Here is a 56,981-nt window from a genome sequence, read left to right as displayed (position 1 = left end):
CGCGCTGGCAGGCGCCCTCCTGATGGCACCGTCCGCGTCGGCGGCGTCGAAGGTCTGCGAGGGCGGACCGCTGATGGGCGGGAAGACGAAGGTCGTCGAGGTGAGCGCGGGGCAGAGCATCGACATCACCGTGCACAACCACGACTACCGGGGAATGCTCGTCCAGATCATCGACGACGTCTTCGACAAGGGCCTCTGGAGCGGGGCCATCGCGCCGGGCAAGGAGCGCACGGTCAAGCACGGCGTGCTCGGGGAGCCGCCGGTGTATCACAAGATCCGGTTCGAGGTGACCTCCAACCTCTCGAACAACTACACCTACCGGATCTCTTCGGACCGCTGCTACTGACGCGATTCGTCACCTGCTTGCGGTCGTCGCACACGCAAGGATCGCAAGCAGGTGACTAATTGCCGGGTTTGAGGAGGCCGCGGACGGTGTCGATGGTGTCGGCGTCGGCGGCCTCCTTGTCCGGCCGGTAGCGCACGACGCGCGCGAAGCGCAGCGCCAGCCCGCCGGGATACCGCGTGCTCACCTGGGCCCCGTCGAGTTCGATTTCGACGACGAGCTCCGGCCGTACGTGCACCACCCAGTCCGTGCGGTGGGTCTCGATCTCCTGGAACGTCTTCGTCTGCCAGGCCAGCAGCTCGTCGGTCATGCCCTTGAACGTCTTGCCGACCATGATCGGCGGCCCGCCGTCGGGGTCGCGGGCACCGAGGTGCAGATTCGACAGCGTGCCGGTGCGCCTGCCGTGCCCCCATTCCGCGGCGAGCACGACCAGGTCGATCGTGTGCACCGGTTTCACCTTGAGCCAAGCGCGCCCGCGGCGGCCCGCCGCGTACGGCGACGCGAGGTCCTTGACCATCACGCCCTCGTGCCCGGCGGCCATCGCGGCGTCCAGCACGCTCTCGGCCGAGGCGGGCGCGATCTCGCCGGGGATGACGTGCTCGCCCGCGACCTGCCGCAGGGCGACGTTCCGTTCGGACAGGGGCGCGTCCAGCAGGTCGACGCCGTCGAGGTGCAAGCAGTCGAAGAAATACGGCCGCAGCAGCAGCGCCTTGACCTGCTCCTCGCGGCTGCTGCCGAACCGGCTCATCGTCTCCTGGAACGGCCTCGGCCTGCCGTCGTCGGTCAGGGCCAGCGTCTCGCCGTCGAGCACCACCGACGTGCAAGGCAGGGAGCGCACGAGATCCACCAGCTCGCCGACGCTGCCGGTGATCTCCCGCAGCGTCCGCGTGTAGATGTGCACCTCGTCGCCGTCACGGTGGACCTGGATCCGCGCACCGTCCATTTTGTACTCGACGATCGCCTCGGCGTGCTCGCTGATCGCCTCGTCCAGAGACTCCGCCGGGGAAGCCAGCATCGGCCGGATCGGCCTGCCCAAGGCCAGTTTGAACTCCGCCAACCGCTCCTGGCCGCCTGCCATGGCCGCCAGGCCCGTCACCGGCAGCTGCCCGGACAGCATGAACGCCCGCCGGACGTCCTCGGCCGGGATCTCGGACGCCGCCGCGATGGCGTCCACCATGATCCCTTCGAGCGCGCCCTGCCGCAGCTCGCCGGTGAGCAGCCGGATCAGGAAGTCCTGCTCCTCCTTGGTCATCTTGGCGAACAACGTCCGCAACGTCTCCGCGCGCAGCTTCACGGACCCCGAACCCGACGCCGCCCCCACCGTGCCGAGCGCCGTGTCGACCTCGGCCACGGTCAACGACGGCTCGGCGGCCGGGGCCGTCTTCAGCTCGGCCAGCGTCCGCCAGCCCGCGCCGATGCGGCCCTGCGTCGGCTGCCCGGTGAGGAACGCGATGACCGCGGGCAGTTCCAGCTCGCCCGCGGCACGCAGCACCGCGGCCAGGGTGGCGATCTTCGCCTTCCTGGACCTCGTGGCGGCCAGTTCGGCCGACGCGGCCACCACCGCCGTGAGCAACATGGGTCCATCATGACCCCGGGCACCGACAGTTTCGCGCCGAGCGGGTTCAGGCGTGCGCGGGATCGGCGACCCAGCTGGCGAGCAGGCGGAGCGCGCGTTCGCTGTCGGAGCCGGGCTCGGCGGTGTAGATCACCAAGGCCTGGCCCGGATCGTCGGGCAGCCGCAGCGTTTCGTAGCGCAGCCGGAGTTCACCCACGATCGGGTTGATCACGACCTTCCACGCGTGCGCCTTCTCGCGCACGGTTTGCGTCGCCCACAGCTTCCGGAACGCCTCGCTGCCGAGCGAGAGTTCGCCGACCAGCTGGGCGAAGCGCGGATCGTCCGGATACTTCCCGCTCTCGGCGCGCAGGTTCGCCACGATCTCCTTCGCCACGGTTTCCCACTCCGGGTGCAGCTCGCGGGCGCGTTCGTCGAGGAAGAACATCTTCGGGATGTTGCGCTCACCCGCCGGCCGCTCGGCGAAATCGAGTGAAAGCGCGGCGCCGAGCGAATTCCAGGCCAGCACGTCGCCATAGCGGTCGAAGATGAGTGCCGGGGTCTGGATCGCGTGCAGCATCAGCTGGAGCTCCGGCCGGATCCGCCGCGCCTTCGGCCGCGCGACGCGTTTGCGTTTCGGGGCAGCCAGGTTGCGGAGGTAGGTCTCCTCGTCGCGGTGCAGGCGCAACGCCCGGCTCAGCGATTCGAGGACGGAATCGGACACGTTGCGCGCCCGGCCCTGCTCCAGGCGCGTGTAGTAGTCGACGCTGATCCCGGCCAGCTGCGCCAGCTCCTCGCGCCGGAGCCCGGCGACCCGCCGCTGGTTGAACCCCGTCGGCAGGCCGAGGTCCGCCGGGTCCAGCGCGGCCCTGCGTGCCTTGAGGAAGTCGCCCAGTTCGGCCGTCTCGGTCATGGCGTCGAGTATCCCGGATCGGGCGGGGTGCGTGCCTGGTCCTGACAGACCCAGGGACATTCGGCTGACTTATGGTCCTGTCTACCCAGCATTATTTGGCTCTTCGGTTTGGACCAAAGGGCAGGCATCGTCAAGGTATGGACAACGAACGAAGAGGCGTGACGATCGGCGTACTGGGGGTGCTGATCGTCGGCGCGTCCGTGCCGGTGACGGGAATGCTCGACGGCTACCCGGTGATCACCGGACAGGCGCTGCGTTACGCGCTGGCGGGAGTCCTCCTGCTGGCGTGGGCGCGGCTGAGCGGGCGTCCGCTGCCGTTGCCGGGAGCGCGCGACGTGCCGTCGCTGATCGCACTGGCGGCGACCGGGATGATCGGGTTCCAGGCGTGCCTGCTGTACGCGCAGCGCTACGCCGAGCCGGGTCTGGTGGCGGCGTTCCTCGGCGGCACGCCGCTCGTGCTCGCGCTCGCCGGCCCGCTGGCCAAGGGGAAACGGCCGTCGTGGGCGCCGGTGACCGGGGCGGTGCTCGCCGGGCTCGGGATCGCCGTGCTGTCCGGCGGGGGCGCGGCGCGCTGGCAAGGGCTGGTGCTCGCGGCGCTGGCCATGGTGTGCGAAGCGCTGTTCACGCTGCTGGCCGTCGGCGTGCTCGAGAGGCTCGGGCCGTTGGCGACCGCGACCTGGGGGTGTTTCGCCGCGGGTGCCGGCGGCGCTGTCGTCGGGACGATCGCCGACCCGTCCGGCGCCTGGAGGTGGCCGGACGGGCGTGAGCTGATCGCGCTCGGCTACCTGACGGTCGTCGTCACGGCGATCGCGTTTCTTCTTTGGTACTCGGCGGTTTCGATGCTGGGCGCGGATCGGGCCGGGGTGCTGGTGGGGCTGATGCCGGTGTCCGGGCTCGCCGTCTCGCTCCTGCTGGGCATGCAGGATTTCCGCTTCTCCCAAGTGATCGGGGTCGCGCTGGTGTCTTCAGGCGTCGTGATCGGCCTGCGCCGTCGCAAGCTCGATGAGCCTGGCGCATTTGACGTCGAAGTGCTTCACGACGTCGCCGCCGATGATCGCGACCATGACCGAGCGCAGCGGCCCGCCGACGGTGACCTTCTGGGCGAACTCCGTCCCGCCGTCGACCTCGGTCAGGCTCAGCACGAGATCCATGGCGCCGAGCGGAATCGGCTGGCGGAGGGCGATCTCGCGGTGCTCGGTCAGGGACGTGATCGTGAAGGGCTCGGCGATCCGTGAGTGCACCCGGCCGCGGAATCCGTTCGGTACGAGGAAGCCGGTCGAGCCCACCTCGGCAGGCCCGTGCAGTTCGACGCCGACGAGGTCGGGATCCCACTCGGGCCACCGGGTGAAATCGGCCAGTGGTGCCCAGAGCGCGGACGGCGGGCAGGGCAGGATTTCGCGGGAGGTTCTGGTCCAGGTCATACCCGGACGATATACGGAACTGTCAGTCTCGTAAACTGGGGCGCATGGTGCGAGGCAGGCCGAGGGAAGAGGGCATCGACGACGCGGTCCGCGAGGCCGTGCGGGCGCTGCTGACCGAAACCGGTTACCAGCGCTGCACGATCGACGCGGTCGCGGCGCGGGCGGGGGTCGGCAAGGCGGCGGTGTACCGGCGATGGCGGTCGAAGGCGGAACTCGTGTTCGCCGCGGTGATCCACCCCGTCGAGCTCGAACCGCCGTCGGACACCGGCTCGCTGCGGGGCGACGTGGCGGCGGTCCTCGACGTGATCCAGTCCTCTTTGGACGGTGTGGAACTGCGGCAGGCGCTGCCTTCGCTGCTCGCCGACGTCCGGGCGGATCCGGTGCTGGAAGCGCGGTTCGGTGAGGTGTTCCTCGGCCGCGAACGTGGCTATCTGGTCCAGATGCTGGATCGGGCCGTCGTGAGAGGGGAACTCTCTCGACGGCCCGAGCCGGCTCTCGTGCACGCGATCCTGCTCGGCCCGGTGCTGACGTGGCTGCACCTGTTCACCGAGACACCACCTTCGGGTGGGCTGGCGGCTTCGCTCGCCTCACCGCTCCACGCGGCTGTGGTCGCTCTCGGTGTTTAGCGGCCTCCGCGCGCCATGCGGAGCACGTCGAGGGCTTCGTCCAGCTGGGCTTCGGTGAGCTTGCCGTTCGCGACGTGACCGCGTTCGATCACGACCTCGCGGATCGTCTTGAGCTCCTTGAGGGCCTGCTTCGCGATGGCAGCGGCCTCTTCGTAGCCGATGTAGGAGTTCAGCGGTGTCACGATCGACGGCGAACCTTCGGCGTACTCGCGCGAGCGGTCGGCGTTCACCGTCACGCCCGCGAACACCTTGTCCGCCAACAGGCGCGAGACCGCCGCGAGCAGCCGCGCCGATTCGAGCACGTTGCGCGCGATCACCGGCAGGTTCACGTTGAGCTGGAAGTTGCCTGCCGCGCCGGCGAAGGCCACCGCCGCGTCGTTCCCGATCACCTGGGCGACCACCTGCAGCGTCGCCTCCGGGATCACCGGGTTCACCTTGCCCGGCATGATCGACGAACCCGGCTGGAGATCCGGCAGCGCGAGTTCGGCGAGCCCGGTGCGCGGACCGGAACCCAGCCAGCGCAGGTCGTTCGCGATCTTGTTCAGCGACACCGCGACCGTGCGCAGATGCCCGGACGTCTCGACGACGCTGTCCTGCGTCGCCTGCGCCTCGAAGTGGTCGCGCGCTTCGGTCAGCGGAAGACCGGTCACCGAAGCCAGTTCCTGTGAGACCGCCCCGCCGAAACCCTCGGGCGCGTTCAGCCCGGAACCGACCGCGGTCCCGCCGATCGGCAGTTCGCCGAGCCGCGGCAGACCCGACTTCAGCCGCTCGACCCCGAACCGGACCTGCGACGCCCACGCGCCCGCCTCCTGGCCGAAGGTGATCGGGACGGCGTCCATCAGATGCGTACGGCCGGACTTCACGATGTCCGCCCATTCGGCCGCCCGCGTCTCGATGGCGACGGCCAGATACTCCAGAGCAGGGATCACGTCCGAGAGCACTGCTTCCGTCGCGGCGACGTGGATCGTCGTCGGGAAGGTGTCGTTGGAGGACTGCGAAGCGTTGACGTGGTCGTTCGGATGCACGTCACGGCCCAGCGCCTTCGACGCGAGCGTGGCGATGACCTCGTTGGCGTTCATATTCGACGAGGTCCCGGAACCCGTCTGGAACACGTCGATCGGGAAATGCGCGTCGTGCTTGCCCTCGGCGACCTCGTCCGCGGCCTTCGCGATGGCCTCGGCGACCTCGGCGTCCAGCACGCCGAGCCGCGCGTTGACCCGCGCCGCCGCGGCCTTGAGCAAGCCGAGCGCGCGGATCTGGGCGCGTTCCAGGCCCCGGCCGGAGATCGGGAAGTTCTCGACGGCGCGCTGCGTCTGCGCGCGGTAGAGGGCGTCGACGGGGACGCGCACCTCGCCCATGGTGTCGTGTTCGATCCGGTATTCCTGTTCAGCCATGCCTCAAGTTTCGCGCAGGGACCTCCGGCGCGCTCCGTGTCTTTCGGCACGCGAGGGCTAGGATCGAATGTGTTCTCGATCACGCCGCCCACCACCGGCCGGGAGAGTGCCGAATGAGCGAGTCCGCTGGGGAAACGTCGTACGACCTCGTCATCATCGGGGCCGGTCCGACGGGTCTGTTCGCCGCCTACTACGCGGGATTCCGCGGCCTTTCGATGGCCGTCGTGGATTCACTGCCGGAGGCCGGTGGCCAGATCACCGCGATGTACCCCGAAAAGATGATCTACGACGTCGGCGGGTTCGCCGAGGTCCGTGGCCGCGATCTGGTGCAGGGCCTGCTCGAGCAGGCGGCGCCGTTCAAACCCGCGTATCTGCTCGGGCGCAAGGCAGAAAAACTCGAAAGCGCCGAGGGCGGCGTCACCATCACGCTCGACGGCGGGCAGATCCTGCACGCCGGCGCGGTGCTGATCACCGCCGGGATCGGCGAGTTCACCCCGCGGCCGCTGCCCGCCGGTGACGGCTGGCACGGGCGCGGCATGGTCCATTTCGTGCCCTCGTTGAAGGCACACGAAGAGCAGCACGTGGTCGTCGTCGGAGGCGGGGACTCGGCGTTCGACTGGGTGCTCGCGCTGCACCCGGTCGCCGCGAACGTCACCCTCGTGCACCGGCGCGCGAAATTCCGCGCGGCCGAGTCGATCGTGCGGCAGGCACGGGAACTCGGCGTGCGGATCATCACCGACGCCGAGGTCACCCGGTTCCTCGACCGCGACGGAGCGCTGGCGGAGGTCGAGGTCCGGGTCAAGGGTTCGGAGCCCGAGGTGCTGCGCGCCGACACGGTCGTCGCCGCGCTCGGTTTCACCGCGGACCTCGGGCCGATCGAAAGCTGGGGACTCCAGATCGACCATCGCGCGATCGCCGTCGACTCGACCATGGCGACCCCGCGGGAGCGGGTCTACGCGGCGGGCGACGTCGCGGCGTATCCGGGGAAGGTGAAGCTGATCGCGACCGGATTCGGGGAAGCGGCGACGGCGGTGAACAACATCGCGGTCATGCTGGATCCGGACGCGCATCTGTTCCCTGGGCACTCCAGTAACGCGGAGTAGCGCGCTAGGAAAGGCTCTTTCCTTGCAAATTTTGCAAGGAAAGAGCCTTTCATTGCACTTCAGGCAGGCGGAGCGGGCGTAGGCGGAGTGACCTTCTCCGCGATCCACTGCGCGTAGGCCACCACCGAAGTCGCGATCGACGGCGAGGTCGCGCACACCGGGTCGGCGTTCCCCGGACGGCTGATGAGCCCGAGCAGCACCCACTTCCCGTCGACCTTGGCGATCTCCGGACCGCCGGAATCCCCGTAGCACGAGCCCGAATTCCCGCCGGGGTTGTCGGTGCACAGTTCGACGGCGCCGTCGAACTTCGCGGTGCAGCGCACACCTTCGACGATCTTCGTGTCCAGCTGCTGCAGTTTCGCCGTCCCCTTGCCGCAACCCGAAGTCGGGCACGTCTGACCCCAGCCGAGCAGCCGCGTCGGCGTCCCCGGCGCCACGACGGCGCCGAGCGTGATCGGCGCCGTCTTCACCGGGGCGGCCAGCCGCACCAGGGCGAGATCGCCGCCCGCGTGCTCGGGCGCGGGGTTGTAGGACGGGTTCACGACGATCTCGGCGGGCTTCGCGATTTTGCCGCCCTGGGTGTTGTCGTTGCTGCCGATCCGCGCGCTCAGGTTCGCCGGGTTCTTGCCCTCGACGCAGTGCCCGGCCGTCACCAGCCAGTCCGCCGCGATCAGCGTCCCGGCGCAGAAGATCTTGCCGGAGGCCGAATGCAGGGAAGCGATGAACGGATACGGCTCGTCGGCCTCTCTGCCGCCGACGAGGTCGCCCGCGCCCGTGGCCTGTCCGACCGGCGTGAGGACCATCGCCGCGAGCAGGACCACGAGCACGCGCTTCAGCACGGATTCTCCTTAGGGGAGCGGAGGAACGACGTCGTCTTCCAGCGAATCGTCGAGGTGGCCGTCGAAGTTGACCGACGAGTACGAGCGGAGCTTGGTCAGCCGGTGGTAGCCGTCGATCATCCGGACCGTGCCGGACTTCGAGCGCATCACGATCGACTGGGTGGTCGCGCCGCCCGCGCGGTAGTGCACGCCGCGCAGCAGGTCGCCGTCGGTGACGCCGGTGGCGCAGAAGAACACGTTGTCGCCGCGGACGAGGTCGTCGTTGCCGAGCACGCGGTCGAGGTCGTGGCCCGCGGCCAGCGCCTTCTCGCGCTCCGCGTCGTCCTTCGGCCACAGGCGGCCCTGCAGTTCGCCGCCGAGACACTTCATCGCGCAGGCCGCGATGATGCCTTCGGGGGTGCCGCCGATGCCGAGCAGCATGTCGACGCCGGTGCTCGGCCGGGCCGCGGCGATCGCGCCGGCGACGTCGCCGTCGGAGATGAACCGGATCCGGGCACCCGCCTCGCGGACCTCTTGGATCAGCTTTTCGTGGCGCGGCCTGTCGAGGATGCACACGGTGACGTCGGAGACGCTGGAGTTCTTGGCCTTCGCGACCCGGCGGATGTTCTCCGCGACCGGGGCCGCCAGGTCGACCTTGCCCGCGGCGTCGGGGCCGACGGCGAGCTTCTCCATGTAGAACACCGCGGACGGGTCGAACATCGCGCCGCGTTCGGCGACCGCGAGCACGGCCAGCGCGTTCGGCATGCCCTTGGCCATCAGGGTCGTGCCGTCGACCGGGTCGACCGCGACGTCGCAGTCGGGCCCGTCGCCGTTGCCGACCTCTTCCCCGTTGAACAGCATCGGGGCTTCGTCCTTCTCGCCCTCGCCGATGACGACGACACCGCGCATCGACACGGTCGAGACCAGCTGGCGCATCGCGTCCACGGCGGCACCGTCCCCGCCGATCTTGTCCCCGCGCCCCACCCAGCGGCCCGCGGCCATCGCGGCGGCTTCGGTCACTCGGACCAGTTCCATCGCGAGGTTGCGATCGGGCGCTTCAGGGCGTCGAGAAGAGCTGGCGGACGAGGTGGGGGTGGGCATGAGGCCTCCCGGGTCAGGAACTCGGCGGGGTCACAGTCTCTCAGATACCCACGGTGGTTCGGTGGCGCAGGAGCATGGTGAACGTCACTGACCGTTGCCGGTCTGGTCCTCGACGGAGGACAGCGCCGCCTCGATCCGCTCACGCGCGCCCTCGAGATGGTGCTCGCAGACCTTCGCCAGCTGCTCGCCCTTCTCCCACAGGGCGAGCGACTGTTCCAGGGACAGCCCGCCCGCTTCGAGCTCGCGGACGACCTCCACCAGCCTGTCGCGGGCCTGCTCGTAGCCGAGTTCGGCGGTCTCGCCACCGGGTTTGCTCACGCTGTGCTTCCTTCTACCGGACGTCGGTGCTTGCCGATACCCGCGCACACTACCGCGCTGGCCATGGCGTTGTCGTAACCCACGAAGGCGAGAGCGAACTCCTGGCCGTCACCCTCCGCGATCGCCGAGACGAGGTTCTCCTGGGCCCGCGCCACCCGTTTGCGGTGCACGGTGCCGTCCGCGAACCACCATCGGGTGCCGACGTGCTCGGCCGTCGCTTCGGAGAGTTTGCGCAGCTGCGCGTCGAGACCGCGTTTCGTGGAGAACGGCGCTGATGAGCCCTCGGCGGAAAAGAGTGCCTCGGCCTGGCACCCCGCGAGCAGCACCGTCCAGCACTCGGCGGCGGCACGGTCGGTCAGCCACGCGTTGCGTAGTACCTCTGGCGCGTCCGCGCGCTTCGCGGCGTCGATGGTCAAAGGCAGGAAACTCGCCGTCAACGCTCCTCCTCCGGCACGCCCGAGACGACGGCGCCGAGCGCGCCGTCGACCACGCGGACGCGCAGTTTCGCGCCGTCCGCGACTTCGGAGACGGACCGGAGTACCTGGAGGTTGCCTTGCTCGTCGGTGTACTGCACCACGGCGTAGCCGCGTTCGAGGGTCGCCGCCGGGCCGAGCGCGGTCAGCCGCGCGCGGGCGCTGGCGATTTCGGCCTGGTCCTTGGCGAGCAGGGTGAGCATCGCGCGGCGGCCGCGTTCGCGGTGGATCTCGACGTCGTCCGAGCGCCGCTGGATCGGGCCGAGCGGATCGGCGAGCACGGGACGGCTTCGAATCTGGGTCAGCAGCCTGACCTGGGTGTCCACCCAGCCGTGCAGGGCGCGGCGGCCGCGATCGCGCATCTGGTGGACGCGCTGGGTCTCCTCCCGGACGTCGGGCACGATCCGCTTGCTGGCGTCGGTCGGCGTCGAGCAGCGGAGATCGGCGACGTGGTCGAGCAGCGGGGTGTCGGGTTCGTGCCCGATGGCGCTGACCACCGGGGTCCCGGCCGCGGACACGGCGCGGCACAGCGCCTCGTCGGAGAACGGCAGCAGGTCTTCCACGCTGCCGCCGCCGCGCGCGATCACGATGACGTCGACATCCGGGTCGCGGTCCAATTTGGACAGTGCCTGGAGGATCTGCGGGACGGCCAGCGAGCCCTGGACGGCGGTGTTGATCACCTTGAACGCGACATGCGGCCAGCGGGCCTGAGCGTTCACCAGCACGTCGCGTTCGGCGGCGGAGGCGCGTCCGGTGATCAGCCCGATTCCCTTGGGCAGGAACGGGATCTTGCGTTTGCGCTCCGGCGCGAACAGGCCCTCGGCGGCCAGCAGCCGCCGCAGCCGCTCGATCCGCGCGAGCAGCTCGCCGATGCCGACCGCACGGATCTCGTTGGCACGCAGGCTCAGCGAACCGCGGTTCATGAAGAACGTCGGCTTCGCGTGCACCACGACGCTCGCGCCCTCGCGCAACGGCGGTTCGATCGTGCGCAGCAGCCCCATCGGGCAGGTCACCGACATCGAGACGTCCGCCGACGGGTCACGCAGCGTCAAGAACGCGGTGTTGGTGCCCTGGCGGGCCGAGATCTGCGTGACCTGGCCCTCGACCCAGACCGCGCCGAGCCGGTTGATCCACTCGCCGACCTTGCGGGCGACCGTGCGGACCGGCCACGGGTTCTCGGCGGTGGTGGACGGACCGGCCTGAGCGGCGGCAGGCTCGGCGCTCACTGGCCTTCCGCGCTGTCGCCGTCGCTCTCGGCCTTCTTCACGTTCCCGATACGGCGCGCGAGCATGCCGACGAACGACGGCCTGTCGGCGTTCGCGCGTTCGTAGGTCAGGAGTTCTTCCAGCTGCGCGAGGTCGAACCGGCGCAGGCGGGCACGCAGTTGCGGCAGGGTGAGCGTGTCGTAGTCGTCCAGCCCGGCGGGATTCGCGTCGACGAGTGGCGCGGAACTGTCGAACTCGCCGTCGGCGTGGTCCTCGGCGAGCGCGCGTTCCTCCTCGGCCCACGGATCCTCGGTGAGCGCTTCGAGGTCGGGGAGGTGGCCGTTGGTCTCGGCGCGCGGCCGGGGAACCTCGGGGTTCTCGGTGTCCTCCCTCAGCGGGATGACGCACGAGTCGCGTTCGTAGCGGCGTTCGCCGACGTCGGGCGGGAGATCCTCGTCGAAGGTGGCCCAGCTGGGCGTGTCCTCGACCGGGCGGAGGACGGACAGCGCGTCGTCGCCCTTGATCGCGAGTTCGGTGACGTGCTGCTGCACGCGCATGGAGAACTGGAGCACCTGGCTGACCACCGTGACGGGGAGCCCGGTGAGCTGCTTGGGGAGTTCGCGAACCCGCTCGGCGGTGGTGACGGCGAGGCCCGCGGCGACCCGGAGGGGGAGCGGGAGAGGCTTCATGCGTCCAGCCTGCCGTATTCGGGCCATCCTGCCCAACCGAACGGGTGGGTCGGCTCACCCGACGTGACTCCACGCACATCCTTTCGAGGGGTTCCCTGGTCACCTGAACGTGAGTGCGAGGAGCCCCCAGGGCAGCCCGTACCCTGGGGGCATGAGTTCTGCGAGTCCCGGAATCACGCCAGCCGGCAGTCCGACGATCACCGAGTCCGGTGTGCCGGCAGGTGGCAAACGTGTCCTGCTCGCCAAGCCCCGCGGTTACTGCGCGGGGGTCGATCGCGCGGTCATCGCCGTCGAAAAGGCACTCGAGCTCTACGGCGCACCGGTGTACGTGCGCAAGGAGATCGTGCACAACCGGCACGTCGTGGAGACCCTGCGCGAACGCGGCGTCATCTTCGTCGACGAGACCTCCGAGGTGCCGGAAGGCGCGTTGGTGGTGTTCTCCGCGCACGGCGTCTCGCCCGCGGTGCACGCCGAGGCGGCCGAGCGCAACCTGCGGACCATCGACGCGACCTGCCCGCTGGTGACGAAGGTGCACAAGGAAGTCAACCGGTTCGCGAAGGACGACTACGACATCCTGCTGATCGGCCACGAAGGTCACGAAGAGGTCGAAGGCACCGCCGGCGAGGCTCCCGACAAGGTGCAGCTCGTCGACACCGCCGAGGACGTCGACAAGGTCGAGGTCCGCGATCCGTCGAAGGTCATCTGGCTGTCGCAGACCACCCTTTCGGTGGACGAGACCATGGAGCGCGTCGATCAGCTGCGGGACAAGTTCCCCGGCTTGGCCGACCCGCCCAGTGACGACATCTGCTACGCCACCACGAACCGTCAGGTCGCGGTCAAGGCCATGGCCGCCGAGTGCGACCTGGTGCTGGTGGTCGGCTCGACGAACTCGTCCAACTCGAAGCGGCTGGTCGAGGTCGCGCTGAAGGCGGGTGCGCGCGCGTCGCACCTCGTCGACTTCGCGCACGAAGTCGACGAAGCGTGGCTCGAAGGCGTCGAGACCGTCGGCGTCACCAGCGGTGCTTCGGTGCCGGAGGTCCTGGTCATGGACCTGCTGGCGTGGTTGGCCGAGCGCGGCTGGGACAACGTCGACGAGGTCACCACGGCCAACGAGAAGATCGCGTTCGCACTGCCGCACGAGCTGCGCAAGGCCGCCAAGGCCTGACGCCCGCTACGAAAAAGGGCCGCTCGAGGAGTTCCTCGGGCGGCCCTTTCTGCTGGTCAGGTGCTCAGGCGAGAGCAAAGGTCCCTTGCTTCACCGCTCGTCGTCCCAGGGGCGGCGGCGGGGAGGCTGCCCTCCGCGGCGCGGGTCGTCCGCGCGCGGCGGACGGCGACGCGGGGCACCGGGGGCGCTTTCGCCACGCGGGTCGCGGCGGCGGGGTTCGCCCTCTTCAGGCGGCCGCGGCCGTCGAGGCTGACGCCCCGGGGGCGGCGGTTTGCGGGCGCCGGGTTCGGCGTCGCGGCGGGGGCGGCGCTCGTCGTCGACAGGACGACGGCGGGGCGGCGCACCCTCTCGCGGGGCACCGTCTCGCGGAGCGCCACGGCGGGAAGGCGGGGGCGGGGTCTGCCCGGTCCGGGACGCGGGGCGGCCACGACCCGGTGCGGCGGCCGCGGGACGGACGGCGGGCTTGGCCTCGTCGCGACGTTCCGGTTTGGTACCCGGCTTCACCTTCACCGGGGCGTCGGGATCGCGTTCCCGGTAGATCCGGAAGACGCCGATCGCCAAGGTGACGCCGGTGGTGATGGCCATCGTCGGGAAGCCGTTGATCAGCGGCGTTCCGACGTCGAAGGCTCTCGAGAGCAGGTCCGTGCCCTTGCTGCCGTCCGAGGTCAGGAGGATCACTCCCGGGACGGTCACGGCGAGGACCAGGGGCGGCTGCACCATCGGGCCGAACAACCCGCGGCGCTGGACGGCCACCACGGCGGCCACCGCGCCGAGCGCGTAGCAGGCTTTGAACAGCAGGCCCAGGTCCTTCTGCATCATCATGTCGACGAAGGCGCCAAGGATGGCGAGCCCGAAGCCGACCAGGACGGCAGCCCACCAGGGCAGCCCGCGCCTGGCGCCGACGAGCGGACGCTCGTCCCAGGCAACGGGAACGTCGTCGGCATCAGGATCGCTCTGGCGATCGCGAATCGCGGTCACAGGCCCCACCGTATATCCAAGCTGCGGGCATACCGCCAACAGGCGGTGTGTCTATCGCCTGGTAGTGGTCATTCCGGACCACCCGGACGGGCTGTCCGGGTGTTTACGGGAGGTACTACGAGTAAGTGGCCGACAAGGTTGTCAGGCCGGGCGAAATGGAGCCTCGGGTTCCGGAAAACGCAGGTGGGGAAGGCTGTTATCGGCCGTGCGGTACGGGCGCGCCGGGCGCCGGAAGTACATGAAGGGGGCCTTCATTGCGCCCAAGTACGTGAAGGGGTCCTTCACGTACTTGGGACGGTGCGGCTGATGGCGGTTTCGCGTGATCAGCGGGACAACACATGTGTCTGGATGGACGACTCGCGACCCCCACCGCTCACGAGGCCGGGAGTTCGTCCGCCTTCCTGATCAGCGGGACCGCCGCCGGGCTGCCCGCGGCGTCCGTCAGCGGGGAGACCGTGCTCCGGAAGCTCTCGAGCGCCTCCAGTTCCCGCCGCCGGGCCGAGATGAAGCGCTGCAGGTGGGTGCTCGACAGGTTCAGCGCGTCGACCGCGTTGCCCGCTGCCCGGTGCGCGGCGGCGGCGCCCGCCCGGACCTGCTCGACGTCCTCGACCAGTGCCCGTTCGGTCGCGGCGAACAGCGCGGCGGAAGCCAGTACGGCGAATCCGGTCGGCCCGCAGACGAAGACCCGCCGGTCCAGCATCCAGCGCAGCAGTTCCGGGTCGGTGTCCAGCGCGGCCACCACGGCCGCGTCGGACGGGACGAACATGATCGTCCCGTAGATCGCGTCGGCCCAGCGCTGGTAGCCCTTGCCTGCCAGCTCGGCCGCCCGCGACCGGAGCTGCCGGACGTGGACGCGCAGCGCGTCCAGCCGTTCCTCGGGGTCGTTCGTTTCGACGGCCTCTGCCCAGCAGGCCATGCTGGCCTTCGCGTCGACCGGTACGGTCCGGCCGCCGCCGACCCGCAGCACCATGTCCGGTTTCGCGGCGCCGCCGCCCGCCAGATCCGTTTGCAGGGTGAAGTGCAGTTCCTCGCGGAGCCCGAGCGCGCGTGCGGTCTCCAGGAGTACCTGTTCGCCCAGTTCGCCGCGGCCGCTGATCGAGGCGAACGCCACCTCGTACCGGCGCAGCGCGAGCTGCTGCTGGTCCGCCTTCGACCGTTCGGCGGCGACCAGTTTCGCCGCCGCGTCCGCCCGCCGCATGCCGTCGTTGTACAGCCGCCACAGCAGCGCGACGGCCACGAGCAGCAGCAACGCGAGCACGACGGCCGCGGTGGTGATCACCGTCGCCACCGGTACCTCCCCTCCGGATCCGAGTCGGGGACATCATGGCGGAACCCACCGACAAAAACGCAGCGGCGCGGTCGCGCTCCGTATCTGACCTGCGCCGTCCCCGGCGTGTCGGAAAGCGCAGTGCCGCCAAGGGCGCGCCTCCCCTCTCCGGCCGGTGCGCGGCCCTACCTTGGGCTGCGTGAAGCTCCTGCACACGTCCGACTGGCATATCGGCCGCACCTTCCACGGCGCCGATCTGCTCGCCGAACAGGAAGCCGTGCTCGGCCACGTCGCCGATCTCGTGATCGCCGAGTCGGTCGACGTCGTGCTCGTTTCAGGGGACATCTACGACCGCGCGGTGCCCTCGGCGGAGGCCGTCCGGGTGGCCACGACCGCGCTGGGCAGGCTCCGGCAGGCCGGGGCGAAACTGGTGATGACCCCCGGCAATCACGACTCCGCGCCGCGGCTGGGCGCGTTCGCCGAATTCGCCGCGGCGGGCGGTCTGTACCTGCGCGCCACGATCGACGGTCTCGCCGAACCGGTGCTGCTGCCCGACGAACACGGTGAGGTCGCGCTCTACGGGATCCCGTACCTCGAACCGGAGCCCGCGCGCCACGCCCTCGGCGTGCCCGAGGCCCGTGGCCACACCGGCGTGCTCACCGAGGCGATGCGGCGGGTCCGGGCGGATCTCGCCTCCCGGCCGTCCGGGACGCGGTCGGTGGTGCTCGCGCACGCCTTCGTCACCGGCGGCGAGCCGACCGAATCCGAGCGGACCATCGCGGTCGGCGGCGTCGAACAGGTGCCGGGGTCGGTGTTCGACGGCGTCGATTACGTCGCACTCGGCCACCTGCACGGCCCGCAGACCCTCGCCGAGCACCTGCGCTATTCGGGCAGTCCGCTGGCGTATTCGTTTTCCGAGACACGGCAACGGAAATCCGTCTGGCTGGTAGACCTCGACGCCGACGGGCTCGCCGAGGTCCGGCGGCATGAGCTGCCGGTGCCGCGACATCTCGCGATGGTGCGCGGCGAGCTGGCGGACCTCCTTTCCGATCCGGCGCACGACGGCCTCACCGAACACTTCCTGTCCTTCACCGTGACCGACCGGGTCCGCCCGGTCGACGCCATGCGCAAACTGCGTGAGCGGTTCCCGTACGCCGTGCACATGGATTGGCAGCCGGAGGGCGGGCATGACGGAGCCGCGCTGAAATACGCCGAAGCCGTCCGCGGGCGGTCCGACGTCGAGATCACGCGCAGTTTCCTCGAGGACTGCCGCGGATCCGCGCCGTCGGACAGCGAGGAGCGGCTGGTGCTGGCGGCACTGGGCGCCGCGGGCAGGGAGCGCGAAGTATGAGGTTGCACCGGTTGGAGGTCGCCGCTTTCGGGCCGTACGCGGGCCGCGAGGTGGTGGACTTCGACGTGCTCGGCGCCGACGGTTTGTTCCTGCTGCACGGTGACACCGGCGCGGGGAAGACGACACTGCTCGACGCCATCGCGTTCGCGCTGTTCGGCACGGTTCCCGGCGCACGTGGCGAGGTCAAACGGCTGCGCTGCGATCTCGCCGAGCCCGACCAGATCACCGAGGTCGTCCTCGAACTGACCGTGCAGGGCCAGCGGATGCGGATCGCGCGCAACCCCGAGTACCAGCGGCCCAAGCGCCGCGGCGAGGGAATGACCCTCCAGCAGGCGAAGGCGGTGCTGAGCTGGGTCGGCACGGTGCCCGCCGGACACGTCGCCGAAGGCATCACGCGCATCGACGAGGTGGCACGCACGGTCGAACGGCTCATCGGCATGACGCATGAGCAGTTCTTCCAGGTGGTCTTGCTGCCGCAGGGCGAATTCGCCCGGTTCCTGCGGGCGAACACGGCCGAACGCGAGGAGTTGCTGGAGCGGCTGTTCGGCACCGAGCGGTTCTCCGACGTGGAGAACTGGTTCGCGAATCTGCGTGCCGAACGTGGCCGCGAGCTGGCGGCACGGCAGCAGTCGTTGCGGGAGTGGGTCGCGCGATTCGCACAGGTCGCACAGGAGGAAGCGCCGGAAGAGGGCCAAGCCGACTGGGTCGACGCGGTGCTCACCGAGTCGGGCGAGCGGGTCGCCAAAGCACAGGAACGGGACGCGAAAGCTCGCGCGGCGGCGAAAACGGCTGAGATCGTTTGGCAGGAGAACCGGTCGGCCGCCGAACGCATCCGCCGGGTGCGCACCGCGTACACACGCCTTTCGGCGATCGCCGAGCAGGCGGGGCAGCGCGCGGAGTGGGCGGAAGAGGTCGAGGCGGCTCATCGGGCGGCGGGCGTGATCGCGGAGGCCGATCTCCTCGAACGCAGGCTGGATCAGCTCGCGGAGGCCGAGGCCGCGGAAGCTCTCCGTGCTCAGGAAGTGCCCGACGCCGCGTCCAGTTCCGCCGCCGAACTTCGCGCTCGCGCCGGCAGTCTGCGTGAAGAGGCGGGTGCGCTCGCCGAACTCGTGGCGGAAAGCGAGCAGCAGCAACGGGATCTGGCTCGTCTGGCGCAGCTGGAGGCCGCCGCGGAGAAGGCGCGGAAGCAGGCCGAAGACTTCGCCGCCGAATTGGGCACCGTGCCGGAGAAGCTCGCGGCCTTGCGGGCGGAAGAGGCCGCTGCCGCCGAGGCCGACGCGAAGCTCGACGGTGCTCGCACCCGTGCCGACGAACTGACCGCGCTGGTGCGCGACGCCGACGAAGTGCCTCGGGCGCGACAGGCCGTCACGCAGGCGCGCGAAGTGGTCGGTGAAGCCGTGGACGGTCATCAGAACGCCCGTCAGCACCGGCTGGACCTGCGGGAGCGACGCCTCGAAGGGATGGCGGCCGAACTCGCCGCCGGTCTGCACGACGGCGAGGACTGCCCGGTCTGCGGGGCGACCGAGCACCCGTCGCCGGCGACGCACACCGGCGGCCTGGTCGATCCCGAGGACGAACGCCGCGCCGAAGTCGCGGAGCAGCAGGCGCATATGCGGCGTGAGAAGGCGAAAGCCGCGTTGCAGGCAGCTGAAAACCGCCTGACGGTCCTGGTCGAGCGGCTGGGCGAGCACACCGCCGAGACACTGCGGGCCGAGTTCGGCGAGGCACGCGATCTGGTCGCCACGCTGTCCGAGACGGCTCGTCGGAAGCCCGCTCTCGAGGCCCAGGTCGGTGCGCTGGAACGGAAGATCGAGCAGCTGACCGAACGTCGACGCACCGCCGAGCGGACCGCCGTCGAGGTCGAGACCGAGGCCCGAGGCCTCGTCGAACGGCTGGCCGAACGCGAAGAACGGTTGGAATCCGCGCGCGGCGAGTTCGCCGACGTCGGGGCGAAGCGTCGGCACCTGCTCGGCTTCGCGACCCGTCTCGACGCGCTGGCCGAAGCGCGGCTCGCCGTCGCCGGCGCCCGCGAACGCCGCGACGAGCAGGCGAAACTGGTCAAGGAAGCTTTGCGGGCCAAGGGTTTCGCTGATCTCGACGAAATGCGTGCCGCGTCGCGGCCGGACGAGCAGATCACGAAACTGGAGAACAGCCTCGCCGACGCCAACGTGATGGAGAAGGCCGAACGGCAGGCCCTCGCCGAACCGGAACTCTTCGGCATCTCACCGGAGGACGAGATCGACGTCGCGACCTCGGAGGAAGCGGCGAGGGACACCCGGGGCGAGGCCGAACGGGCGTTCGCGGCACTGCGGGCGGCCAAGACCCGGCACACGGACCTGACCGGGCTGGCCGAGCGGATGACGTCCTTCATGGCGGAACTGGCGCCGGTCGAAGAGCGGTATCGCGAACTGAAGGCGCTGGCCGAGGTGGTCAACGGACGCGGGCAGAACGCGCGCAAGATGTCGCTGCGCTCGTACGTCCTCGCCGCGAGGCTGGAGGAGGTCGCGGTCGCGGCGACCGCCCGCCTGCGGACGATGAGCCAGGGCCGCTACTCCTTCGTGCACTCCGACGCGGCAGGGGCCCGGGGCACCCGCGGCGGGCTCGGCCTCGACGTGCTCGACGACTACTCCGGCACCGTCCGGCCCGCGAAGACACTCTCCGGCGGCGAGTCGTTCCTCGCGTCGCTCTCACTGGCACTGGGCCTCGCCGACGTCGTCGCCGCCGAAACCGGCGGAGCGCTGCTGGACACGCTGTTCATCGACGAGGGCTTCGGCACGCTGGACGCCGAGACACTCGACATCGTCATGAACATCCTCGACGAGCTTCGCGCCGGCGGTCGCGTGGTCGGGCTGGTGTCGCACGTGGAGGAACTGCGGCAGCGGATCCCGACGCGGCTGCGGATCCGGAAGTCGCGTACTGGCTCTTCGGTGGAGGTCCACGCCGCCTGACCTCGTGCTTGTGAAGTGAGATGAAAGGCCCCTTCATTGCAAAATTTGCAATGAAGGGGCCTTTCATCTCACTTGCGGGAGGCGGATTCAGGCCGCTTCATGCGTCAGCAGCCACTGCTTCGCCGGGACACCCCACCGGAAGTTCCCCACGCCACCGCCGGTCCGCACCACCCGGTGGCACGGCACGAACAACGCCGCCGCGTTCTTCGCGCACGCCGACGCGGCCGCCCGCACCGCGGCCGGATACCCCGCCAGCGCCGCGTACTCCGCGTAGCTCACCGGCTCGCCGGCGGGCACCTTCCGCAGGATTTCCCAAGCGTGCTCCCGGAAAGCGCCGGAGCGCTGCCGCACCTCGATGTCGGCGACCGCGTGCAGGTCGCCGTCGTGGTACCGGCGGATCGCGGTGCTCACCGGTCCGAGGTCGCGCCGCTCCTTCACCTCGCCGGGGGCCAGCGACGGCGAGATCAGCGGCGTCAGTTCGGCGACGTCGGCTGTCCAGCCCGAGGCGAGCACGGCCCCGTCACCCGCCACCACGGCGGTGAACGGGCCGATCTTCGTGTCCATCGTGGACCAGTACGCGATGCTCATCATTCTCCCTTTTCGGCGCGCCACAGGTACATACCGGCGTACGAGGACCAGGGCTGCCAAGCCCGTCCGCGTTCGGCCAGCGTCGTTTCGTCGTCGGCGATCCCCAGCGCGGCCGCGCCTCGGCGCACCGCCGGATCGCCGGTCAGCAGGACGTCCGGCGCGCCCAGCACGCGCATCAGGACATAGTCCGCGGTCAGCGGCCCGATTCCCGGGACCGCCAGCAGTTCCGCGCGCAACTCCGCGGGATCGCGGCCGACGTGGACCGAAACCCCGTCCGCCAGCGCGCGGGCCACGGCGGCCACCCGTTCCGGACCGTGTTCGGCGACCTGGGCCGCCGTCGGGAACAGCGTGGTCAATCCTTCCAGCGACTCGTCGCAGCTGGGCAGGCGCTCACCGAAGGCTTCGGCGAGTGACGCCGCCTCGGCGGGGGACAACAGCGCGCGCAGCACGAGTTCGTCGCCGTCGACGGTGCCGGGCACCCGGATGCCGGGGATCGCCTCGACCAGCGGCGCGAGTGCCGGGTCCGCCCCCAGGACCCGCGCGACCGCCTCCGGGTCGGCGTCGAGGTCGAGCAGCCGCCGCACCCTGGCCACCGCGCTGCTCAGGTCGCGCAGGTCGGTGAGCCGCAGGTCGCTGCGGACGTGGTCGTCCTTCGCCGTCAGCCACACGACACCGGAGCCGTGCGCGAGCCGCAGCGTGCGCCCGTAGCCGGTGACTCCGGACTCGTCACGCGTCACGTGCTCGACGCCGGGGACGGCCCGGTCGGCCAGGAAGTTCAGCACCCCGGCCGCGTCGAACGGTTTCCGGAACGGCAGCCGCAGGCTCAGCCGGGTGCCGGTCGGCAACTCTTCGGCTTTGCGACGCCCGCGACGCAGGCTCGCCGCGCGAAGCTGCGAAGGCGTCGTCGCGAACACCTCCCGGATCGTCTCGTTGAACTGGCGGACGCTGGAGAAACCCGCCGCGAACGCGACGTCGGTCAGCGGGAGGCCGGACATCTCGATCAACAGGCGCGCCGAGTGCGCCCGATGCGCCCTGGCCAGCGCCAGCGGCCCGGCACCCAGTTCCGCGGTGAGGACGCGTCCGAGCTGGCGTTCGGAATAGCCGAGCCGCCGTGCGAGCCCCGGGACGCCGTCGCGTTCGACGGCCCCGTCCGAGATGAGCCGCATCGCCCGAGCGGCGAGGTCGGCCCGGATGTCCCAATCGGGGGAGCCCGGGACGGCGTCGGGGAGGCAGCGGCGGCAAGCGCGGAAGCCGTTGGCCTGCGCCGCCGCCGACGTCGGATAGAAACGGACGTTCTGCTGTTTCGGCGTCGACGCGGGACAGGACGGACGGCAGTAGATCCCGGTGGTGGCCACGGCCATGATGAACTGGCCGTCGAACCGGGAATCACGGGCGGCGACGGCGCGGTAACACCGTTCGGTGTCGCGCCACACGGCCCGTTCGGCCAAGGTCTGCTCTGTCATGACATCGATCGTGCCACCAGGCCGAGAGCGCGGCTGGCGGAAATCCGACACGGCGATCAAGGCCTCGGCGGATGGGGCGGCGGGCGGCACGTAGACTTCTGGCCCGTGAGTCTCACCCTCGGCATCGTCGGCCTGCCCAACGTCGGCAAGTCCACCCTGTTCAACGCGCTGACCCGCAACGACGTGCTCGCGGCGAACTACCCGTTCGCGACGATCGAGCCCAACGTCGGTGTCGTCCCGCTGCCGGATCCGCGGCTGGATCAGCTCGCCGAGGTCTTCGGCTCCGAGCGGACCGTGCCCGCCGTCGTGTCCTTTGTGGACATCGCGGGCATCGTGAAGGGTGCCTCCGAGGGCGCCGGCCTCGGCAACAAGTTCCTCGCGAACATCCGCGAGGCCAACGCGATCTGCCAGGTCGTGCGGGTGTTCGACGACCCGGACGTGATCCACGTCGACGACCGGATCGACCCGGCGAGCGACATCGAGACGATCAACACCGAGCTGATCCTCGCCGACCTGCAGACCCTGGACAAGGCGCTGCACCGGCTCGAGAAGGAGGCGCGGACCAAGAAGGAAGCCAAGCCCGCCCTCGACAACGCGGTCAAGGCCAAGGAGATCCTCGACGGCGGCCGGACCCTGTTCCAGGCGCAGAAGGAGGTCGACTTCGAGGCACTGCGCGAGCTGAGCCTGCTCACCACGAAGCCGTTCCTCTACGTCTTCAACGCCGACGAAGGCATCCTCACCGACGAGTCCCGTCGCGAAGAGCTGGCCAAGATGGTCGCCCCCGCCGACGCGGTGTTCCTCGACGCGAAGGTCGAATTCGAACTGCTGGAGCTGGACGACGAGGACTCCGTGCGCGAGCTGCTGGAGTCCGTCGGCCAGCACGAGCCTGGCCTGTACTCGCTGGCCCGCGCCGGTTTCCACACCCTCGGCCTGCAGACCTACCTCACCGCCGGCCCCAAGGAGTCCCGCGCCTGGACGATCCCGCAGGGCGCGACCGCCCCGCAGGCGGCAGGCGTGATCCACACCGACTTCGAGCGCGGCTTCATCAAGGCCGAGGTCGTCTCCTTCGCCGACCTGATCGAGCACGGCTCCATGGCCGCCGCCCGGTCCGCGGGCAAGGTGCGCATGGAGGGCAAGGACTACGTCATGGCCGACGGCGACGTGGTGGAGTTCCGCTTCAACGTCTGAGCGGGAGTTGATCATGATACCGAAGTGGTATCATGGACTCATGGCGATGACGTTGAGGCTGAACGACGAGCAGGAGCGCGCGTTGGCCTTGCTCGCCGAGGCCGACGGGGTGAGCAAGCACGAAGCGATCGTGCGGGCGATCACCGACGCCGCGGCCCGGTCTGTCCGTGACGATCGAGTGCGTGCCCTGTCGCGCGATGGGCGGGCGCGCTACGCGTCGTTGCTCGATCGCCTGGCGCAGTGAAGATCGAGTACCTGACCCTGGACGACCTGCTCACTCTCGCGACCGACCTGGGTGTTTCCCGGGTTCGGGACGTGGGCTTGCTCGACGCGGCGGCGCATCGGCCACAGTCGTCGCTGATGGGGCAGGACGCTTATCCGGGTCTGCACGAAAAAGCGGCGGTTCTGCTGGAATCGCTCGTCCGCAACCATCCGCTCGTCGACGGCAACAAGCGGCTGGGCTGGATGGCGGTGTTCGTTTTCTACGGCCTCAACGGTGCCGACCTGGAAGCGCCGGAGGACGACGCGTACGAGCTGGTGATCGCGGCGGCGACCGGGGCCGTTGTCTACGAGGAAACGGCCCGGCGCCTTGCGGAGTGGACTCGCCCGGAAGTTGCCGCACCACACTTCAACGCCTGATCAGACGCCGTAGCGGCGTTGATGGATCGTCGCGGGCGGCTTGCCGTGCCGCGCCGTGTAGGCCGCCACGATCTCGTCCGTCGTGTCCTCTCCGGACTGGAGGCGGACCAGGTACGGCACCACCCAGTGCAGGTCCGCCTCGTCGAAGTCCTCCGCCCAGTTCGGACTGAGCCCGGTCCGGGACTCGTCGAGCACCGAGGAGAGCGCGACCTGCCCACCCGCGTTCACCGGATGCGGGCCGACCGAGATCGAGACGCGGGAAGCGGCGCCGGCCGGGTGCACGGCCACCTCCATGGGGTGGGGGTGACGCCCGGGTGCCGTGCGTGCGATCACGAGGAACCGCAGAGGCCCGCGTTTCGTCTTCTTCATGCGGCCATTCGAGCACGCCGCCACGGACCGAGGATGAACAGCATGACGAGCCCCACCCTCTCACCGCTCGCCCATGCCCTGGCGCGCACCGACTTCGCGGAGAACTGGTACCGCTGGTGCGACGCCAAGCGTGACTGGGCGGCCGAGGCGACGGGTACCTACGAGGAAGACTCCCTGCTCACCGCCAGCGGCGCGTTCGCCGCGCTCCCCGCGAGCGAGTTCATGCGGGCGTATCGCGCGGCCGGGGCCGAGGTCTCGCGAGGATCGAGGGTTCCGGACGCGCGCCATCGGTCGTTCACCGTGGAGGTCGCCGCGGGACGGATCGTGTGCAGCCTGGCGGTCCGGCTCGGGCGGGGACTCAACTCCCAGGAGTGCGGTCTGGTGGTACTCGCGGACGGCGAGCGGCAGGGTGAGCCCGAAATGCTGCATGCGCCGGCGCTGGCCATCCGCCGCTCCCGGGGCGAGCCCGATCCGAATCCTCCCTACCCTCGGCCGATCATCGGCAGCCGCAGTCAGCTGGAGGTCGTGTCCCGCGGCATCGTCGACGTCCTCGGCCAGGTCGCCCGCGGCTGGGCGTCATGACCGAGGTCGTCTTCAGCCGCGTGAACCCCTGGATGCCGCGAGTGATCCGCGCTGACGGTGAGCTCAGGCTCGAACTCGGCGCCGGAGCCGACGCCAACCACGACCCTCGCACGTTCGCCTTCCCTGTCGCGGAGGCTCACCTCGAGGTGATCCGGGACGACCTGACCCGGCACCTGCTGCTGTGGAGCGCGATCCTGCCGCTGTGCGTTGCGGCCGGGATCCGAGGGCCGCTCGACGAACGCGCGGCGATCGCATTGCCGGACCCGATCCTGCTCGGCGCCCCCGCCGACGTCGAGTCGTTGTTCCGGACCATCCGCTGGGACGAACGCCGGCTCGTCGCTCACGGCGCGGACGTCGGGCTGCTCGAGCGCGGGCAGCTCTTCGACGCGTTGTGCATCGCGAGCGTGTGGTCCGATTGGTCGCTCGTCCGCGAGTACGACGCGAACCGTCATCGCTCCTGGCGGGCCCCGCTCGACGAGGCACTCCTCAAGTACACGGGCCGCCATCTCGACGGCGGGAAGGCGCCGGACCGGCATCCGGACGCCGTCGACTCCGCTCTGCTGCCCGACGTCCTGCGGGTGATCGCCACCGCGGAGGAGGCGAGCGCCGGGATGCGGATCTCCCGCGACCGGCGGCGAGGTGAAGACGCCGTGAAACAGCGTGACTGGCGTCGAATCGAGGAGAAGGTCCAGCGCACGGTTCGCCGCGTCTTCCCGGACCTCGCCGACGACGCGGTGCGCACGGTGAGCTTCCTGATCTGCTCCGAAGCCGCCGACAAGGCCAGAAAGCAAGGATGACGATGAGACCACTGACCTTCCGCGACGCCAAGGACAACGAGCAGAAGTGGGCTCCGGGAGGTGCTCAGTCCGCGCCCGACGCGTTCCGGGAGTTCGTCGACCGGCACCGTGCCGACGACAACGCGTCGTTTCGCGTCGAGGACGAGGAGAGCGAAGAGGCGCTGTCGCTCATGTTCGACGACGGCACCATCTGCCGGGCCAAGGGTGAACGGGTCGAGTACCGCCTCGTCACCAACCGCGGCGACTACCGGACCCAGGTGGCCAACTTCGTCCGCGGCGGTTTCAGCGCCCTCGACCGCAACGGCCCCTGGTGGCCCGACGTCGCAGGCTTCGAACGTGCCCGGCTCCGTTCCGAGTTCGACGAGTCGATGCTCCGGCGGACCCACCCGCGCGAGCTGCGCCACCGGCTGGAGATCCTGACCCGCGTCGACGGACACGAGCCGGTGACGGTCGACGGGGTCACGCATTTCGGCTTCGGTAACGGCGGAGGTGACACGGTCAACGCCTGGTTCACCACCGACGGCCGTGGTCTCGTGCTGACGTTCGACCACACCGGCCCGCTCAATTTCTACGAAGACCCGCGGTCGCAGGCGGCGCTGTACGACGGCGTGCCGGAAGACCTTCTCGCTCTGGTGAAGGACGTGCCGGAAGCGGATACGACGCTCAATGCCTCGCATCCTGAGGGCGGCACCCTCGTGGTCGCCTCCGGCGTCTTCACCTTCTCCGGTCCCTGCGCCATGACGGACGGGCTGGTGTCCCGCTTGCAGGAGGAAGAGCTGGGCGTCGGGGACACCGGGATCGGCTGGCTTCTGGAGGGTTTTCTCTCACTGGAGGACTTCACCCCGGCCGCGGTCGCCGAAGCCGTGGCGTGGTGGAGTGCCGAGGACGTCGCGAGGGGTTTCGCCGCCGTGGGCGACCAGGAGCGGGCCGCACCGTTCGATCGGGAGCTGGTGGAAAGGTTCTGCGAGATCTGGGCCGACTCCGGGTACAACGATCGCTGGGATGTGCACTACGTCCTGTTCGACGGCTACTCGATCGAGGACGCGGGTGAGGATCGGGACGAGCTCCTGAGGTTGGTCCGGACGCTCGGACTCGAGCGCGTGGACGCTCCGCCGGGGACCGCCGACGGCGAGGTGTGGGTCCGCACGGATCCGCGTATCGACGCAGAGCTCGGAAACTGGGCATGATCACTTCGGGAGGTCGTTTCGTGTACCACCGTTTCGAACCCGAGGTCGCCGGTGGCTTGGGTCCCGGTATCGACTACGACCCACGGCGTGGGGCCGAACCACTCGTCGGCCCGCTGCATTATCAGTTCGCCGGCTGGCTCGGCGACGACATCGTCACGACGAGCGGGTACTGGATCGTCACCGGCAGGCTCGCCGACGCACTGAGGGAATCGCCGCTCACCGGCTATGAGCTCGGCGAGGTGGTGGTGACCACCGACGAACAGTTCGACATGTTCTACAGCCACCTCGGCCTTCCTCGTGACTGGGAGCGCCTCATCCCCACCGGCACGGTGGAGGGCGGTGAGGACTTCGTGCTCGAAACCGTTGTCGACCTGCTCGTCAGCGACGCCGCACTCGAACTGTTGGGGCGGTTCGGCATCGACGACGCCGACATCTCGCCGGCGGACGAGGAACCGGAGGTCTCCGATGTCATGCGGAAGTTCCTCGACCTGCAGCGAGCGAAGGACAACGAGACAAGGAGAACAGTGCCGAACGATGCCGCCGTCGATCTCATCGGATCGTTGGTCGAAGTCGCGGGCCTGCCGGGATCGGTGGACGGCTGGGAATCGCTGGCGATGATCCTGGAGTTCGGGGAAGGGTTTCGCAGTGCGTACGGGTACGCGTACTCGCCCGGGGACGTCATCACGCCCGTGGCCTGTAAATGGGCGAGTATCGAGGCGGCGGTGAACGCGTACCTGGGCGGCTACTACCGGCCCGGTGAGAGGCTGCCGGTGAAGATCCTCGTTCAATACGACCGGACGGCGGGGAAGCACGAGGTGACCTTCGAGGACACCGATGAGGAGCGCTGGGCCGTGAAGCCGAGGAACTTCCGGCAGATGCGCGAACAACTGCGCCCGAAGTTCGGCTGAGGAGAGCACGATGGCACGAAAGCGGAAGACCCTTCCCAAAGACTTCGCGGAGATGCTGACCTCGGCCTCGGTGGACGAACTCAAAGCCGTCTTCGGCAAATGCGAGATCGACGCGCGGGGCGGCTATGCCAAAGGGACCGCGATCGGCTTCCCGGAGTGCCCGGACGAGCTCATCGTCTGGCTGACCGGGCAGGGCCTCGCCGTCGACACCCCGGACAGCTACGGCAGGACACCGCTTCATGCGCGGGCTTCACGCGCTGCTCCGAAGCCGATCGCGCAGATTCCCTTGTTGCTCTCTCTCGGCGCGGACATCGAGGCGGCCGACAGCTCCGGGCAAACGCCGCTTCAGGCCGCTGTGGACGGATTGAAGGCCGGGGCGGCGCGCGTGCTGATCGAGCACGGGGCCTCGACCGAGGTGCTCGACAGGCGTGGCAACACGTTGTTGACGCGAGGCCTGATCGGGACGCGAAACGCCGACATCCCCAAGTGTGTCGAGATCGCGAAGCTGCTGCTCGAACACGGTGCGAGCATCACGGCCGGGATGCGTGAGAAGGTCGAGCGGATCGGTAGTGGTTTCGAGTTCCACCGGGAGAAGTTCAACCCCGATTTACTCGAAGAGACCGACGCCGCGCTCAGTGAGCTGTACCGGATCTTCGGGGTCGAGCCGGTCGCCCGGCGGTCGACGCACGACGGGGTATCGCCGATCGTCGTGCCCGACGGCCCCTGGCGGGAGCGGCACAAAGCGCTCTGGGAGCTTCTCGTGCCGTCGACCGGCGCGGGCGCGACAGTGCAGTGCGAGGCCATCCGCGTCACCGGCCGGATCTTCGACGAGATGTTCCGGAACGGCGGAGCGAACTGGGACCGTGATTATCGTGCGATGGCCGACGCGTTCCCGGGTTTCCTGGCGCGGGGCGAGCCTCTCGGCGAAGAAGAACTCCAAGAAGCCAAGGAGATCGCGAAGCAGGTCAGGTCGGGCCGCGGCGCGGACGGCCACCTCGATCGCTTGAGGGAGCTCGCCGTCGTCTGGGTCGCGAAGAATCCGGGCCCGATCGCCTTGGGGCCGGTGGACTACACACGTTGAGGGCGGGCCGCGTGTCCCCGACAAGGCATCGAGGACACGCGGCGAGACTCACTTCCGCAGCAGGCTGTACGCGGCGGAACCGATCAGCTCCAGCGAAACCTGAAGCCGCTCAAGGGAAACGTTGTCCTTGATGGTGTCTTCCGGCGTGTGGTACGTCGGTTCCAGCAACGCCGGGCCGGACTCGCCGCGCCAGCTGAAGTTGCCGGAAGCGATCCCGCGCTCGAAGAACGGCACGTGGTCGCTCGAACCGCGCGCGACCGGGCCCTTGACGCGCGGGTCGTAGCCGAGCCGTTTGGCGGCGGCGTTGACGGCCGCGGTCGTGGCGTTGTCGGCGCCGTCGACCGAGAGCAGCCAGTAGGTGATCGCCGGGTCCCAGCTGGTGGCGACCATGTCGTTCTGGAAGCAGCCGGTGATCCGCCGCGCCTCGGCGTCGGACAGGTTCTTGACGTAGTGCCGCGAACCGATCAGCCCGTACTCCTCCGAACCCCACAGCGCGAACCGCAGCGTCTTGTTCGTCGGCAGGTGGCGCAGGACGCGGGCGAGTTCGAGGCACAGCACGGTGCCGCTGCCGTCGTCGTTGGCGCCGGGGGAGCCGGGGACGCTGTCGTAGTGCGCCGTCACCATGACGACACCGTCGTCCTTGCCGGGGAACGTGGCGGGCCGTTCGGCGATGACGTTGTACGACGTCAGGTTCTTGTGGTGGGTGGCCGTCGCCTTCACCGTGACGGAGCCCTTGGCGAGCCGTTCGCGCAGGCGTTCCACCTGCACCTGGGCCAGGCCGAGCACCGGGATCGTGACCGGGGTGGCGAGCGTCGGCGAGAACGCGGACAGCTTGCGTGCCGGGTCGGCGCCGATCCGGCCGAGCAGCACGGCGTCCGCTCCGCGCTGCGCGGCCGTCAGGTAGGCGTCGGCCTTGTTCGTCACGGCGGCGATCAGCACGATCTTGCCGGTCAGATCGTCGGGCAGGGTGCTGCCGTCACCGGCGTCGACGACGACGGCCTCGCGGGTGATGTCCTGCGCGCCCTGCGGCGACGAGCCGGTCTGCCAGCTGTCGCGCCCGATCGACAGGGCACCCAGGAACTTGTCGGCGATCGGGAACGGCTGCAGTGTGACCTGGTAGCGCAGCTCGCGCAGCACCTTCGCGATGTACTCCTTGGCCCGCAGTTCGCCTTCGGTGCCGGCGATCCGGGGCCCGATCTTGTCGCTGAGCACCCGCAGGTGCTCCAGCGCCCGTCGCGAACGGACCCGTGCGACCACGGGGTAGTCGCCGAACTCCAGCGACGGCGGGAACTGCGCGCCCGGTCGTTGCTGCGTGGCCGCGGCGGCGGCGCCGGGGTTCAGCCCGATCGTCGCCGCGCCCGCCAGTGCCACCGCGCCCGCGAGCACCTCACGTCTGCGCAGACCTGCCATGGAACACCCCTCACTTCTCGAAGAAACTCGTTCGAGTAGCTAAGAGTCACGGAGCCCCCAGGGCAACCTCCGATCGTCCCCCTTTTCCGTAACGTAACGTTCCCTCAGCCCTTGGCGCCGAAGGCTTTCAGGAAGGTGTCGACGGCGGCCTCGGCGATGGTGCGGAGTTCGGCGTCGGGAGTGCGGCGGGTGCCGAGCCTCGCCCGCTTGTCGGCCGGACCGGACAGCAGCGCGAAGAACTGATCCGCGGCCAAGAGCGGGTCCCCGGTGTGCAGGTGCCCGGAGACGGTCAAGCGGGCGAGCCGGTCGGCCAGCGCCTCGGCCACGCGGTCCGCCGCGCGTGTGTGGATGACGTCGAGCAGGTCGGGGAACTGGCTGGCCTCGGCCGCGAGCAGTCGCCGCAGCGCCCATGAGCGGTCGGCGCAGTAGCACTTGAGCAGTTTCAGGCCGATCGTCTCCAGGGTGGCCCGGAGATCGTCGCCCGCGCCGGTGAGCCGCTCGACCACGGTCATGTTCTCGGCCAGTGCCTGGTCCGCCGACGCGGAGACGGTCTCGCGGAACAGGTTCTCCTTGTCGCCGTAGTGGCTGTACACGGTGGCTTTGGCGACGCCCGCTTCGGCCGCGATCACGTCCACACCCGCCTGCGCGTATCCCTCTCGCGCGAACACGGTGAAAGCCGCGTCGAGGATCGCTTGCCGCTTGTCGATCCGGCCTCGGGCCGTACCCGTCCCACTCATGCCCTCAGCGTACCGGGCCGGACGGATTACCAGACTCACCAGTCTAGCGAAACAGACCTGCTAGTCTCAGACTTGCTGGTATGGAAAACCAGACTGGTGAGTCTGGTCAGAGGCAAGGGACGGGAAGAGACATGACAACCATCCGGGATGATCGGCTGGGCTCCGCGCTGCGGCCGCTGATCGGCGTGATCCTGCTCGGCGGGGCGCTGGGCATCCTGAACAGCACGATGGTCGCCGTCGGGATTCGCGACCTCGCCGAGGACTTCGAAGCCTCACTGGGCACTGTGGGCTGGGTTTCGACCGGCTTCCTGCTCGCGGTCACGGTCACCATCCCGGTGACCGGCTGGGCGGGAGAGACCTTCGGTGGCAAGCGGATGTGGCTCACCGGCCTCGGCGTCTTCCTCGCCGGTTCGCTGGGTTGCGGGCTGGCGTGGGACATCGAAAGCCTGGTCGTCTTCCGCGTGCTGCAGGGGATCGGCGCGGGAATCCTCGATCCGCTCGTGCTCACCCTGCTCGCCCGCGCCGCCGGGCCGCGGCGCGCGGGCCGCGTGATGGGACTGATGGCCGCCGTGCTCTCGCTCGGTCCCGTGCTCGGCCCGGTACTCGGCGGTGTGGTGCTGCAGGGCTTCGGCTGGCGGTGGATGTTCCTGCTCGGCGTGCCCCTCGGCGCGCTGGCGGTGCTGCTCGCGGTGCGCGTGATGCCCGCGGACCCCCCGGTCGAGCGGCGCGCACGGCTCGATGTGCGCGGCGTGGCCCTGCTCGGGCCGGGTTTCGCGGGCTTGCTCCTGGTGCTGTCCCAGGCCGCGAACGGGGCGGACCTCCTCTCCTCGCCGGTGCTCGTCCCGCTGGTGGCCGGCGCTCTCTTGCTGGCCGGTTACGTGGTGCACGCACTGCGCGGCGAGGCGCCCCTGGTCGACATTCGCCTGTTCGCCCGGCGCGGGTTCGCCGCGAGTGTGACCGTCATGGCGCTGACCGGGCTGGCGATGTTCGCGAGCCTGATCGTGCTCCCGTTGTACTTCCAGCAGGCCGGGGGACACGGCGCGCTCGCGGCCGGGCTGCTCGTCGCGCCGCTGGGTGTCGGGGCCGCGGTCGCGGCGCCGCTGGCCGGGCGGATCAGCGACCGGATCGGTTCGCGCAACCTGGCGCTGGCGGGCGGCCTCGTGTCCGCGTCGAGCGCCGTCCTCTTCACGACGTTCGACGCGCGGACCGCTGACGCGGCGGTCGTGCTCGCCGGGCTGGCCCTCGGCACCGGACTCGGTTTCGTCGGCCCGCCCGCGATGGGGGCGGTGTACCGCACGTTGCCGGGACCGCTGGTGCCACAGGGAAGTTCGGTGCTCTACATGCTCAACCAGCTCGGCGGTTCGATCGGCGTCGCCGTGGTCGCGTCGATCCTCGCGACCGCGACCGGCCCGGTCGCGGGTCTGCACGCCGTGTACTGGTTCGTGGCGGGCACCATGCTCGTCCTGCTCGCCGCCGCCGCGCGCCTGCCGGGACGGGGTGACCGGTGAAGACGATCGTGATCTCCGGCGGTACCGACGGGATGGGCAAGGCCCTCGCGATGGAGTACCTCGGCCGAGGCGACACCGTCGTCGTTCTCGGCCGGGACCCGGCGAAAGGCGCGGTGTTCGCCGAAGCCGGGGGCGCGACGTTCATCCAGGCGGATCTCGGCCTGGTCGCGCGCAACCATGAGGTCGTCGAGCGGATCACCACGAGGTTCCCGGTCGTGGACGCGCTGGTGTTATGCGCCCGCCACTTCCGTTCGACCAGAGTGGAGACGGCCGAAGGCATCGAAAGCACCTTCGCGTTGGAGTACCTGAGCCGTTACTTGCTCAGTCACGGACTCGCCGCCGCCTTGGGCCGGGCCGAACGGCCCGTCGTCGTCAACGTGTCCGGTCCGGGGGTGAGCAAACCCGAGATCCGCTGGCACGACCTTTCGCTGACGCGGGGCTATGACGGCGTCGCCGCGCAAATGCAGGCCGGGCGCGCCAACGACCTGCTCGGCGTCGCCTTCGCCGCCGAACACGCCGCGAGCGGGATCTCGTCTGTGCTGCTCAACCCCGGCGGTGTCTCGACGAGTTTCTCCGGGGACTACGACGCGGCGACCGCAGCCCACGTCGAAGCCTTGAAGAGATACGGGAAACCCGTCGAGGAAGGCATCGTGCCGATCATCGCGCGGGTCGACGACCCGCCCGCCGAGCCGCTCAGCGCGTTCGTGGAAGGACGGCGGATCGCGGTGACCCGCCCCGGGTTCGAACCCGGGGCGGCGAAACGGCTGGCCGAGGTCACGCGGAGGCTGCTGGCCGACGAACGAACACAGGTAACTTCGGACGGGTGAAGCCGTTGAGTCCCGACATGTTCGCCCCGGGTTGCCCGTCGAACCTGACCCCGTTCCGGATCGGCGACAAATGGGCGGGTCTGGTCGTGCTGTGCCTGGAAGAAGGGCCGCGCCGGTTCTCCGAACTGCGGGTGCCACTGAGGGGCGTCACGTCGAAGGTCCTCACGGAGACCCTCCGGGCGCTGGAGCGCGACGGCATGATCACCCGCACGGCGTACGACGAGACGCCGCCGCGCGTGGAGTACGAGCTCACCTCGCTCGGCCGGACGTTGTTCGAGCCGATGGAGGCATGCCGGGAGTGGGCGGCGAAGCACCTTCCGGAGCTTGTCGCCGCCCGCGAGGCATACTCGGCCGGTTAGCCGAGGAGACCGAGCACGACGATCGTCAGCAGCGTGATGGCCGCGGCGAAGATGGTCACCCAGGCGCGCTGGGCGGCGGTGATCGAGGCGTTGTTCACGGCGGTTCCCCTGGGGAGAGAAGCGACAGGTCCGCCGTGAACAGCGCGTTGATCAGGCTCCGCGTTACCTGCGGAACGCCCGTGTGATCAAGATCACTGGTCGTGCTGGTGATGCCGGTCGCGCGCCGTGTACCAGAGCACTCCGGCAGCGGCAGCCACCATCGCGCCGAATGCGGAGAACCCCACCACGATCGCCTGTGTCATCACTCGTCCTTTTCTCGTCGGTCGTACTGGCTAGACGTCCGGGAAACGGGTTCGTGGTGCGAGCGTCGCGGACGTCACATGTCGCCGAGTACCTCGTCGATCTGCGATGCGAGTGCGAAGTCCTTCTCCGTCAGTCCTCCGGCGGAGTGCGTGCTGAGCCGGAACGTCACCGTCCGCCAGCGGATGTCGATGTCGGGATGGTGGTCGGCCGCCTCCGCCAGTTCGGCCACCTTGTCCACGGCTTCGATGGCTTTCGGGAAGCTCGGCAGCTTCGCCGTCCGCTCGATCGTGACGCTGTCACGGGTCCAGCCGGAGAGCTTGGTCACGGCTTCGTCGGCTTGCTGGTCGTTCAAGATTTCCGCCATGACTCCATGGTGGTACGCCGTCGGCTACGCTGCACTTTTGCCACGGGTCCCCCCTTTGAAAATCGCAGGAGGCTAGATGAAACGCGCCCTCCGCACGGTCGTTGCGGCTGGCACGGTGGCCGCCCTCGTCGCGGGCTGCTCGCTCTCCGGGAACACGGGGAACGACCCGCAGGCGCCGGCGACGGTCACGCTCGTGACACACGACTCGTGGCTCGCCCCGCAGGAGGTCCTCGACGCGTTCGAGCGGCAGTCCGGGATCAAGATCTCCGTGCTCAAGCAGGGTGACGCGGGCGCGCTGACCAACAAACTGGTGCTGACCAAGGCGAATCCGATCGGCGACGTCGCGTACGGCATCGACTCGACGTTCGCCTCCCGCGCGCTCACCGAGGGCGTTTTCGAGCAGTACACCAGCCCGGAGGCGGATCGCGGACCGCAGCGCTACTCCGTCGACCCCGGGCACCGGCTCTCCGCGGTCGACCTCGGCGACGTCTGCGTCAACATCGACACCCGGTACTTCGTGGACAAGGGGATCCCGGAGCCGAAGTCGTTCGCGGATCTGGTCGACGCCAAGTACAAGGACCTGATGGTCGCCGAGAGCCCCGCGACGTCCTCGCCGGGGCTGGCGTTCCTGCTCGGCACCGTCGCCCAGTTCGGCGAGCAGGGCTGGCAGGCGTACTGGACGCAGCTGAAGGCCAACGGGCTCAAGACGGTCAGCGGCTGGGAAGAGGCCTACACCAAGGAATTCTCGGGTTCCTCCGGCAAGGGCCCGCGTCCGATCGTCGTCTCCTACGCCTCGTCGCCCGCCGCCGAGATCGGCGATGACGGCAAGCCGCGGACGAAGGCACTGCTGGACACCTGCTACCGCCAGGTCGAGTACGCGGGCGTGCTGGCGGGCGGCAAACAGGTCGAAAAGGCCCGCAAGGTCGTGGACTTCCTGCTGTCCCAGCAGTTCCAGGTGACCGTGGCGGGCAACATGTACGTGTACCCGGCCCGTCAGGGCGTCGAGCTCCCGCAGGGCTGGGCGCAGGCCGCGCCGCTGCCGCAGCAGCCGAAGACGCTCGAACCGGCCAAGATCCAGGCCGGGCGCGAGCAGTGGATCGCGCAGTGGCGCACGCTGTTGGAGGGCTAGGACGTGTTACCCGGACTGAGGTCGCCAGATCGCGCGACGACACGGGCGCGCGTCGCTCTTCGGCCGGAGGCCCCGGATTCGCGGAGACGGGCCGCTGACACGGCGGAGTGAGTGGCCTGCCAACGCCGCGGCCCGGCCGCGGGAATCCGAAAGCGCGCTTCGAGAGGCACAGGCTGAGCACCGGGCTGACCTTTCGTGGCGCCGGGCTGGCCGCACTCGCCGTGCTGCCGCTCGGTTTCCTCGTGGTGTTCTTCGCCTGGCCGGTCGCGGCGATCGTCGGCCGCGGCTTCGGTTCCGGCGGGGTCGGCACGGCCATCGGCGACCCGCTGACCTGGAAGCTCGCGGGGTTCACCGTGGCGAGCGCGGGGGTTTCGACGATCGTCGCGGTGCTCGCCGGCCTGCCGGTGGCGTTCCTGCTCGCGCGGGTGCGGCTGCCGGGGGTGTCGCTGGTGCGGACGCTCGTGCTGGTGCCGTTCGTGCTGCCGACCGTCGTGGTCGGCCTGGCGTTCCGCGCGCTCTGGCCCGACGGCGGGCTGCTGCCGCTGGTGCTGGCCAACGCCTTCTTCAACGTCGCCGTCGTCGCGCGCACGGTTTCCGGGCTGTGGAGCCACCTCGACCCGCGCACCGTGGACGCGGCGCGGGCACTCGGCGCGTCGCCGTGGCGTGCCTTCCGCTCGGTGACGCTGCCCGCGCTCGCGCCGGCCATCGCGTCGGCGGCGGCGGTGGTGTTCCTGTTCTGCGCCACCAGCTTCGGGGTCGTGCTCATTCTCGGCGGGGCGAAGTACCGCACCCTGGAGACCGAGATCTACCTGCGCACGGTCGAGTTGCTCGACCTCTCCGGCGCGGCCGCGTTGTCGCTGGTGCAGTTCGCCGCCGTCGTCGCGGCGCTCGTCGTCGGCGCGCTGGCGAGGCGGCGCCGGGAGAACGCGGCGCGGCTGCGTTCGCGGAGTGAGACCGCGCGGCGGCCCAGCGGCGGCGAGTGGTGGGCGGTCTCCGCGGGCCTCGCGGTGATCGCGCTCCTGATGACGCCGATCGTGGCGCTGCTCGTCGAGTCCGTGTCCACTTCGGACGGTTTCAGCCTCGCCGGGTACGAAGCGCTCGCCGGACAGGGCTCGCGTGGCGCGCTTCAGGTTTCGGGCTGGGACGCGGCGTCGATGTCGCTGCGGACGGCGTTCGACGCGACGACGCTCGCGATGATCGTCGGCGTGCTGGCCTCGGTCGTGCTGGTGGCGTTGCGTCGCACGCCGGGCAGGCTGGCGCGGGGGATGGGCGAGACGATGGACGCCGCGCTGATGCTTCCGCTGGGCGTGTCCGCGGTGACCGTCGGTTTCGGGTATCTCGTCACGCTCGACGCGTTGCCGGGCGATCTGCGGACGTCACCGCTGCTGGTCCCGCTCGCACAGGCCTTGGTGATCATCCCGCTGATCGTGCGGATGGTGCTGCCGGTGCTGCGCTCGGTCGACGTCCGGCTGCGACAGGCCGCGTCCACGCTCGGCGCGAGCCCCGGCCGGGTGTGGCGGGAGATCGATCTCCCGCTGACGGCGCGTTCGCTGGTCGCGGCGGCCGGTTTCGGTTACGTGGTCGCGCTCGGCGAGTTCGGCGCGACGAGCTTCCTTGCCAGGCCGGACGCGCCGACGCTGCCGGTCGCCGTCGCGACGCTGATCTCGCGGCCGGGGGAGCTGAACAACCAGATGGCCTACGCGGCCTGCGCGCTGCTCATGATCGTGACCGTGGTGGCGGTGGTGCTGATCGACCGGTTCGGCGCGGTCCGCGGGCAGAATTCGGTAGGGGAGTTCTAGTGTCGCTGTCGGTACGGGATCTGACCGTCCACTATGGATCTCATCCCGCGGTGAAGGACGCCGGGCTGGACATCGCCGACGGCGAGGTGCTGGCGCTGCTCGGCCCGTCCGGTTCGGGGAAGTCGACCCTGTTGCGCGCGATCACCGGGCTGGAGCCGCTGACGTCGGGAACCGTACGGTGGGACGGCGAGGACCTCGCCGGGGTTCCGGTGCACCGTCGGGGGTTCGGGCTGGTGTTCCAGGACGGGCAGCTGTTCCCGCACAAGGACGTCGCCGCGAACATCGCGTTCGGCCTAAGGATGCACGACGTCCCGCGCGTAGAGCACGCGGAGCGGGTCCGTGCGCTGCTCGACCTGGTCGGGCTCAGCGGTTACGAACGACGGAGGGTCACCGAGCTTTCCGGTGGGCAGGCGCAGCGGGTGGCCTTGGCCCGCGCGCTGGCGCCGGAGCCGCGGTTGCTGCTGCTGGACGAACCACTGTCCGGTTTGGACGCCGGACTGCGGGAACAGCTGGCGATCGATCTCGCGGCCCTGCTGCGGCGCAGCAAGATCACCGCGCTGCTGGTCACGCACGACCAGGAAGAGGCGTTCACACTCGCCGACCGCGTCGCCGTGCTCGACGACGGCGAGATCCGGCAGGAGGGCGCGGTGCGCCGCGTCTGGCGGCAGCCGGTGGACGAGGACGTGGCGCGGTTCCTCGGCGTGACCACGTTCGTCGACGGCGAGGCGTCCGGCGGTGTGGTGCGGACGCCGCTCGGTGAGGTCACGCTGCCCGACGTCGAGGACGGCGCGGTGCGGCTGGGGCTGCGGCCGCACGGGCTGCGGGTCTCCCCGGACGGCGTCGAGGGTGAGGTCACCGCCGTGGTGCACCGGCGGGAGCACGTACGGCTCGTGGTCGCGCCGGGCGGCGATCTGTCCACTGTGGACGCCGTCGCGCCGGTCACGGCCGACCTCCGCCCCGGCGACCGCGTCCGGCTCGCCCTTGACCCCGACGGCGTCGCCCGGCTTCCGCGATAGATCGGACGGCGTTCGGCACCGCGCCTCAGTCCGTGAAGGCCTCCTTGAGGGACCCAGAGTCCCTCAAGGAGGCCTTCACGGAACGAAAGGTCAGCCGTCCCGCGTGGTCAGGCGCGCGTAGGCGATCGAGAGCCCGATGGCGATGTAGCAGGCGGCGCGCAGCGCGCCTTCGCCGAGCATCACGGTGTCCAGCGGGTCCATCAGCACCGAAGCCGGTGCCTGCGACCAGTTCTCGTTGAGCAGGAACGGATGCAGCCACGAGACCGCGTCCAGGAACCCGAGGATGGTGAAGACGATCGTCCCGGCCAGCACCGAGGCGACGACCAGCATCGGATGTTCGGTGAACGCCGAGATCGCGAGCGCGACCGCGCCGACCGCCCACAGCTGCAGGATCACCCACGCGGCCACGAGCAGGATGCGGCCCAGCGCGTCCCACACGCTCAATGTCGAGCCGGTGAGGGTGAACATCGAGTCGGGGCCACTGAGGATCAGGCCGGTGACGAAACCGGAGAACGTCATGGCCAGTACGGCGATCGCCGAAACCGTCGCGACGCCGAACGCCTTGATCGCGAGCAGCCTGCCCCGGCCGACCGGCGCGATCAGCCAGCCGCGCAGCGTCCCGTGTGCCGCCTCGCCGGCGATCGCGTCCGCCCCGGCCATCGCCGAAGCGAGCGGGAGCAGCAGCGCCAGCGTCATGGTCAGTGCCGCGACCGGCAGGATGAAACCGTTGTTGACCGCGGAGGCCAGCAGCGCGCCGTCCTGCCCGCCGCTCGTTTCCGAAGCGTCGACGAGGGTCAGCGCGAGCCCGATGATCACCGGGATCAACGCGAGCAGGCCCAGCACGGCCAGCGTGCGCGGGCGCCGGAAGATCCAGCGGAGTTCGGCACGATACAGCCGGAGCAGGCCGACGCTGTCGTGGCCGGTCCGCGCCGCGGGTGCCGCGGCAAGAGCGTTGGTCACGATTCCCCCTCACCGTCTACAGTGGACTCCGGCTGGGTCAGCCTGGCGAACAGGTCCTCGAGCCCGGTGCGCGCCCTCGCCGCCTCGTGCACGGCCACCCCGGCCGTCACCAGGTGTCGCAACACGTCGGGAGCTTCGGTCGCGGTGAGATCGACACGGACGCCGTCCGGTGTGAGCCGGGCGCCGATCCTGTTCTCGCGCAACGTTTCCACCGCGAGTTCGGCGTCGGGCGTCCGCACCAGCAGCGCCGCGTTCCCCGACTCCAGCAGTTCCGCGAGCTCGCCTTGGGCGATCACGTTCCCCGACTGGAGCACCGCGACGTGCGTGCAGGTCGCCTCGACCTCGGCCAGCAGATGCGACGACACCAGCACGGTGACGCCGTCGGCGTGCAGTTCGCCGATGATCCGGCGGATCTCCCTGGTGCCCGCCGGGTCGAGGCCGTTGGTCGGCTCGTCGAGCACGACCATCCGCCTCGGCACGAGCAGCGCGCTCGCCAGCCCCATCCGCTGCTTCATCCCCAGCGAATACCCCTTGTAGCGACGGGTCGCGGCGTCGGTCAGCCCGACGCGCTCAAGCGCCGCGTCGACCGCGCCGGGGATACCGGCCGAGGCCAGCCTCGGTTCCGCCGCGGCCACGCGCAGCAGGTTCTCCCGCCCGGAAAGAAAAGGGTGGAAGCCCGGGCCTTCGACCAGCGCGCCGACGTCGGGCAGCGCGTGCGCCGCCTCGTCGGGCATCCGCTTGCCGAACAGTTCGACCTCGCCCTCGGTGGGCCGCACGAGACCGAGCAGCATCCGGATGGTCGTCGTCTTGCCCGATCCGTTGGGGCCGAGCATCCCCAGCACGGCGCCTTCGGGAACGTCGAGATCGACGTGGTCCACGGCCACCGTGCGGCCGTAGACCTTGCGCAGGCCCCTGGTGCGGGCCGCCATGGGTACCGCCGGAGCGGACGCCTCCCGAGAGGCGTCCGTCCCGGCTTCGAACGTGGTGGTCACTTCGCGGCCAAGGCCTCGAAGAGGACCTGCTCCGGCACCGCGCCGACGGCGTAGCGCCCGTCCTCGGTCAGCACGCCACTGCCGACCTTGGTGGTCAGCAACCAGCCGCTGCCCCAGGCGCCGCTGACCGGCTTGGCGAACCGCGAAAGCAGCGCCTTCGGGTCGACCTGACGGCCTTGCTCGTCCTTCGCGTCGCCGGCCTTCGCCAGCGCGTCGGCCGGGATCTTGCCGGTGATCGCGGTGTCCCAGCCGTCGCCGACGACCTTGACCTCGGACTTCGCCTGCTCGGCGAGCTCACGGTTCTTCGGGTCGACCTCGGCGGCCTTCTCGGTCACCTTCGCACCCTTCGGCGGGGTGAACTCGAAGTTCGACGCGGGCTGGTTCGCGAAGTTGATCTCGCTGAACGAAGCCTCGAACGCGGGCGAGGACGTGCCGTTGGCCAGCACCGTCAGGCGCAGCGGCATCCGGGTCTGCTCGTCGATCGCGACGCGGATCTCACGCAGGAGCGTCCGCTCGGTCGGCTTCGGGGTCAGCACCAGTTCGTACGCCGAACGGTTCGCCACGGACGACGTCCCGTCGACGGCGATCGTGCTGCTCTCGCGCACCTTGCCGAGCAGTTCCGAGGCGACCGTCGCCGGATCGACGGCCTTGCCGTCGACCTTGTTCTGGTGCTCCTTGGCCAGGTCGGCCGGGATGGTGATCTTGGTGGCGGAGTTGTCCTTGGAGTTGTACTCCCAGACGGTCTCACCGTTCTTGACGATGGTCTGCTGGCTCGAGCCCTCGGTGAGCGACACCTTGCTCTTGCCCGCGCCGTCCGTCGACACCTGCGCCGAGTCGATGCTGAGCGCCGACGCGCCGGGCAGCGTGCTGCCGACCTGCGGCAGGCCGAGGTCGTTGTTGACCTTGACCTTGCCGTCGAACGCCAACGGCTTCGCGTTCAGCGTCGACTGCACCAGCTCTTCGGCACTGATCTGCGGCAAGACGGGCGCGTCGCCCGCGGTGGCCGGCATCGCGACGACGGCGAGCCCGCCGACGCCGAGCGCCGTGCCCACCACCGCCGCGGCGATGGCCTTCCTCTTCGGATCCATGCTGTCTCTCCCTGTTTCCCCGAACCCCAGTGTGCTCGGGTCTTGGCGACAACGCTTCCCCGGAAACGCTGAGATACCACTCAGACTCCGCCGTCGGAGCTGAGATGGCGCTGAGAGGTCGCGCGTGAGCTGGTGAAAGCGTGAATGATGAGGGACGTGAAACCTCGAGTACTGGTGGTCGACGACGAGCCCGGCGTCCGCAAGGCGTTGCAGCGGGGACTGCGCGCCGAGGACATGGACGTGGTCACGGCGGCCGACGGGCCCAGCGGCCTGCGCCTGGCGCAGACGGGCTCCTTCGACGTCGTCCTGCTCGACATCATGCTCCCCGGTCTTTCCGGCTACCGCGTGCTCGAACGGCTGCGGGCGCTCGGCGTCACCACCCCGGTGCTGATGATTTCCGCGAAGGACGGCGAGGTCGACCAGGCGGACGGCCTCGACCTCGGCGCCGACGGTTACCTCGTGAAGCCGTTCTCGTTCGTCGTCCTGGTCGCGCAGGTGCGCGCGGTGCTGCGGCGGGCGACACCGGACGCGATCCGCGGGCCGCTGCGGATCGGCGCCCTCGAAGTCGACCGGAGCCTGCGGCAGGTCCGCTACGACGGCATCGAAGTGGCGTTCAGCCCGCGCGAGTTCGCGCTCCTGGAGGTGTTGGCGGGCAGGGCGGGGACGGTGGTCACGAAGGACGAGCTGCTGCGCGCCGTCTGGGGTGACGAACAGGCAGCGACCCGCAACGTCGTCGAGGTCTACGTCGGTTACGTGCGCCGCAAACTCGACGCGGTCGGCGCGGGCGCGCTGGTCCGGACCGTGCGCGGGCACGGCTACCTGGCTTCGGACGCGCAGCTCGACGAAGTGATCGCCCCGGCGGGACAGGGGTGATCGGCTCGCCGTCTTGGTGGCGCCGCCGTTCGCTCCAGGTCCGGATCACCCTGCTCGCGGCCGCCGTCACGCTCGGTTTCCTGCTCGGGCTGGCGGCTGTCGCCGGCGACAACCTCCAGCCGCTGCTCATCGGCTCGGTCGACGACGAACTGAGCGCCCAGCTGAACGCCGCGAAGGCCGACGTCGCCGCGGGACGGACGCCGTCGGGGTCGGCGGTCGCCGTACGGGTCCTCGACACCGGAGGCGGCCCGGTGGACGGCCTGCCGCCCGCGGACCTCGGCCCCTCGGAGGTCCGCGCGCTGAAGGCGGGCGAACCGGTCACGACCGGCGGCGAGCACAGCTGGCGCTGGGCGGGCACCGTGGTCACCGCGCCCGACGGGCAGCAACGCCTTGTCGTCGCGGGCGCGGGTCTGGTCGGCTTCGCGACCGCGGTGCACTCCGGCGGGCTGTGGCTGTTCGTGGTCGCGTCCGTCGGCGCGGTGGGCGCCGGGATCGCGACGTGGCTGCTGGTGCGGTTCGCGCTGCGCCCGGTGGCCAGGATGCGTGGCTCGGTGCGGGCGCTCCCGCCGGGCGCGCGGCTGCCGCTCCCGGACTCGCACGACGAGCTCCGCGCGCTCGCCGAGGAGTTCAACGCCCTGCTGGCCAGACAGGAGGAGGGCGCCGAACGGCTGCGGCGGTTCACCGGCGACGCCGCGCACGAGCTCCGTTCGCCGGTCGCGTCGATCCGCGTGCAGGCCGAGGTCGCCGTCACCAATCCCGATCCCGAACTCGCCCAGGAGACGCTCTCCGACGTCCTCGAAGAGGCCGAACGGCTTTCCGCGCTGCTCGACGGGCTGCTGGCGCTGGCGAGGTCGGACGCGGGGGAGGTCCCGCCCGCGGAACCGGTCGAGCTGGTGAGCGAGGTCCGCGCGGCGGTCGCGCGGATGCCCGCCGACGCGCCCGAAATCCGGGTGAGCGGCACGGTCGGGAGCGCTTGGGCGCAGGCGACGCACGCCGAGGTCGAACTGGTGCTGAGCAACCTGCTGCGCAACGCCTGCCGCTACGCGCGCGGGCAGATCGTGGTGTCGGTGCTCGCGGCGCGGTCCACCGTGCGGGTCGTGGTCGACGACGACGGGCCGGGTATCGCGCCGGAACATCGGGAGCGGGTCTTCGACCGGTTCTATCGCGTCTCCGATTCGCGGGCGCGGTCCTCCGGCGGCACCGGGCTCGGGCTGGCGATGGTCGCGGAGGCCGTCCGGCGGCGTGGGGGCCGGGTGCGCGTCGGCGAATCACCCGATGGCGGGGCGCGGTTCCAGATCGTCTGGCAGGCGGCACGGCCTCATTAGGGTGTGCCGTGTGGTGATCGTGGGTGCCGCCATCGTGCGGAACGGACAGGTGCTGGCGCAGCAGCGGGCTTGGCCCGCCGACCACGCCGGGCAATGGGAGCTGCCGGGCGGACGGGTCGAGGACGGCGAAAGCGACGAAGCCGCCTTGGCGCGGGAATGCCTGGAGGAGCTCGACGTCGCCGTGACGGTCGCGGGCCGGGTCGGCGATGACGTTCCGCTCCCGAACGGGAAGGTCCTGCGGATCTACGCGGCTTCGCTGGTCAGCGCGGGGGACGAGCCGCGGGCGGTGGAGCACAAGGACGTCCGGTGGGTGTCCTCGGCGGAGCTTTCCGGTCTCGACTGGCTGCCCGCAGACCGCGTCCTCCTGCCCGCCCTGCACGCCTTGCTCTCAAGTCCGTGAAGGCATCCTTCCCTGGTCGTGAGTGGCAAGTGTCGTTCTAACGACACTTGCCACTCACGACCCCTTCACGGACCTTCAGCCGGCGCCGATGAGCCGCAGCGCGGACTGCAACCGGTGCTCACCCCGCTCCGCGGCCCGGACGGCGCCCGCCTTGCGCACCCGCTCCAGCTCGCCGGGGTCGGCCAGCAGCGCCAGCGCGCGCTCCCGGACCGGCCGCAGCTCCTCGATGAGAGCCTCGGCGACGGCCTCCTTGACCTGGCCGTAGGAGTCGAACCGGTCCGCGAGGACCTCGGGTTTCTCCTTGACGCACGCCGCGAGGATGTCCAGCAGGTTCGCCATCCCCGGCCGGGTTTCCGGCGCGTAGGCCGGTTTCGACCCGCCATCGGTCTTCGCGCGTTTGACCTTCCGCCTGACGTGGTCGGCCTCGTCGAGCACGAAGATCACCCCGGCCTCCTCCCGCGTCGACTTCGACATCTTCCGCGTCGGCTCGGCGAGGTCCATGACCCGCGCCCCGGCGGGCGGCAGCACCGCCTTCGGCATGGTGAACACGTCGCCGTAGGTGGAGTTGAACCGCTTCGCGAGCGTTCGCGCCAGCTCGACGTGCTGCCGCTGGTCCTCGCCGACCGGGACCTCGTCCGCGCCCTGCAGCAGGATGTCCGCCGCCATCAGCACCGGATACGTCAGCAGGGACAGCCGGACCCCGGCCTGTCCCTTCGACTTCTCCTTGAACTGGATCATCCTGGCGGCCTCGCCGTAGTTGCAGGTGCACTCGAGGACCCAGTTGAGGGCGCCCAGCTCGCGGGCCAGGTCGGATTGCACGAACACGCGGTCCGGCTCGATCCCGGCCGCGATCAGCACGGCCAGCTGCTCGGACGCCATCGAGCGCAGTTTCGCCGGATTGTGCGAGTTCGTCATCGCGTGCAGGTCGGAGACGAAGTACAGGTCGTCCGGCCCGCCCTCGTCCGCCCAGCGCCGAATGGCCCCAAGGTGGTTCCCGACGTGGACGTGGCCGGACGGGGTGATCCCGGACAACCTGATCATCTGCCTTCTTCCTCTCGGATTCGGGCCGCCCCAGGGTCCGGGCACGAAAAAGGCCGCCCGGTGGGGCGGCCTGGTGGTGCGCTCGTCTGGTTCAGCGCAGGACTTCGGGGCCGCCGGAGGGCGGCCACCACTGGGCGTTCTGCGTGCGCATGCCGACGATCCTACCCACCCCGTGCAAGCAGCCCTCGAACCATCGCATCCAGAGGACTACATGCGGAGTGAAAAGAACGGGAGAGTCACTCATTACGGGCACGTAGCGTCAACACTTCATATCGGCCGGCGCAGTACGCCTGTCACATTGGGGATCCGGGTCTACCGTCTTCTCATGTTCGTCGTGTTGCTGACCTACACCGCCCCTATCGAAGAAATCGACTATGTGCTCCCGGATCACGCCGAATGGCTGACCAAACAGTACGAGCACGGCAATTTCCTCGCCTCCGGCAGGCGCAACCCGCGCATCGGCGGCGTCATCATCACCAGGCCCATGGCCAGGGGAAAGCTGGACGCGATCCTCGCGACCGACCCCTTCTCGATCAAGCACATGGCCGCCTACGAGGTGATCGAGTTCTCCCCGACCCGGACCGCTCCGGAACTGCGGGCGATCAACGAGGCGGTGGTGCACTGAGGACGATCCGCTAAGCCGCTTTCGCGATCTTCGTCTTCGCCTTTTTCAGGGCGAGGACGGGGCATTTGCCGCACCGCGACTTCGACCTGCAGCATTTCTTCTTGACCTTGCCGGACTTCATCCACTTGCGCACGAGTTTGTGCGGATCGTCGGGTAGCTTCTTGCCCACTCGCACTCCTCGTCGGACGGCGTCGGCGACACGCCCACGTTAGGTGAGGCTAACCGATCTTGGGGCGTGGGGGTGCTCACAGTTCGGCTACAGGTACCCTGGTGTGGTCCGCGTATGGCCAAAGTCGGCCGACGTTACCCGATCGCGTCAACGAGCAACTCGATCGAGCCACTCGTGAGCACTCGGGGCGGCGCGGGCACCACACCCGAACTTGAAACCTTTGGAGCCTTCGCGTGCCCGCAGCCAGCGCCACCGCAGTCGATGCCGGCCGCTCGTCCGGCAAGACCCGGCCCGACCTGCGCAACGTCGCCATCGTCGCACACGTCGACCATGGCAAGACGACCCTCGTCGACGCGATGCTCCGGCAGTCCGGAGCCTTCGAGGAACGCGCCGAACTCGTCGACCGCGTGATGGACTCCGGGGAGCTCGAACGCGAAAAGGGCATCACGATCCTCGCGAAGAACACCTCCATCCACCGCGAGACCGAGAACGGCCCGGTGACGATCAACGTCATCGACACCCCCGGCCACGCGGACTTCGGTGGCGAGGTCGAGCGCGGGCTGGCCATGGTCGACGGCGTCGTCCTGCTGGTGGACGCCAGCGAGGGGCCGCTGCCGCAGACCCGGTTCGTGCTGCGCAAGACCCTCGAGGCCGGTCTTCCGGTGATCCTCGTGGTCAACAAGACCGACCGCCCCGACGCCCGGATCTCCGAGGTCGTCGAGGAGACCCACGACCTCCTGCTCGACCTAGCCGGTGACATCGAGGACGCCGACCTCGACGCGATCCTCGACCTCCCGGTCGTCTTCGCCTCCGCCCGTGCGGGCAAGGCGAGCCTCGAGCAGCCCGCCGACGGCGCGGTGCCCGGGAGCGAGAACCTCGACCCGCTGTTCGAGACCCTGATGCGTCACGTGCCGCCGCCCTTCGCCGACCGCGAAGGCCCGCTGCGCGCGCTGGTCACCAACCTCGACGCGTCGAACTTCCTCGGCCGGATCGCGCTGATCCGTATCCACTCCGGCAACCTGCGCAAGGGCCAGACCGTGGCCTGGATGCGCGAGGACGGCACCATCCAGAACGTCCGCATCTCCGAACTGCTGGTCACCGAGGCGCTCACCCGCGTCCCGGCGACCGAGGCCAGCGCGGGCGAACTGGTCGCCATCGCCGGCATCCCGGAGATCACCATCGGCGACACCCTCGCCGACGTCGAGAACCCCGAGGCGCTGCCCCGGATCGCCGTCGACGAGCCCGCCATCTCGATGACCATCGGTGTCAACACCTCACCGCTGGCCGGCCGCAGTGGTGGCGACAAGGTCACCGCGCGCCTGGTCAAGGCCCGGCTGGACCAGGAGCTGATCGGTAACGTCAGCATCAAGGTGCTGCCGACCGAGCGCCCCGACACCTGGGAGGTCCAGGGCCGTGGCGAGCTGGCGCTGGCGATCCTCGTCGAGCAGATGCGCCGCGAGGGCTTCGAGCTGACCGTCGGCAAGCCGCAGGTGGTCACCAAGATGATCGACGGCAAGCTGCACGAGCCGTTCGAGCGTCTGTCGATCGACGCCCCGGAGGAGCACCTCGGCGGCATCACGCAGCTGCTGGCCGCCCGCAAGGGCCGCATGGAGCACATGGGCGGGCACGGCTCCGGCCGCATCAAGCTCGACTACGTCCTCCCGGCGCGCGGCCTGATCGGCTTCCGCACCGACTTCCTCACCGAGACCCGCGGCACCGGTATCGCGAACCACGTGTTCGAGGGGTACTTCCCGTGGGCGGGCGAGATCCGCACCCGTCACTCCGGTTCGCTGGTCGCCGACCGCTCGGGCCCCATCACCGCGTACGCGATGATCCAGCTCGCCGACCGCGGCACCTTCTTCGTGGAGCCGGGCGCCGAGGTGTACGAGGGCATGGTCGTCGGCGAGAACCCGCGCGCCGAGGACCTCGACATCAACATCACCAAGGAGAAGAAGCTGACCAACATGCGTCAGTCCTCCGCCGACGTGATGGAGACGCTGGCCCGCCCGCGCAAGATGGGCCTGGAAGAGGCGCTGGAGTTCTGCTCCGTCGACGAGTGCGTCGAGGTCGCTCCCGACGTCGTCCGGATCCGCAAGGTCACGCTGGACGTCAACCAGCGCGCCAAGGAGCGCAACAAGATGAAGAACCGCGGCTGAGCTAGTCTCCGCGCCGGAGGGCGTCTGCTCACTCACCGTGAGTAGACGCCCTCCGGCTTTTTCGGCCCCGAACGCGGTCACGCACCGTATTCGGTCGGGCGTTCCCGGTTAAAGAAAGGTCCTTTCCCGACAATTTCGCCGGAAAGCCGAGCTCCTTTTCGGACGGTGTTCACATCACCGGAACGGACCGATGCGCCGGTGAAGTGAACCCGGCCGAGAACGCGGATCCGGACCGGCGCGAAACAAAAGAACCCGAATGCGTCCGGATAGGACTCGAGTTCGCGATCGTTTCGGTCATCAATCGTGCGGTGGTGAACATTCCGGCGAGGCGTTCCGGAATGTTCCGGGTTTGCGGAACCCATTGCCGGAGGACCGCGATCCGGCGCGGACGAAATGCTTCGGCCCGGACAGGAACCTTCGGGGCCTCCCGGACGTCCACCGGAGGAGGCGGCGGCCGGTCGGGCGACGACCGGGCCGATATGGGAATCTCGCTGCCGAGGCCATGCCCGGCGTGATAGCTCTATGGCGACGGGGCGAGGGACAAAGCAGGAGGATCCAGGCGTGCGGGTAGTGAACACAGCGGCACCCATGCTGGCGTGCGCGGCCGTGCTCCTCGCCGCCTGCAGCAACACCCCACCGCCGCCGGTGGTCAGCTCCTCGGCCTCCCCGGTGAGCACGTCGACCACGAAGACGCCTTCACAGGTCGTCGTGGGTGTGGACGACGTCCTCGGCGGCTACAACCCGCACAACCTCGCCGACGCCTCCCAGGTGACGTCGGCGCTCTCGCAACTGCTGCTCCCGTCGGTGTTCCGCCCCAAGGACGACGGCAGTTTCGAGCTGGACAAGAACCTCATGAAGTCCGCCGAGGTCGTGTCACAGCAGCCGTTCACGGTCGCGTACACGATCCGCCCGGACGCCTCGTGGTCCGACAGCGCGCCGATCGCCGCCGAGGACTTCGCGTACCTCCGCGAGGCCATGCGCGACCAGCCTGGCGTCATCGGCGCCGCGGGCTACCGGCTGATCTCGGACATCCAGTCGCGTGAAGGCGGCAAGCGGGTCGAGGTCACCTTCGCCAAGCCGTACCCGGGTTGGCAGACGCTCTTCAACAACCTCCTGCCCGCCCACCTGCTCAAGGACGCCCCGAACGGGTGGCAGGGCGCGCTGGCGACGACGTTCCCGGCCGTCGCCGGGCCGTACTCGATCAAGGGCCTCGACACCGCACGCGGAGAGGTCACTCTGGAGCGCAACGAGCGCTATTGGGAGAAACCCTCCGCCCTCGACCGGATCGTGCTCCGTGCGGCCGATCAGGACGGCACACTGGCCGCCCTGCGCAGCGGCAACGACCAGTTCGCGATGACCAGGACCGACGGCACCGGCCTCAAACGGCTCGGCGAACTCGGCTCCGCCGTCCAGCTGCACACGGTCGCCCGCCCCACGGTCGCGCAGATCCTCCTGCGGCCGGTGAGTTCGACGCTGTCGGATCCGAAGGTGCGCGAAGGCGTCACCGCGCTGATCGACCGCGGCAAGCTGATCACCGAGGCGACCGACGGCGGCCCGTCGGACAAGCTCCGCGCCGACGCCCAGGTCCGCGTCCCCTCGGCCCCCGGTTTCCAGCCGACGATCCCGGCACCGGGACCGCCGTCGGCGGCCGATCCGGCCAAGGGCGAGGAACTGCTCAAATCCGCCGGATACACCAAGGAAGCCGGAACCTGGCGCAAGAACGGGAAGAACCTTTCTCTGGTCGTGGCCTCGCCCGCCAAACAGGAGCCGTACGCGACGATCGCCAAGGAGCTGACGGCGCAACTGGTGGCCGCGGGGATCGAGGTCAACGCGATCGCGCCACAGCCGAGGGAGCTGTTCTCGACGCTGCTGGCCATGCCGGTGCTCAACGGGATCCAGCAGACGACCCCGGAGGGCGCGGGCAACGTCGGCATCGACATCGCGGTGATCGGCCAGGTCAAGGGGGGTGCGGACGTCGCTTCGGCGCTGGCGTCCACCTTCGGCTGCCGTCCCGATCAGCTCACCGACAAGACCAAGGCCGTCGTCCCCGGCAACCCGCTGGGCTTCTGCGACCCGGCCCTGCAGCCGTCGATCGACGCCGCGCTGACCGGCGCCACCCCGGCCGCCGACGCGCTTTCGGCCCTGGAACCGGAATTGTGGCGTCGGAATGTTGCCATTCCGTTGTTCCAGCTGGCCGATACCCTCGCCATCGGCTCCGGTATTTCCGGGGTAACCGCAGGTCCTCCTATGGTGGGCCCTTTCGGGTCCGCGGTGAACTGGACGCGGGGTCCGAAGTAGCCGTTTCGAGTCCGAGTCCGACCCTGGAGGGTGACCTTTCCCGGCACGTTCGAGTGGCGGACTGATTCCTCAAGGTAACCACTGTATTTCTCGAAGTCAGCCGCAAGTTACCCTTTGGTCACGATCCCCCCGTAACTGGTGACTGTTCGTGCATTTCCTTTCTAGCGTGCACCCGCAGTGCGCCAAATGAGTGTTGCTTGGCGTGTCATAGGCTCCGGGCCATCTCACCGGAGCGGTGTGGGGTCCTGTTCCGATCTCAGGAACCCAGTGCTAGGAGGGCACACTTCATGAGGAAGTCCAAGGCAGTCTCCGCCTGGTCGCTGGTCGCGGCCTCCGCGCTTGTGCTGAGCGCATGCAGCGGTGGCGACAGCGGCAGTTCCGACCAGAACGGGTCGTCGACCGACATCAAGAGCATGGCGGTCGGCAAGGCGCAGAACGGCGAAAACTTCAAGCTCGCGGACACCCCGGGGTACGAAGGCACCGTCACGGTGGGCATCGACGACGGGTACTCGGGCTACAACAACGACACGCCGGACACCAACTCGTCGTACAACACCTACATCTTGACTGCTGTGCTCGCCGGCGCCGATGTGCTCGACGGCAACAACAAGGTGCTGCTGAACAACGACGTGTTCGACTCCTGGGAGGTCACCTCCAAGGAGCCGCAGACCGTCGTCTACAAGATCAAGCCGAACGTCAAGTGGTCCGACAACCAGCCGTTCGACTGTGACGACATGTACCTGTCGTGGCTGGCGCACAGCGGCAAGGCGAAGACCGCGGACGGCAAGCAGGCCTTCCTCGCCGCTTCGACCACCGGCTACTCGCTGATCAACGAGGCGACCTGCAAGGACGACCTGACCTTCGAGACCAAGTACACCGAGCCGTACCTGGACTACAAGGGTCTGTTCAACTCGACGGCGATCATGCCCGCGCACATCGTCGAGAAGAACGCCGGCATCGAGGACATCACCAAGCTGGCGCCGACCGGCGACGCGGCCCAGCTGACGAAGGCCGGCGACTTCTGGACGAACAAGTTCAAGGGCTTCGACGCGGCGAACATGCCGGCCTCCGGCCCGTACAAGATCACCGCGTTCGACGCCAACCAGAAGGCCGTCACGCTGGAGAAGAACCCGCTCTGGATCGGTGGCAAGGGTGGCCCCTCGAAGATCGTCGTGAGGGCGATGGAGGACACCAAGGCCATGGCGACCGCGCTGCAGAACGGTGAGATCGACGTCGCGGCGTCGACCCAGCCGGACGCCACCGCGGCGAACACCCTCAAGAGCCTCTCGGCTCAGGGCGTGACCTACGGTTCGGGTTCGCAGCTGACCTTCGAGCACTTCGACCTGAACTACACCAAGATCTTCAAGGACAAGTCGCTGCGCAAGGCGTTCTTCGAGGTGGTCAACCGCCAGGAGATCACCGACAAGCTGCTCAAGGAAGTCCAGGCCGACGCGACCCCGCTGAACAGCATCGTGTTCATGCCGGGTGAGCAGGGCTTCAAGGACCTGTACAGCAGCAAGGCCGGTCTGGGCGCCGAGGCCGCGGCCAAGACGCTGACCGACGCCGGCTGGGTCAAGGGTGCCGACGGCATCTTCGCCAAGGACGGCAAGCGCGCGTCGTTCAAGATCTCGCACAACCAGAACGCCCGTCGTACGCAGACCGTCGAGATCGTCATCTCGCAGGCCAAGCTCGCCGGTATCGAGATCACCGACGAAACGGACGCCAACTTCCTGAAGGGTGGCCGTCTCGCGGCCGGCGACTACGAAGTCGCGCTCTTCGGCTGGTCCGCCGCTCCGTTCAAGGCCGAGCAGAAGTCGATCTACATCACCCGGGTCGACGACAGCAGCCAGAACTACCAGGGCCTGTCCAACCCGGTGATCGACTCGTCGTTCGAGGCGGCCGTCAAGGCCACCGACGAGGCCGTCCAGCTGGAGAACTACCAGAAGGCCGACCAGGCGATCGCGGACGAGTACGCGACGCTGCCGCTGTTCCAGACCCCGTCCATGTGGGCGTTCAAGGGCATCGACCGCACTTACATGCAGTCGTACAACGGTGTCCTGTGGAACGTCGGCGAGTGGGAGCAGAAGAAGTAGGGTGTAACCCCGCTTTTTCTCACCATTCGCTTACGCGATCCTGGTGGTACGGGGCCCGGCCACAAGCCGGGCCCCGTACCCGCCGGAAGTAGCTGTTGGCCGTAGGGTTACCGCCACTACGGTGGGCAACCGGGCAGCGGTCCAGTACTTCGGCGGCCAGGCCCGGATGAGGAGCAGTTCGTTGAACCTGGTGATCTACATTCTTCGCCGTCTGGCGATATCGATTCCCGTCCTGCTGGTCGGGACTTTTCTGTGTTTCATCATGGTCGCCGGCACCGGCGACCCGATGGGTGAGCTCAGAAGCAATCCGGCCATGAGCAAGGAGACCTTGGACCAGGTCGCCAGTCAGCTCGGCCTGGACAAGAACATCGTGCTTCGCTACTTCGACTGGCTTGGCAGCTTCGTGACCGGGGACTGGGGCATTTCGATCGCCCAGGGCAACGCGTTGGCCCCCGTGTTCCCGAAGGTCATGGCCGCGTTCGAGGTCACCGCCAAGCTCGTCGTCGGCGCGGAACTGCTCGCGCTGGTCCTCGGCGTGCTCGTCGGTGTCGTGGCCGCGGTCAAGCAGTACTCGATCATCGACTACATCGCCACGACGCTGGCGTTCCTGCTGTTCTCGATGCCGATCTTCTGCGTCGCGATCGTGCTGAAGGGCTACGCGATCGAGTTCAACGGCTGGGTCCGCGATCTGGGCCTGTCGGACGTTCTCGGCAACCCGTGGATCCGCACCACCAGCCCGGAATCCCTGAACTTCGACGGTCCCGGCGGGTTCGTCGCCAGTTACGTGGGCGCCTACCTGCTGCCGACGCTGTCCATCATGGCGATCAGCTTCGCCGCGTACAGCCGGTTCCAGCGGGCCTCGATGCTGGAGACACTGAACGCCGACTACGTCCGGACCGCGCGGGCCAAGGGCCTCGCCGGCGGACGGGTCATCTTCCGGCACGCGTTCCGGAACGCCCTGATCCCGGTGACCACGTTGTTCTCCGTCAACTTCGGTGCCGTGCTCTCGGGCGCGATCATCACCGAGACGGTGTTCAACTGGCACGGCATGGGCACGCTGCTCGTCGAAGCCGTCACCAAGAGCGATCCGCAGGTGATGATGGGCTGGCTCGTGGTCATCGCCACCAGCATCATCGTCGCCAACCTGATCGCCGACCTCATGTACGGCATCCTGGACCCGAGGATTCGCGTTGGCTGACTTGAACTCCCTCATCGCGGCGGATTCCGCCGAAGGCAAGCTCGCTCCCGAAGCGCTGCCGGAGCCGCGCAGTCAGGGCAAGCTGGTCCTGCGCAAGTTCCTGCGGCACAAGCTGGCGATGATCTGCACGGCGATCCTGCTGCTCCTCGTGCTGACCGTGCTGATCATGCCGATCTTCTGGCCGTACGACTACGAAGACAGCTCCTTCCCGTCCTTCGCCAAACCCAGCGGGGACTACCCGCTCGGGACGACGCAGGTCGGCAAGGAAATGGTGTCGCAGATCCTGCGCGGGACCCAGTACTCGCTCCTGATCGCGCTCATCGTGTCGATCGTCGCCACCACCATCGGCACCATTTTCGGGGCCATGGCGGGATATCTGCGAGGGTTCACCGATTCGGCGATCTCGCGCGTGACGGACCTGTTCCTGATCGTCCCGCAGATCGCGGCCGCGGCGATCCTGGCGAAGGTGTTCGGCGGAGGTGCCTGGTACATCGTCGCGATGGTGCTGGCGGCCTTCGGCTGGATGCCGATCGCCCGTATCGCCAGGGCCGAGGCGATGTCGTTGTCCCAGCGCGAATTCGTGGACGCGTCACGCGCATCCGGTGCCGGGACGTTCCACATCGTGTTCAAGCACCTGGTGCCGAACATGGTCGGTCTCATCACCGTCAACGCGACCCTCGCGGTCGCGCAGGCGGTGCTGATCGAGGCCGCGCTGTCGTTCATCGGGTTGGGCGTGCAATTGCCCGACACGTCGCTCGGCCGCGTCATCCTCGAGAACTACGCCCAGCTGCAGAACCGGCCGGCGTTGTTCTTCGGCCCGTTCATCGTGCTGGTGCTGATCTCGCTGACGATCAACTTCATCGGTGACGGCCTGCGGGACGCTTTCGACCCGCGCCAGCGCCGCATGAAGGCGTAAGGCCCTCTTTAGCGCGTGAAGGCCCCCTTCCTCGGCTCAGCCGAGGGAAGGGGGCCTTCACGCGCTTCGGGAGCCGTATCTCGCGCGTGATTGAAGCCGTAACTCGCGTGTGCGGCGCAGACACGCGAGTTACGCCTTCAATCACGCGAGATACGCCTCCAGACACGCGAGTGTCGTCCAGATACACGAAGGCCCCCTTCACTGCGTCTAGCGCAATGAAGGGGGCCTTCGTGTACTGCCAGAGGTCAGTCGGCCACCGGGGCCAGCTTGCCCGCCTGCCAGGCCGCACGCCGTTCGGCCTGCAGCACCGGGTCCGCGACCGGAGCGGCCGACAGCAGGCGACGGGTGTAGTCCTCACGCGGCGAGTGCAGCACCTGGTCACGCGTGCCGACCTCGACCAGCTTGCCGTACTGCATCACCGCGACGCGGTCGGCCAGCAGGTCGACGACGGCGAGGTCGTGGCTGATGAACAGGCAGGCGAACTGCAGCGAGCGCTGCAGGTCGAGGAACAGGTCCAGCACGCGGGCCTGCACCGAGACGTCCAGCGCCGAGGTCGGCTCGTCCGCGATCAGCAGCGCCGGGTCGAGCGAGAGCGCCCGCGCGATGGCGACGCGCTGGCGCTGGCCGCCGGACAGCTCGTGCGGGTACCGGTTGCGGTAGTGGCCGCCGAGCTCGACCTTGTCCAAAAGGGACGCCACGCGCTCGTTCAGGGCCTTGCCCTGCAGGAACTTGTGCAGCACCATCGGCTCGGCGATCGATTCGCCGATGGTCATCTTCGGGTCCAGCGTGGACGCCGGGTCCTGGAACACGATCGAGAAGTAGCGGCGCAGCGGGCGCAGCTCCTTGTTCGACATGTTCGTGATGTCCTTGCCCGCGATCGACACGGTGCCCGCGGTCGGGGTCAGCAGGCGGATCGCGCAGCGGCCGACCGTCGACTTGCCGGAACCGGACTCGCCGACCAGGCCGACGATCTCGCCCTTGGCGATGCTCAGCGAGACGTCGTCCACCGCGCGGTTCTTCGCCTGGCCGCGGCGGCCCGGGTACTCCAGCACGAGGTTCTTGATCTCGAGCGCCGGGGCGTCCGCCTCGATCACGGCCTCCAGCTCGGCGTCGGCGAGCCGGATCTCTTCGGCGATCTTCGAGGCCTCGTCGCTGTCGGCGTCGATGCCGGAGTCGTCGAGCAGGCGGCGTCCTTCGGGGCGCTGGCCGAGCACGGGGACGGCGGCGAGGAGCTTGCGGGTGTACTCCACCTGCGGCGACGCGAACAGGTCGCGCACCGGCGCCTGCTCGACGATGTTGCCCTGGTACATCACGACCACGCGGTCGGCGAGATCGGCGACGACGCCCATGTCGTGCGTGATCAGCACGATCGCGGTGTTGAGGGTGTCGCGCAGCTTGCGCAGCAGGCCGAGGATCTCCGCCTGCACGGTGACGTCGAGGGCCGTGGTCGGCTCGTCGGCGATGATCACCTTCGGGTCGCACGAGATCGCCATCGCGATGACGACACGCTGCCGCAGACCGCCGGAGAGCTGGTGCGGGTACTGCTTGAAGCGCAGCGGCGGGTTCGGGATGCCGACCATCTCGAGCAGCTCGATGGCGCGCTTGTCGGCGGCTTCCTTCGAGATGTCCTGGTGCGAGCGGAGCGCCTCACGCAGCTGCCAGCCGACGGTGTAGACCGGGTTCAGCGCGGTCATCGGCTCCTGGAAGATCATCGCGACCTGGTTGCCGCGGATCTTCTGGAGGTCCTTCTCCTTGAGGTCGGCCAGGTTGCGGTCGCCGAGGCGAAGCTCGCCGGCGATCCGGCTCGTCTTCGGGAGCAGCCCGAGCACCGACATCGAGGTCACCGACTTGCCGGAACCGGACTCACCGACCACCGCGACGATCTCGCCGGGCTTGACGTCGAATCCGATGCCCTTGACGGCGTCGACCACGCCGTCGTCGGTCGGGAACGAGACGCTCAGGTCGGAGATGGACAGAACCGAACCCGACACGCCGCCGAGGTCCGACGATGCTGCTTCAGTGCTCACCAAGATGCCCTTCGTGGGGGTACATATGGTCACGGCGCATCGGCCATGCCCTACTAATGCGTCCTCGGCGGTAAAGCATGCCTCGGACGTGCGCGAGGATAACCGAGAGTCGCCCGACTAAGGTCGGTGCTCTCCGGCTTCCGTTCCCGACACCCTATAAAGGAAAGCGCGCCGTGTTCGAATTAGTCTTCAAGCCGTGATCTCCGACCGGCCCAAATTGCTCCTCGTGCACGCCCATCCGGACGACGAGAGCATCACCACCGGCGGCACCATCGCGCGCTACGCGACGGAAGGCGCCGAAGTGACCGTCGTCACGTGCACTCTCGGTGAGGAAGGCGAGATCATCCCGCCGTCCCTCGGCGGGCTCGGTTCGTGGGCTTCCGATCAACTCGGCGGCTACCGCGCCGGCGAGCTGGCGTCGGCCTGCGCGGCGCTGGGTGTCTCCCGGCACCGGTATCTCGGCGGCATCGGCCGCTGGCGTGACTCGGGGATGGCCGGAACGCCGTCCGCGGCCCATCCGCGCGCGTTTTCCGGCGGTGACCTCGACGAGCAGGCGGCTCAGCTCGCGGAGATCCTGGACGAGGTCCGGCCCCAGGTCGTCGTCACGTACGACGCTTTCGGGGGTTACGGGCATCCCGACCACATCCGTGCGCACGAGGTCACCATGGCCGCGGCGCCGAAGGCCGAGTCGGTCGAGCGGGTCTTCCACACCGTTTCTTCCCGCGACGCGGTCGCGGCCGGGCTCGCCGCGCTGCGCGGACGCTCGTCGTTCCGGGTCCCGGAAGACGGCGAACTGCCGGTGACGCCGGACGAGACCATCACGACCGTCCTCGACGTCGGCCCGTACATCGCGGCGAAGGCCGCCGCACTGCGGGCGCACGAGACCCAGGTCAGCGTGCCC

General features: G+C 69.3%; 52 protein-coding genes and 2 pseudogenes (1 of these 54 running past the window's edge). 30 read left to right on the top strand and 24 right to left on the bottom strand.

The window, feature by feature from the left end; genetic code table 11:
- Positions 1–346, top strand: the 3' portion of a protein-coding gene (locus tag DL991_RS39365) for a hypothetical protein (protein WP_125789425.1). 32 nt of this gene lie to the left of the window's left edge; the window shows 346 of its 378 coding nt (coding positions 33–378); its start codon lies beyond the left edge, outside the window; it ends in the stop codon at positions 344–346.
- Between the two features lie 55 nt (positions 347–401).
- Here DL991_RS39365 and DL991_RS39360 read toward each other — a convergent pair whose 3' ends face one another.
- Positions 402–1,919, bottom strand: coding sequence for an ATP-dependent DNA ligase (locus DL991_RS39360; protein WP_125789424.1), 1,518 nt, complete (start codon positions 1,917–1,919; stop codon positions 402–404).
- 46 nt (positions 1,920–1,965) lie between these two features.
- Positions 1,966–2,808 carry a helix-turn-helix domain-containing protein gene (locus tag DL991_RS39355; protein ID WP_125789423.1) on the bottom strand — a complete coding sequence of 281 codons (843 nt, stop codon included), beginning with the start codon at positions 2,806–2,808 and terminating at the stop codon, positions 1,966–1,968.
- 71 nt (positions 2,809–2,879) lie between these two features.
- On the opposite strand from DL991_RS39355, the pseudogene DL991_RS39350 reads away from it, so the two are divergent.
- Positions 2,880–3,776: pseudogene (locus DL991_RS39350) on the top strand (DMT family transporter); the annotation flags it as partial.
- Here the strand turns inward: DL991_RS39350 and DL991_RS44135 are convergent.
- Positions 3,774–4,229, bottom strand: a complete 456-nt coding sequence (locus tag DL991_RS44135; protein WP_370309261.1) for an SRPBCC family protein — start codon at positions 4,227–4,229, stop codon at positions 3,774–3,776. The pseudogene DL991_RS39350 and the gene DL991_RS44135 overlap by 3 nt on opposite strands.
- Before the next feature lie 44 nt (positions 4,230–4,273).
- Here DL991_RS44135 and DL991_RS39345 point away from each other — a divergent pair, with 44 nt between their 5' ends.
- Positions 4,274–4,855, top strand: coding sequence for a TetR/AcrR family transcriptional regulator (locus DL991_RS39345; RefSeq protein WP_125789422.1), 582 nt, complete (start codon positions 4,274–4,276; stop codon positions 4,853–4,855).
- Here the strand turns inward: DL991_RS39345 and DL991_RS39340 are convergent.
- Positions 4,852–6,249: a class II fumarate hydratase gene (locus DL991_RS39340; protein ID WP_125789421.1), complete on the bottom strand. Its 1,398-nt coding sequence runs from the start codon at positions 6,247–6,249 to the stop codon at positions 4,852–4,854. The two genes, DL991_RS39345 and DL991_RS39340, sit on opposite strands and share 4 nt — an antisense overlap.
- A gap of 113 nt (positions 6,250–6,362) precedes the next feature.
- On the opposite strand from DL991_RS39340, the gene DL991_RS39335 reads away from it, so the two are divergent.
- The gene (locus DL991_RS39335) at positions 6,363–7,352 is read left to right on the top strand and encodes an NAD(P)/FAD-dependent oxidoreductase (protein WP_125789420.1); all 990 of its coding nucleotides are present in this window, start codon (positions 6,363–6,365) and stop codon (positions 7,350–7,352) included.
- Between the two features lie 59 nt (positions 7,353–7,411).
- On the opposite strand, the gene DL991_RS39330 is transcribed toward DL991_RS39335, so the two are convergent.
- The 6 genes from DL991_RS39330 to DL991_RS39305 form a co-directional block, all read right to left on the bottom strand.
- A complete protein-coding gene (locus DL991_RS39330) occupies positions 7,412–8,191 on the bottom strand; it encodes a trypsin-like serine protease (protein WP_125789419.1) in 780 nt (259 codons plus the stop codon).
- 9 nt (positions 8,192–8,200) lie between these two features.
- Complete coding sequence (glpX, locus tag DL991_RS39325; RefSeq protein WP_199754253.1) at positions 8,201–9,271, bottom strand: class II fructose-bisphosphatase; 1,071 nt, start codon at positions 9,269–9,271, stop codon at positions 8,201–8,203.
- 84 nt (positions 9,272–9,355) lie between these two features.
- The gene (locus tag DL991_RS39320) at positions 9,356–9,589 is read right to left on the bottom strand and encodes an exodeoxyribonuclease VII small subunit (RefSeq protein ID WP_125789418.1); all 234 of its coding nucleotides are present in this window, start codon (positions 9,587–9,589) and stop codon (positions 9,356–9,358) included.
- Positions 9,586–10,026 (bottom strand): hypothetical protein, encoded by a 441-nt coding sequence (locus DL991_RS39315; protein ID WP_125789417.1) that lies wholly within the window; start codon positions 10,024–10,026, stop codon positions 9,586–9,588. Before DL991_RS39315 ends, DL991_RS39320 begins: the two co-directional genes overlap by 4 nt.
- Positions 10,023–11,288 (bottom strand): exodeoxyribonuclease VII large subunit, encoded by a 1,266-nt coding sequence (xseA, locus tag DL991_RS39310; RefSeq protein ID WP_125789416.1) that lies wholly within the window; start codon positions 11,286–11,288, stop codon positions 10,023–10,025. The genes DL991_RS39315 and xseA overlap by 4 nt, the downstream gene beginning before the upstream one ends.
- Positions 11,285–11,956, bottom strand: a complete 672-nt coding sequence (locus DL991_RS39305; RefSeq protein ID WP_125789415.1) for a lipid droplet-associated protein — start codon at positions 11,954–11,956, stop codon at positions 11,285–11,287. The genes xseA and DL991_RS39305 overlap by 4 nt, the downstream gene beginning before the upstream one ends.
- Positions 11,957–12,107: 151 nt before the next feature.
- Between DL991_RS39305 and DL991_RS39300 the strand changes: the two genes are divergently transcribed.
- Positions 12,108–13,121, top strand: a complete 1,014-nt coding sequence (locus DL991_RS39300; protein ID WP_199746457.1) for a 4-hydroxy-3-methylbut-2-enyl diphosphate reductase — start codon at positions 12,108–12,110, stop codon at positions 13,119–13,121.
- Between the two features lie 90 nt (positions 13,122–13,211).
- Here the strand turns inward: DL991_RS39300 and DL991_RS39295 are convergent, their stop codons facing one another.
- Both DL991_RS39295 and rmuC read right to left on the bottom strand, forming a co-directional pair.
- Positions 13,212–14,099: a DUF6542 domain-containing protein gene (locus DL991_RS39295; protein ID WP_125789414.1), complete on the bottom strand. Its 888-nt coding sequence runs from the start codon at positions 14,097–14,099 to the stop codon at positions 13,212–13,214.
- A 373-nt stretch (positions 14,100–14,472) separates the two neighbouring features.
- Positions 14,473–15,387, bottom strand: a complete 915-nt coding sequence (gene rmuC / locus DL991_RS39290) for a DNA recombination protein RmuC (RefSeq protein WP_125789413.1) — start codon at positions 15,385–15,387, stop codon at positions 14,473–14,475.
- Positions 15,388–15,565: 178 nt separating this feature from the next.
- Here rmuC and DL991_RS39285 point away from each other — a divergent pair, with 178 nt between their 5' ends.
- Positions 15,566–16,717 (top strand): exonuclease SbcCD subunit D, encoded by a 1,152-nt coding sequence (locus tag DL991_RS39285; RefSeq protein WP_199754251.1) that lies wholly within the window; start codon positions 15,566–15,568, stop codon positions 16,715–16,717.
- Complete coding sequence (locus DL991_RS39280; RefSeq protein WP_125789412.1) at positions 16,714–19,665, top strand: AAA family ATPase; 2,952 nt, start codon at positions 16,714–16,716, stop codon at positions 19,663–19,665. The genes DL991_RS39285 and DL991_RS39280 overlap by 4 nt, the downstream gene beginning before the upstream one ends.
- Positions 19,666–19,752: 87 nt before the next feature.
- Here DL991_RS39280 and DL991_RS39275 read toward each other — a convergent pair whose 3' ends face one another.
- Both DL991_RS39275 and DL991_RS39270 read right to left on the bottom strand, forming a co-directional pair.
- Complete coding sequence (locus DL991_RS39275; RefSeq protein ID WP_125789411.1) at positions 19,753–20,253, bottom strand: methylated-DNA--[protein]-cysteine S-methyltransferase; 501 nt, start codon at positions 20,251–20,253, stop codon at positions 19,753–19,755.
- Positions 20,253–21,716 (bottom strand): DNA-3-methyladenine glycosylase 2 family protein, encoded by a 1,464-nt coding sequence (locus tag DL991_RS39270; RefSeq protein WP_125789410.1) that lies wholly within the window; start codon positions 21,714–21,716, stop codon positions 20,253–20,255. The genes DL991_RS39275 and DL991_RS39270 overlap by 1 nt, the downstream gene beginning before the upstream one ends.
- A gap of 105 nt (positions 21,717–21,821) precedes the next feature.
- Between DL991_RS39270 and ychF the strand changes: the two genes are divergently transcribed.
- From ychF to DL991_RS39255, 3 genes are read left to right on the top strand one after another with little or no spacing between them, the layout of a single operon-like run.
- On the top strand, positions 21,822–22,904 hold the full coding sequence (gene ychF, locus DL991_RS39265) for a redox-regulated ATPase YchF (RefSeq protein WP_125789409.1): 1,083 nt from the start codon (positions 21,822–21,824) through the stop codon (positions 22,902–22,904).
- A gap of 40 nt (positions 22,905–22,944) precedes the next feature.
- Positions 22,945–23,148, top strand: a complete 204-nt coding sequence (locus tag DL991_RS39260) for a CopG family transcriptional regulator (protein ID WP_125789408.1) — start codon at positions 22,945–22,947, stop codon at positions 23,146–23,148.
- A complete protein-coding gene (locus tag DL991_RS39255; RefSeq protein ID WP_125789407.1) occupies positions 23,145–23,543 on the top strand; it encodes a type II toxin-antitoxin system death-on-curing family toxin in 399 nt (132 codons plus the stop codon). Before DL991_RS39260 ends, DL991_RS39255 begins: the two co-directional genes overlap by 4 nt.
- Here DL991_RS39255 and DL991_RS39250 read toward each other — a convergent pair whose 3' ends face one another.
- A complete protein-coding gene (locus tag DL991_RS39250; protein ID WP_125789406.1) occupies positions 23,544–23,912 on the bottom strand; it encodes a hypothetical protein in 369 nt (122 codons plus the stop codon).
- Positions 23,913–23,954: 42 nt separating this feature from the next.
- Between DL991_RS39250 and DL991_RS39245 the strand changes: the two genes are divergently transcribed.
- The 4 genes and pseudogenes from DL991_RS39245 (at position 23,955) to DL991_RS39225 (ending at position 28,467) form a co-directional block, all read left to right on the top strand.
- Positions 23,955–24,494 (top strand): hypothetical protein, encoded by a 540-nt coding sequence (locus tag DL991_RS39245; protein ID WP_125789405.1) that lies wholly within the window; start codon positions 23,955–23,957, stop codon positions 24,492–24,494.
- Positions 24,491–26,478 (top strand): annotated as a pseudogene (locus tag DL991_RS43660) (DUF6357 family protein). The gene DL991_RS39245 and the pseudogene DL991_RS43660 overlap by 4 nt, the downstream one beginning before the upstream one ends.
- Positions 26,479–26,498: 20 nt before the next feature.
- Positions 26,499–27,386: a hypothetical protein gene (locus DL991_RS39230; RefSeq protein ID WP_125789402.1), complete on the top strand. Its 888-nt coding sequence runs from the start codon at positions 26,499–26,501 to the stop codon at positions 27,384–27,386.
- Between the two features lie 10 nt (positions 27,387–27,396).
- Positions 27,397–28,467 (top strand): ankyrin repeat domain-containing protein, encoded by a 1,071-nt coding sequence (locus tag DL991_RS39225; protein ID WP_125789401.1) that lies wholly within the window; start codon positions 27,397–27,399, stop codon positions 28,465–28,467.
- Between the two features lie 48 nt (positions 28,468–28,515).
- Here DL991_RS39225 and DL991_RS39220 read toward each other — a convergent pair whose 3' ends face one another.
- Both DL991_RS39220 and DL991_RS39215 read right to left on the bottom strand, forming a co-directional pair.
- The gene (locus tag DL991_RS39220; protein WP_125789400.1) at positions 28,516–29,877 is read right to left on the bottom strand and encodes a M20/M25/M40 family metallo-hydrolase; all 1,362 of its coding nucleotides are present in this window, start codon (positions 29,875–29,877) and stop codon (positions 28,516–28,518) included.
- Positions 29,878–29,981: 104 nt separating this feature from the next.
- The gene (locus tag DL991_RS39215) at positions 29,982–30,614 is read right to left on the bottom strand and encodes a TetR/AcrR family transcriptional regulator (protein ID WP_125789399.1); all 633 of its coding nucleotides are present in this window, start codon (positions 30,612–30,614) and stop codon (positions 29,982–29,984) included.
- 131 nt (positions 30,615–30,745) lie between these two features.
- Here DL991_RS39215 and DL991_RS39210 point away from each other — a divergent pair, with 131 nt between their 5' ends.
- Genes DL991_RS39210 through DL991_RS39200 form a run of 3 tightly spaced genes read left to right on the top strand, consistent with a single transcriptional unit; the run spans position 30,746 to position 33,308 of the window.
- Positions 30,746–32,122, top strand: coding sequence for a DHA2 family efflux MFS transporter permease subunit (locus tag DL991_RS39210; RefSeq protein WP_125789398.1), 1,377 nt, complete (start codon positions 30,746–30,748; stop codon positions 32,120–32,122).
- Positions 32,119–32,949 carry an SDR family NAD(P)-dependent oxidoreductase gene (locus DL991_RS39205; RefSeq protein ID WP_125789397.1) on the top strand — a complete coding sequence of 277 codons (831 nt, stop codon included), beginning with the start codon at positions 32,119–32,121 and terminating at the stop codon, positions 32,947–32,949. The genes DL991_RS39210 and DL991_RS39205 overlap by 4 nt, the downstream gene beginning before the upstream one ends.
- Positions 32,950–32,966: 17 nt before the next feature.
- On the top strand, positions 32,967–33,308 hold the full coding sequence (locus tag DL991_RS39200; protein ID WP_125789451.1) for a helix-turn-helix domain-containing protein: 342 nt from the start codon (positions 32,967–32,969) through the stop codon (positions 33,306–33,308).
- 376 nt (positions 33,309–33,684) lie between these two features.
- Here the strand turns inward: DL991_RS39200 and DL991_RS39195 are convergent, their stop codons facing one another.
- Positions 33,685–33,975, bottom strand: coding sequence for a 4a-hydroxytetrahydrobiopterin dehydratase (locus DL991_RS39195; protein WP_125789396.1), 291 nt, complete (start codon positions 33,973–33,975; stop codon positions 33,685–33,687).
- A 76-nt stretch (positions 33,976–34,051) separates the two neighbouring features.
- Between DL991_RS39195 and DL991_RS39190 the strand changes: the two genes are divergently transcribed.
- The 3 genes from DL991_RS39190 to DL991_RS39180 all read left to right on the top strand — a co-directional run bounded on the left by DL991_RS39190 (position 34,052) and on the right by DL991_RS39180 (position 37,919).
- On the top strand, positions 34,052–35,104 hold the full coding sequence (locus tag DL991_RS39190) for a thiamine ABC transporter substrate binding subunit (protein WP_125789395.1): 1,053 nt from the start codon (positions 34,052–34,054) through the stop codon (positions 35,102–35,104).
- Between the two features lie 221 nt (positions 35,105–35,325).
- On the top strand, positions 35,326–36,903 hold the full coding sequence (locus tag DL991_RS39185; protein WP_125789450.1) for an iron ABC transporter permease: 1,578 nt from the start codon (positions 35,326–35,328) through the stop codon (positions 36,901–36,903).
- The gene (locus DL991_RS39180; protein WP_125789394.1) at positions 36,903–37,919 is read left to right on the top strand and encodes an ABC transporter ATP-binding protein; all 1,017 of its coding nucleotides are present in this window, start codon (positions 36,903–36,905) and stop codon (positions 37,917–37,919) included. The genes DL991_RS39185 and DL991_RS39180 overlap by 1 nt, the downstream gene beginning before the upstream one ends.
- A gap of 90 nt (positions 37,920–38,009) precedes the next feature.
- On the opposite strand, the gene DL991_RS39175 is transcribed toward DL991_RS39180, so the two are convergent.
- The 3 genes from DL991_RS39175 to DL991_RS39165 are packed head-to-tail and all read right to left on the bottom strand — an operon-like array spanning position 38,010 to position 40,959.
- A complete protein-coding gene (locus DL991_RS39175) occupies positions 38,010–38,879 on the bottom strand; it encodes an ABC transporter permease (RefSeq protein ID WP_125789393.1) in 870 nt (289 codons plus the stop codon).
- Complete coding sequence (locus DL991_RS39170; RefSeq protein ID WP_125789392.1) at positions 38,876–39,871, bottom strand: ABC transporter ATP-binding protein; 996 nt, start codon at positions 39,869–39,871, stop codon at positions 38,876–38,878. The genes DL991_RS39175 and DL991_RS39170 overlap by 4 nt, the downstream gene beginning before the upstream one ends.
- Entirely contained in the window at positions 39,868–40,959 is a 1,092-nt protein-coding gene (locus DL991_RS39165; RefSeq protein WP_125789391.1) for an outer membrane lipoprotein carrier protein LolA, read from the bottom strand. Before DL991_RS39165 ends, DL991_RS39170 begins: the two co-directional genes overlap by 4 nt.
- Before the next feature lie 144 nt (positions 40,960–41,103).
- On the opposite strand from DL991_RS39165, the gene DL991_RS39160 reads away from it, so the two are divergent.
- From DL991_RS39160 to DL991_RS39150, 3 genes are read left to right on the top strand one after another with little or no spacing between them, the layout of a single operon-like run.
- Positions 41,104–41,832, top strand: a complete 729-nt coding sequence (locus tag DL991_RS39160) for a response regulator transcription factor (protein WP_125789390.1) — start codon at positions 41,104–41,106, stop codon at positions 41,830–41,832.
- Positions 41,829–43,157, top strand: coding sequence for an ATP-binding protein (locus DL991_RS39155; RefSeq protein WP_125789389.1), 1,329 nt, complete (start codon positions 41,829–41,831; stop codon positions 43,155–43,157). Before DL991_RS39160 ends, DL991_RS39155 begins: the two co-directional genes overlap by 4 nt.
- Positions 43,158–43,167: 10 nt before the next feature.
- Positions 43,168–43,557: a (deoxy)nucleoside triphosphate pyrophosphohydrolase gene (locus DL991_RS39150; RefSeq protein ID WP_125789388.1), complete on the top strand. Its 390-nt coding sequence runs from the start codon at positions 43,168–43,170 to the stop codon at positions 43,555–43,557.
- Between the two features lie 75 nt (positions 43,558–43,632).
- On the opposite strand, the gene trpS is transcribed toward DL991_RS39150, so the two are convergent.
- Positions 43,633–44,598 (bottom strand): tryptophan--tRNA ligase, encoded by a 966-nt coding sequence (trpS, locus tag DL991_RS39145; protein ID WP_125789387.1) that lies wholly within the window; start codon positions 44,596–44,598, stop codon positions 43,633–43,635.
- A 325-nt stretch (positions 44,599–44,923) separates the two neighbouring features.
- Here trpS and DL991_RS39140 point away from each other — a divergent pair, with 325 nt between their 5' ends.
- Positions 44,924–45,223 carry a YciI family protein gene (locus tag DL991_RS39140; RefSeq protein WP_125789386.1) on the top strand — a complete coding sequence of 100 codons (300 nt, stop codon included), beginning with the start codon at positions 44,924–44,926 and terminating at the stop codon, positions 45,221–45,223.
- Between the two features lie 10 nt (positions 45,224–45,233).
- On the opposite strand, the gene DL991_RS43140 is transcribed toward DL991_RS39140, so the two are convergent.
- A complete protein-coding gene (locus tag DL991_RS43140) occupies positions 45,234–45,392 on the bottom strand; it encodes a hypothetical protein (protein WP_007028942.1) in 159 nt (52 codons plus the stop codon).
- Between the two features lie 233 nt (positions 45,393–45,625).
- Between DL991_RS43140 and typA the strand changes: the two genes are divergently transcribed.
- From typA to DL991_RS39115, 5 genes are all read left to right on the top strand, one after another.
- A complete protein-coding gene (gene typA, locus DL991_RS39135; protein ID WP_125789385.1) occupies positions 45,626–47,548 on the top strand; it encodes a translational GTPase TypA in 1,923 nt (640 codons plus the stop codon).
- Between the two features lie 588 nt (positions 47,549–48,136).
- On the top strand, positions 48,137–49,846 hold the full coding sequence (locus DL991_RS39130) for an ABC transporter family substrate-binding protein (RefSeq protein WP_199754259.1): 1,710 nt from the start codon (positions 48,137–48,139) through the stop codon (positions 49,844–49,846).
- Between the two features lie 287 nt (positions 49,847–50,133).
- The gene (locus DL991_RS39125) at positions 50,134–51,939 is read left to right on the top strand and encodes an ABC transporter family substrate-binding protein (RefSeq protein WP_125789383.1); all 1,806 of its coding nucleotides are present in this window, start codon (positions 50,134–50,136) and stop codon (positions 51,937–51,939) included.
- A gap of 181 nt (positions 51,940–52,120) precedes the next feature.
- Entirely contained in the window at positions 52,121–53,137 is a 1,017-nt protein-coding gene (locus DL991_RS39120; protein WP_125789449.1) for an ABC transporter permease, read from the top strand.
- Entirely contained in the window at positions 53,130–54,053 is a 924-nt protein-coding gene (locus DL991_RS39115; RefSeq protein WP_125789382.1) for an ABC transporter permease, read from the top strand. The genes DL991_RS39120 and DL991_RS39115 overlap by 8 nt, the downstream gene beginning before the upstream one ends.
- A gap of 245 nt (positions 54,054–54,298) precedes the next feature.
- On the opposite strand, the gene DL991_RS39110 is transcribed toward DL991_RS39115, so the two are convergent.
- Positions 54,299–56,080: an ABC transporter ATP-binding protein gene (locus DL991_RS39110; protein ID WP_199746461.1), complete on the bottom strand. Its 1,782-nt coding sequence runs from the start codon at positions 56,078–56,080 to the stop codon at positions 54,299–54,301.
- Positions 56,081–56,276: 196 nt separating this feature from the next.
- Here DL991_RS39110 and mshB point away from each other — a divergent pair.
- Positions 56,277–56,981, top strand: a 705-nt coding sequence (gene mshB / locus DL991_RS39105) for an N-acetyl-1-D-myo-inositol-2-amino-2-deoxy-alpha-D-glucopyranoside deacetylase (RefSeq protein WP_125789381.1), incomplete at its 3' end; no start/stop codon positions are given.

Source organism: Amycolatopsis sp. WAC 01375 (genome assembly GCF_003947325.1).
Classification (GTDB): domain Bacteria; phylum Actinomycetota; class Actinomycetes; order Mycobacteriales; family Pseudonocardiaceae; genus Amycolatopsis.
This window is presented reverse-complemented; position numbering and strand designations above follow the sequence as displayed.

Bases quoted from the DNA above. Each gene is read 5' to 3' on its own strand.
- DL991_RS39360 (WP_125789424.1), bottom strand. From the start codon at position 1,919: ATGTTGCTCACGGCGGTGGTGGCCGCGTCGGCCGAACTGGCCGCCACG.
- DL991_RS39355 (WP_125789423.1), bottom strand. From the start codon at position 2,808: ATGACCGAGACGGCCGAACTGGGCGACTTCCTCAAGGCACGCAGGGCC.
- DL991_RS44135 (WP_370309261.1), bottom strand. From the start codon at position 4,229: ATGACCTGGACCAGAACCTCCCGCGAAATCCTGCCCTGCCCGCCGTCC.
- DL991_RS39345 (WP_125789422.1), top strand. From the start codon at position 4,274: ATGGTGCGAGGCAGGCCGAGGGAAGAGGGCATCGACGACGCGGTCCGC.
- DL991_RS39340 (WP_125789421.1), bottom strand. From the start codon at position 6,249: ATGGCTGAACAGGAATACCGGATCGAACACGACACCATGGGCGAGGTG.
- DL991_RS39335 (WP_125789420.1), top strand. From the start codon at position 6,363: ATGAGCGAGTCCGCTGGGGAAACGTCGTACGACCTCGTCATCATCGGG.
- glpX (WP_199754253.1), bottom strand. From the start codon at position 9,271: ATGCCCACCCCCACCTCGTCCGCCAGCTCTTCTCGACGCCCTGAAGCG.
- DL991_RS39305 (WP_125789415.1), bottom strand. From the start codon at position 11,956: ATGAAGCCTCTCCCGCTCCCCCTCCGGGTCGCCGCGGGCCTCGCCGTC.
- DL991_RS39300 (WP_199746457.1), top strand. From the start codon at position 12,108: ATGAGTTCTGCGAGTCCCGGAATCACGCCAGCCGGCAGTCCGACGATC.
- DL991_RS39280 (WP_125789412.1), top strand. From the start codon at position 16,714: ATGAGGTTGCACCGGTTGGAGGTCGCCGCTTTCGGGCCGTACGCGGGC.
- DL991_RS39275 (WP_125789411.1), bottom strand. From the start codon at position 20,253: ATGAGCATCGCGTACTGGTCCACGATGGACACGAAGATCGGCCCGTTC.
- DL991_RS39270 (WP_125789410.1), bottom strand. From the start codon at position 21,716: ATGACAGAGCAGACCTTGGCCGAACGGGCCGTGTGGCGCGACACCGAA.
- DL991_RS39260 (WP_125789408.1), top strand. From the start codon at position 22,945: ATGGCGATGACGTTGAGGCTGAACGACGAGCAGGAGCGCGCGTTGGCC.
- DL991_RS39250 (WP_125789406.1), bottom strand. From the start codon at position 23,912: ATGAAGAAGACGAAACGCGGGCCTCTGCGGTTCCTCGTGATCGCACGC.
- DL991_RS39245 (WP_125789405.1), top strand. From the start codon at position 23,955: ATGACGAGCCCCACCCTCTCACCGCTCGCCCATGCCCTGGCGCGCACC.
- DL991_RS39225 (WP_125789401.1), top strand. From the start codon at position 27,397: ATGGCACGAAAGCGGAAGACCCTTCCCAAAGACTTCGCGGAGATGCTG.
- DL991_RS39220 (WP_125789400.1), bottom strand. From the start codon at position 29,877: ATGGCAGGTCTGCGCAGACGTGAGGTGCTCGCGGGCGCGGTGGCACTG.
- DL991_RS39215 (WP_125789399.1), bottom strand. From the start codon at position 30,614: ATGAGTGGGACGGGTACGGCCCGAGGCCGGATCGACAAGCGGCAAGCG.
- DL991_RS39210 (WP_125789398.1), top strand. From the start codon at position 30,746: ATGACAACCATCCGGGATGATCGGCTGGGCTCCGCGCTGCGGCCGCTG.
- DL991_RS39200 (WP_125789451.1), top strand. From the start codon at position 32,967: ATGTTCGCCCCGGGTTGCCCGTCGAACCTGACCCCGTTCCGGATCGGC.
- DL991_RS39195 (WP_125789396.1), bottom strand. From the start codon at position 33,975: ATGGCGGAAATCTTGAACGACCAGCAAGCCGACGAAGCCGTGACCAAG.
- DL991_RS39190 (WP_125789395.1), top strand. From the start codon at position 34,052: ATGAAACGCGCCCTCCGCACGGTCGTTGCGGCTGGCACGGTGGCCGCC.
- DL991_RS39165 (WP_125789391.1), bottom strand. From the start codon at position 40,959: ATGGATCCGAAGAGGAAGGCCATCGCCGCGGCGGTGGTGGGCACGGCG.
- DL991_RS39160 (WP_125789390.1), top strand. From the start codon at position 41,104: ATGATGAGGGACGTGAAACCTCGAGTACTGGTGGTCGACGACGAGCCC.
- trpS (WP_125789387.1), bottom strand. From the start codon at position 44,598: ATGATCAGGTTGTCCGGGATCACCCCGTCCGGCCACGTCCACGTCGGG.
- DL991_RS39140 (WP_125789386.1), top strand. From the start codon at position 44,924: ATGTTCGTCGTGTTGCTGACCTACACCGCCCCTATCGAAGAAATCGAC.
- DL991_RS39130 (WP_199754259.1), top strand. From the start codon at position 48,137: ATGCTGGCGTGCGCGGCCGTGCTCCTCGCCGCCTGCAGCAACACCCCA.
- DL991_RS39125 (WP_125789383.1), top strand. From the start codon at position 50,134: ATGAGGAAGTCCAAGGCAGTCTCCGCCTGGTCGCTGGTCGCGGCCTCC.